At 71.2% G+C, this 56313-nt stretch carries 51 protein-coding genes and 1 pseudogene (1 of these 52 cut by a window edge); 34 read left to right on the top strand and 18 right to left on the bottom strand.

What is annotated here, in order from left to right; genetic code table 11:
* The first annotated feature begins 110 nt into the window (after positions 1-110).
* From uvrC to pgi, 11 genes are all read left to right on the top strand, one after another.
* The gene (uvrC, locus tag ACZ45T_RS18745) at positions 111-2183 is read left to right on the top strand and encodes an excinuclease ABC subunit UvrC (RefSeq protein WP_468442554.1); all 2073 of its coding nucleotides are present in this window, start codon (positions 111-113) and stop codon (positions 2181-2183) included.
* Positions 2180-3127: an RNase adapter RapZ gene (rapZ, locus tag ACZ45T_RS18740; protein ID WP_030720410.1), complete on the top strand. Its 948-nt coding sequence runs from the start codon at positions 2180-2182 to the stop codon at positions 3125-3127. Before uvrC ends, rapZ begins: the two co-directional genes overlap by 4 nt.
* Positions 3124-4179 (top strand): gluconeogenesis factor YvcK family protein, encoded by a 1056-nt coding sequence (locus ACZ45T_RS18735; protein WP_468442552.1) that lies wholly within the window; start codon positions 3124-3126, stop codon positions 4177-4179. The genes rapZ and ACZ45T_RS18735 overlap by 4 nt, the downstream gene beginning before the upstream one ends.
* Positions 4170-5165 carry a DNA-binding protein WhiA gene (whiA, locus tag ACZ45T_RS18730; protein WP_403618841.1) on the top strand — a complete coding sequence of 332 codons (996 nt, stop codon included), beginning with the start codon at positions 4170-4172 and terminating at the stop codon, positions 5163-5165. The genes ACZ45T_RS18735 and whiA overlap by 10 nt, the downstream gene beginning before the upstream one ends.
* Before the next feature lie 177 nt (positions 5166-5342).
* Positions 5343-8297, top strand: a complete 2955-nt coding sequence (locus ACZ45T_RS18725) for a M14 family metallopeptidase (protein ID WP_468442550.1) — start codon at positions 5343-5345, stop codon at positions 8295-8297.
* A gap of 210 nt (positions 8298-8507) precedes the next feature.
* Positions 8508-9512 (top strand): type I glyceraldehyde-3-phosphate dehydrogenase, encoded by a 1005-nt coding sequence (gap, locus tag ACZ45T_RS18720; RefSeq protein ID WP_468442548.1) that lies wholly within the window; start codon positions 8508-8510, stop codon positions 9510-9512.
* A 132-nt stretch (positions 9513-9644) separates the two neighbouring features.
* Positions 9645-10859: a phosphoglycerate kinase gene (locus tag ACZ45T_RS18715; protein WP_468442546.1), complete on the top strand. Its 1215-nt coding sequence runs from the start codon at positions 9645-9647 to the stop codon at positions 10857-10859.
* A 6-nt stretch (positions 10860-10865) separates the two neighbouring features.
* Entirely contained in the window at positions 10866-11654 is a 789-nt protein-coding gene (tpiA, locus tag ACZ45T_RS18710) for a triose-phosphate isomerase (protein WP_468442544.1), read from the top strand.
* A gap of 130 nt (positions 11655-11784) precedes the next feature.
* Positions 11785-12015 carry a preprotein translocase subunit SecG gene (secG, locus tag ACZ45T_RS18705; RefSeq protein ID WP_374778246.1) on the top strand — a complete coding sequence of 77 codons (231 nt, stop codon included), beginning with the start codon at positions 11785-11787 and terminating at the stop codon, positions 12013-12015.
* Between the two features lie 182 nt (positions 12016-12197).
* On the top strand, positions 12198-12533 hold the full coding sequence (locus tag ACZ45T_RS18700; RefSeq protein ID WP_010352468.1) for an RNA polymerase-binding protein RbpA: 336 nt from the start codon (positions 12198-12200) through the stop codon (positions 12531-12533).
* Positions 12534-12684: 151 nt separating this feature from the next.
* Positions 12685-14340, top strand: coding sequence for a glucose-6-phosphate isomerase (gene pgi / locus ACZ45T_RS18695; protein ID WP_468442747.1), 1656 nt, complete (start codon positions 12685-12687; stop codon positions 14338-14340).
* A gap of 67 nt (positions 14341-14407) precedes the next feature.
* On the opposite strand, the gene pgl is transcribed toward pgi, so the two are convergent.
* The 5 genes from pgl to tkt form a co-directional block, all read right to left on the bottom strand.
* Entirely contained in the window at positions 14408-15190 is a 783-nt protein-coding gene (pgl, locus tag ACZ45T_RS18690; RefSeq protein ID WP_468442541.1) for a 6-phosphogluconolactonase, read from the bottom strand.
* 235 nt (positions 15191-15425) lie between these two features.
* Complete coding sequence (gene opcA, locus ACZ45T_RS18685) at positions 15426-16472, bottom strand: glucose-6-phosphate dehydrogenase assembly protein OpcA (RefSeq protein WP_468442539.1); 1047 nt, start codon at positions 16470-16472, stop codon at positions 15426-15428.
* Positions 16469-17995, bottom strand: coding sequence for a glucose-6-phosphate dehydrogenase (zwf, locus tag ACZ45T_RS18680; RefSeq protein ID WP_468442537.1), 1527 nt, complete (start codon positions 17993-17995; stop codon positions 16469-16471). Before zwf ends, opcA begins: the two co-directional genes overlap by 4 nt.
* A 5-nt stretch (positions 17996-18000) precedes the next feature.
* The gene (gene tal, locus ACZ45T_RS18675; RefSeq protein WP_468442535.1) at positions 18001-19119 is read right to left on the bottom strand and encodes a transaldolase; all 1119 of its coding nucleotides are present in this window, start codon (positions 19117-19119) and stop codon (positions 18001-18003) included.
* Between the two features lie 34 nt (positions 19120-19153).
* A complete protein-coding gene (gene tkt / locus ACZ45T_RS18670; RefSeq protein ID WP_468442534.1) occupies positions 19154-21259 on the bottom strand; it encodes a transketolase in 2106 nt (701 codons plus the stop codon).
* A 327-nt stretch (positions 21260-21586) separates the two neighbouring features.
* Between tkt and ACZ45T_RS18665 the strand changes: the two genes are divergently transcribed.
* The 3 genes from ACZ45T_RS18665 (at position 21587) to ACZ45T_RS18655 (ending at position 24122) form a co-directional block, all read left to right on the top strand.
* Positions 21587-22534: a heme o synthase gene (locus ACZ45T_RS18665; RefSeq protein WP_468442745.1), complete on the top strand. Its 948-nt coding sequence runs from the start codon at positions 21587-21589 to the stop codon at positions 22532-22534.
* Between the two features lie 15 nt (positions 22535-22549).
* Entirely contained in the window at positions 22550-22927 is a 378-nt protein-coding gene (locus ACZ45T_RS18660) for a hypothetical protein (RefSeq protein ID WP_468442532.1), read from the top strand.
* A 106-nt stretch (positions 22928-23033) separates the two neighbouring features.
* Positions 23034-24122, top strand: a complete 1089-nt coding sequence (locus ACZ45T_RS18655) for an amidohydrolase family protein (RefSeq protein WP_468442530.1) — start codon at positions 23034-23036, stop codon at positions 24120-24122.
* 16 nt (positions 24123-24138) lie between these two features.
* Here the strand turns inward: ACZ45T_RS18655 and ACZ45T_RS18650 are convergent, their stop codons facing one another.
* From ACZ45T_RS18650 to ACZ45T_RS18635, 4 genes are all read right to left on the bottom strand, one after another.
* Positions 24139-25128 (bottom strand): COX15/CtaA family protein, encoded by a 990-nt coding sequence (locus ACZ45T_RS18650; RefSeq protein WP_468442528.1) that lies wholly within the window; start codon positions 25126-25128, stop codon positions 24139-24141.
* A gap of 66 nt (positions 25129-25194) precedes the next feature.
* A complete protein-coding gene (locus ACZ45T_RS18645) occupies positions 25195-26310 on the bottom strand; it encodes a hypothetical protein (RefSeq protein WP_468442526.1) in 1116 nt (371 codons plus the stop codon).
* 68 nt (positions 26311-26378) lie between these two features.
* Positions 26379-27158 carry an ABC transporter permease gene (locus ACZ45T_RS18640; RefSeq protein WP_468442524.1) on the bottom strand — a complete coding sequence of 260 codons (780 nt, stop codon included), beginning with the start codon at positions 27156-27158 and terminating at the stop codon, positions 26379-26381.
* A gap of 88 nt (positions 27159-27246) precedes the next feature.
* Positions 27247-28173 carry an ABC transporter ATP-binding protein gene (locus ACZ45T_RS18635; RefSeq protein WP_468442522.1) on the bottom strand — a complete coding sequence of 309 codons (927 nt, stop codon included), beginning with the start codon at positions 28171-28173 and terminating at the stop codon, positions 27247-27249.
* Positions 28174-28553: 380 nt separating this feature from the next.
* On the opposite strand from ACZ45T_RS18635, the gene ACZ45T_RS18630 reads away from it, so the two are divergent.
* The 9 genes and pseudogenes from ACZ45T_RS18630 to ACZ45T_RS18590 form a co-directional block, all read left to right on the top strand.
* Positions 28554-29315 carry a helix-turn-helix transcriptional regulator gene (locus ACZ45T_RS18630; RefSeq protein ID WP_468442520.1) on the top strand — a complete coding sequence of 254 codons (762 nt, stop codon included), beginning with the start codon at positions 28554-28556 and terminating at the stop codon, positions 29313-29315.
* Positions 29312-30727 (top strand): Fe-S cluster assembly protein SufB, encoded by a 1416-nt coding sequence (gene sufB, locus ACZ45T_RS18625; protein ID WP_468442518.1) that lies wholly within the window; start codon positions 29312-29314, stop codon positions 30725-30727. Before ACZ45T_RS18630 ends, sufB begins: the two co-directional genes overlap by 4 nt.
* A gap of 69 nt (positions 30728-30796) precedes the next feature.
* Positions 30797-31975 carry a Fe-S cluster assembly protein SufD gene (gene sufD / locus ACZ45T_RS18620; protein ID WP_468442516.1) on the top strand — a complete coding sequence of 393 codons (1179 nt, stop codon included), beginning with the start codon at positions 30797-30799 and terminating at the stop codon, positions 31973-31975.
* A complete protein-coding gene (locus ACZ45T_RS18615) occupies positions 31975-32292 on the top strand; it encodes a bifunctional 3-phenylpropionate/cinnamic acid dioxygenase ferredoxin subunit (protein ID WP_030009135.1) in 318 nt (105 codons plus the stop codon). Before sufD ends, ACZ45T_RS18615 begins: the two co-directional genes overlap by 1 nt.
* Positions 32293-32299: 7 nt before the next feature.
* Positions 32300-33067, top strand: coding sequence for a Fe-S cluster assembly ATPase SufC (gene sufC, locus ACZ45T_RS18610; protein ID WP_266630406.1), 768 nt, complete (start codon positions 32300-32302; stop codon positions 33065-33067).
* The gene (locus tag ACZ45T_RS18605; RefSeq protein ID WP_468442513.1) at positions 33064-34320 is read left to right on the top strand and encodes a cysteine desulfurase; all 1257 of its coding nucleotides are present in this window, start codon (positions 33064-33066) and stop codon (positions 34318-34320) included. The genes sufC and ACZ45T_RS18605 overlap by 4 nt, the downstream gene beginning before the upstream one ends.
* Before the next feature lie 22 nt (positions 34321-34342).
* Positions 34343-34804 carry a Fe-S cluster assembly sulfur transfer protein SufU gene (gene sufU / locus ACZ45T_RS18600; protein WP_401200909.1) on the top strand — a complete coding sequence of 154 codons (462 nt, stop codon included), beginning with the start codon at positions 34343-34345 and terminating at the stop codon, positions 34802-34804.
* Entirely contained in the window at positions 34801-35145 is a 345-nt protein-coding gene (locus ACZ45T_RS18595; protein WP_030388904.1) for a metal-sulfur cluster assembly factor, read from the top strand. Before sufU ends, ACZ45T_RS18595 begins: the two co-directional genes overlap by 4 nt.
* Positions 35146-35578: 433 nt before the next feature.
* A pseudogene (locus tag ACZ45T_RS18590) lies at positions 35579-36659 on the top strand (hypothetical protein); the annotation flags it as partial.
* On the opposite strand, the gene ACZ45T_RS18585 reads toward ACZ45T_RS18590, so the two are convergent.
* Positions 36643-37491 carry a hypothetical protein gene (locus tag ACZ45T_RS18585; protein ID WP_468442511.1) on the bottom strand — a complete coding sequence of 283 codons (849 nt, stop codon included), beginning with the start codon at positions 37489-37491 and terminating at the stop codon, positions 36643-36645. The pseudogene ACZ45T_RS18590 and the gene ACZ45T_RS18585 overlap by 17 nt on opposite strands.
* A gap of 149 nt (positions 37492-37640) precedes the next feature.
* On the opposite strand from ACZ45T_RS18585, the gene ACZ45T_RS18580 reads away from it, so the two are divergent.
* Both ACZ45T_RS18580 and ACZ45T_RS18575 read left to right on the top strand, forming a co-directional pair.
* Positions 37641-37961: a DMT family transporter gene (locus ACZ45T_RS18580; protein ID WP_468442509.1), complete on the top strand. Its 321-nt coding sequence runs from the start codon at positions 37641-37643 to the stop codon at positions 37959-37961.
* A complete protein-coding gene (locus tag ACZ45T_RS18575; protein ID WP_468442507.1) occupies positions 37961-38524 on the top strand; it encodes a TetR/AcrR family transcriptional regulator in 564 nt (187 codons plus the stop codon). Before ACZ45T_RS18580 ends, ACZ45T_RS18575 begins: the two co-directional genes overlap by 1 nt.
* A 70-nt stretch (positions 38525-38594) precedes the next feature.
* On the opposite strand, the gene ACZ45T_RS18570 is transcribed toward ACZ45T_RS18575, so the two are convergent.
* Positions 38595-39470 carry a winged helix-turn-helix transcriptional regulator gene (locus ACZ45T_RS18570; protein WP_468442505.1) on the bottom strand — a complete coding sequence of 292 codons (876 nt, stop codon included), beginning with the start codon at positions 39468-39470 and terminating at the stop codon, positions 38595-38597.
* A 75-nt stretch (positions 39471-39545) separates the two neighbouring features.
* Between ACZ45T_RS18570 and ACZ45T_RS18565 the strand changes: the two genes are divergently transcribed.
* Positions 39546-40814 carry an MFS transporter gene (locus tag ACZ45T_RS18565; protein ID WP_468442503.1) on the top strand — a complete coding sequence of 423 codons (1269 nt, stop codon included), beginning with the start codon at positions 39546-39548 and terminating at the stop codon, positions 40812-40814.
* A 9-nt stretch (positions 40815-40823) separates the two neighbouring features.
* Entirely contained in the window at positions 40824-41804 is a 981-nt protein-coding gene (dapD, locus tag ACZ45T_RS18560; protein ID WP_468442501.1) for a 2,3,4,5-tetrahydropyridine-2,6-dicarboxylate N-succinyltransferase, read from the top strand.
* Between the two features lie 82 nt (positions 41805-41886).
* Here the strand turns inward: dapD and ACZ45T_RS18555 are convergent, their stop codons facing one another.
* From ACZ45T_RS18555 to ACZ45T_RS18545, 3 genes are all read right to left on the bottom strand, one after another.
* Entirely contained in the window at positions 41887-42141 is a 255-nt protein-coding gene (locus ACZ45T_RS18555) for a hypothetical protein (protein ID WP_468442499.1), read from the bottom strand.
* A gap of 159 nt (positions 42142-42300) precedes the next feature.
* Entirely contained in the window at positions 42301-42765 is a 465-nt protein-coding gene (locus ACZ45T_RS18550) for a GNAT family N-acetyltransferase (RefSeq protein ID WP_468442497.1), read from the bottom strand.
* A 61-nt stretch (positions 42766-42826) separates the two neighbouring features.
* Positions 42827-44668, bottom strand: coding sequence for an endonuclease/exonuclease/phosphatase family protein (locus tag ACZ45T_RS18545; RefSeq protein ID WP_468442495.1), 1842 nt, complete (start codon positions 44666-44668; stop codon positions 42827-42829).
* A gap of 421 nt (positions 44669-45089) precedes the next feature.
* On the opposite strand from ACZ45T_RS18545, the gene ACZ45T_RS18540 reads away from it, so the two are divergent.
* Together ACZ45T_RS18540 and ACZ45T_RS18535 are read left to right on the top strand one after the other, a co-directional pair.
* Positions 45090-46631, top strand: coding sequence for a hypothetical protein (locus tag ACZ45T_RS18540; RefSeq protein WP_468442494.1), 1542 nt, complete (start codon positions 45090-45092; stop codon positions 46629-46631).
* Between the two features lie 187 nt (positions 46632-46818).
* Positions 46819-48258: an alkaline phosphatase PhoX gene (locus ACZ45T_RS18535; RefSeq protein ID WP_468442492.1), complete on the top strand. Its 1440-nt coding sequence runs from the start codon at positions 46819-46821 to the stop codon at positions 48256-48258.
* 84 nt (positions 48259-48342) lie between these two features.
* Here ACZ45T_RS18535 and ACZ45T_RS18530 read toward each other — a convergent pair whose 3' ends face one another.
* The 4 genes from ACZ45T_RS18530 to ACZ45T_RS18515 form a co-directional block, all read right to left on the bottom strand.
* Positions 48343-48522 (bottom strand): hypothetical protein, encoded by a 180-nt coding sequence (locus ACZ45T_RS18530; protein WP_468442490.1) that lies wholly within the window; start codon positions 48520-48522, stop codon positions 48343-48345.
* A 102-nt stretch (positions 48523-48624) separates the two neighbouring features.
* On the bottom strand, positions 48625-49893 hold the full coding sequence (locus ACZ45T_RS18525; protein ID WP_468442488.1) for a TerD family protein: 1269 nt from the start codon (positions 49891-49893) through the stop codon (positions 48625-48627).
* 53 nt (positions 49894-49946) lie between these two features.
* Positions 49947-50168, bottom strand: coding sequence for a hypothetical protein (locus tag ACZ45T_RS18520; RefSeq protein ID WP_468442486.1), 222 nt, complete (start codon positions 50166-50168; stop codon positions 49947-49949).
* A 106-nt stretch (positions 50169-50274) separates the two neighbouring features.
* Positions 50275-51798, bottom strand: a complete 1524-nt coding sequence (locus ACZ45T_RS18515) for an aldehyde dehydrogenase (NADP(+)) (RefSeq protein ID WP_468442484.1) — start codon at positions 51796-51798, stop codon at positions 50275-50277.
* Positions 51799-51926: 128 nt separating this feature from the next.
* On the opposite strand from ACZ45T_RS18515, the gene ACZ45T_RS18510 reads away from it, so the two are divergent.
* The 5 genes from ACZ45T_RS18510 to ACZ45T_RS18490 all read left to right on the top strand — a co-directional run.
* Positions 51927-52709 carry an IclR family transcriptional regulator gene (locus ACZ45T_RS18510; RefSeq protein WP_468442482.1) on the top strand — a complete coding sequence of 261 codons (783 nt, stop codon included), beginning with the start codon at positions 51927-51929 and terminating at the stop codon, positions 52707-52709.
* A 348-nt stretch (positions 52710-53057) separates the two neighbouring features.
* Positions 53058-53960: a hypothetical protein gene (locus tag ACZ45T_RS18505; protein WP_468442480.1), complete on the top strand. Its 903-nt coding sequence runs from the start codon at positions 53058-53060 to the stop codon at positions 53958-53960.
* Positions 53960-55246: a sensor histidine kinase gene (locus ACZ45T_RS18500; RefSeq protein ID WP_468442478.1), complete on the top strand. Its 1287-nt coding sequence runs from the start codon at positions 53960-53962 to the stop codon at positions 55244-55246. Before ACZ45T_RS18505 ends, ACZ45T_RS18500 begins: the two co-directional genes overlap by 1 nt.
* On the top strand, positions 55243-55926 hold the full coding sequence (locus ACZ45T_RS18495; RefSeq protein ID WP_468442476.1) for a response regulator: 684 nt from the start codon (positions 55243-55245) through the stop codon (positions 55924-55926). The genes ACZ45T_RS18500 and ACZ45T_RS18495 overlap by 4 nt, the downstream gene beginning before the upstream one ends.
* Before the next feature lie 62 nt (positions 55927-55988).
* A protein-coding gene (locus ACZ45T_RS18490) for a peptidoglycan D,D-transpeptidase FtsI family protein (protein WP_468442474.1) crosses the window boundary here: on the top strand, positions 55989-56313 show its start. 1124 nt of this gene lie beyond the right edge of the window; the window shows 325 of its 1449 coding nt (coding positions 1-325); it begins with the start codon at positions 55989-55991; its stop codon lies off the right edge, out of view.

The raw sequence follows: 56313 nt of genomic DNA, 5'->3' as shown, positions 1-56313 counted from the left end.
CCCGGGGAACGGAGGAAGGGCGGGGCGGGGAGGGGCTCCGCGCAGCGGGACCGCATGCCGGGCCGGAGGCGTACCGTCGGTTGTCGGCGCCCGCCAGTAGGGTGGTTGGCATGGCCGACCCTTCCAGTTACCGCCCCAAGCCGGGGCAGATTCCCGACTCCCCGGGGGTCTACAGATTCCGCGACGAGCACCGCCGGGTGATCTACGTCGGGAAGGCCAAGAGCCTGCGCCAGCGCCTGGCCAGTTACTTCCAGGACGTCGCCGGGCTGCACCCCCGTACCGCCACCATGGTGACCACGGCCGCCTCCGTGGAGTGGACCGTGGTGTCCACCGAGGTCGAGGCGCTCCAGCTCGAGTACTCCTGGATCAAGGAGTACGACCCCCGGTTCAACGTCAAGTACCGGGACGACAAGAGCTATCCCTCCCTCGCCGTGACGATGAACGAGGAGTATCCGCGGGTCCAGGTCATGCGCGGGCCCAAGAAGAAGGGCGTGCGCTACTTCGGTCCGTACGGGCACGCCTGGGCGATCCGCGAGACCGTCGACCTCATGCTGCGGGTCTTCCCCGTGCGCACCTGCTCCGCCGGGGTGTTCAAGCGGTCCGCGCAGATCGGCCGGCCCTGCCTGCTCGGCTACATCGGCAAGTGCTCCGCGCCCTGCGTCGGCCGGGTCACCCCCGAGGAGCACCGGGAACTGGCCGAGGACTTCTGCGACTTCATGGCCGGGCGGACGGGCACCTACCTCTCCCGCCTGGAGCAGGAGATGCACGCCGCGGCCGAGGAGATGGAGTACGAGAAGGCCGCCCGGCTGCGCGACGACATCGGGGCGCTGCGCCGCGCCATGGAGAAGAACGCGGTGGTGCTCGCAGACGCCACCGACGCCGACCTGATCGCCGTCGCCGAGGACGAGCTCGAAGCCGCGGTGCAGATCTTCCACGTACGCGGTGGCCGGGTCCGCGGCCAGCGCGGCTGGGTCACCGACAAGGTCGAGGCCGTCGACACGGCCGGGCTCGTCGAGCACGCGCTCCAGCAGCTGTACGGCGAGGAGAAGGGCGAGGCCGTCCCCAAGGAAGTGCTCGTCCCGGCGCTCCCCGAGGACACGCCCGCGCTCAGCCAGTGGCTCGCCGACCGACGGGGCTCCCAGGTCAGCCTGCGGATACCGCAGCGCGGCGACAAGAAAGCCCTCATGGAGACCGTCCACCGCAACGCGCAGCAGTCCCTCGCCCTGCACAAGACCAAGCGCGCCAGCGACCTCACCACCCGCTCCCGCGCCCTGGAGGAGATCGCAGAGGCCCTGGAGCTGGACAGCGCCCCCCTGCGCATCGAGTGCTTCGACATCTCGCACCTGCAGGGCGACGACGTGGTGGCCTCCATGGTCGTCTTCGAGGACGGGCTGGCCCGCAAGAGCGAGTACCGGCGCTTCCAGATCAAAGGTCGTGTCGGAGACACGCAGGTCTGGCACGGCGAGGGGCAGGACGATGTCCGCTCCATGCACGAGGTGGTCTCCCGGCGCTTCCGCCGCTACCTCCAGGAGAAGCTGAAGACCGGCGAGTGGGAGGGCGACGGGGGCGAGGTCGCCGAGGGCGAGGTCACCGAGGACGACGGGCGTCCCAGGCGCTTCGCGTACCCGCCCCAGCTCGTCGTGGTCGACGGCGGCCAGCCGCAGGTCGCCGCCGCCAAGCGGGCCCTGGAGGAGCTCGGCGTCGACGATGTCGCCGTGTGCGGCCTGGCCAAGCGGCTGGAGGAGGTCTGGCTGCCCGGCGAGGACGACCCGGTCGTGCTGCCCCGCACCAGCGAGGGCCTCTACCTGCTCCAGCGGGTGCGTGACGAGGCTCACCGGTTCGCCATCCAGTACCAGCGCAACAAGCGTGGAAAGCGCTTGAAGTCCGGCCCGCTGGACGAGGTCGCCGGCCTCGGCGAGAGCCGCAAGCAGGCCTTGATCAAGCACTTCGGTTCGGTGAAGAAGCTGAGACAGGCGACAATCGACCAGATCTGCGAGGTCCCGGGGATAGGTCGCAAGACGGCCGAGACGGTGGCCGCGGCCCTCGCCCGGGCGGTCCCCGCCGGCCCTGCCGTCAACACGGCCACAGGAGAGATCATTGAGGATGAGACCCCCGCCCCGCGGGTGGGGGCACCTCCCAGCGGCAGCTGGGGGACATCGTCCGAACGGGGGACCGAGCAATGACCGAGCACGAGACCACGCACGACCGAGACGGAGCACAGGTGAGTACGGGCACGACAGTGGAGCCCGGCGAGACCGCCGAGGCGGCCATCCCCGAGCTGGTGATCATCTCCGGGATGTCCGGGGCCGGCCGCAGCACGGCGGCCAAGTGTCTGGAGGACCTCGGCTGGTTCGTCGTCGACAACCTCCCGCCGGCGCTGATCCCCACCATGGTGGAGCTCGGCGCCCGCTCCCAGGGCAACGTGGCGCGCATCGCCGTCGTCGTCGACGTCCGCGGCCGCCAGTTCTTCGACGCCCTGCGCGAGTCCCTCGCCGACCTCGACAGCAAGGGCGTCACCCGCCGCATCGTCTTCCTGGAGTCCTCCGACGACGCGCTGGTCCGCCGCTTCGAATCGGTCCGCCGCCCGCACCCCCTCCAGGGCGACGGGCGCATCACCGACGGCATCGCCGCCGAGCGCGACCTGCTGCGCGAGCTGCGCGGCGACGCCGACCTGGTGATCGACACCTCCAGCCTGAACGTGCACGAGCTGCGCGCCAAGATGGACGCCCAGTTCGCCGGGGACGAGGAGCCCGAGCTGCGGGCCACCGTCATGTCCTTCGGCTACAAGTACGGCCTCCCGGTCGACGCCGACCTCGTCGTCGACTGCCGCTTCATCCCCAACCCGCACTGGGTGCCGGAGCTGCGCCCCTTCACCGGGCTCAACGAGGAGGTGTCGGGTTACGTCTTCAGCCAGCCCGGCGCCAAGGAGTTCCTCGACCGCTACACCGAGCTGCTCCAGCTCATCGCCACCGGCTACCGCCGCGAGGGCAAGCGCTACGTGACCATCGCGGTCGGGTGCACGGGCGGCAAGCACCGCAGCGTGGCCATGTCCGAGAAGCTCGCCGCCCGCCTCGCCTCCGAGGGAGTCGAGACCGTCGTAGTCCACCGGGACATGGGGCGCGAGTGACCGCACGGACCCCGCGGCTGAGCCGTCTGCGCCGCCTCACCCCGGGACGGGGCGAGGACGGCGTCGGCCGCTCCGGCCGCCGGCGCGGCGCCGCGCCCAAGGTCGTCGCGCTCGGCGGCGGCCAGGGACTGTCGGCCTCCCTCGCCGCCCTGCGCCGGATCACCGGTGACCTCACCGCCGTGGTCACCGTCGCCGACGACGGCGGCTCCAGCGGCCGGCTCCGGGAGGAGCTCGGCGTGCTGCCGCCCGGCGACCTGCGCAAGGCGCTGGCCGCGCTGTGCGGGGACGACGACTGGGGCCAGACCTGGGCCCGCGTCATCCAGCACCGCTTCCAGTCGGAGGGCGACCTGCACGGGCACGCGGTCGGCAACCTGCTGATCGTCGCCCTGTGGGAACAGCTCGGCGACCCCGTCCAGGCCCTCGACCTCGTGGGCCGGCTGCTCGGCGCGCAGGGCCGGGTACTGCCGATGTCGGCGGTGCCGCTGGAGCTCCAGGCCCTGGTCCGGGGCCACGATCCGGCCCGCCCCGAGGACGTGGACACCGTACGGGGGCAGGCCACCGTGGCCCTCACCCCGGGCGAGGTGCTCTCCGTACAGGTGGTGCCGAGCGACCCGCCGGCCGTGCCGGAAGCCGTAGCGGCGGTCCTGGACGCCGACTGGGTGGTGCTCGGTCCGGGGTCCTGGTTCTCCTCCGTCATTCCGCACCTGCTGGTGCCGGAACTGCTCGACGCGCTGGTCGAGACGAAGGCCCGACGGGTCCTCTCGCTGAACCTCGCGCCGCAGCCCGGAGAAACAGAGGGCTTCTCTCCGCAGCGTCATTTGGAGGTTTTGGCCCGACACGCCCCTAAACTCGCCCTGGACGTGGTGCTGGCCGACGAGGCCGCCGTGCCCGACCGCGAGTCCCTCGCCGATGCCGCGAAACGGTTCGGTGCCGCGGTCGAGCTGGCGCCCGTGGCCAGGCAGGACGGCTCCCCGAAGCACGACCCGGAGCTGCTGGCCGCCGCGTACGACCGTATTTTTCGGATGCATGGAAGGATCGGCCCATGGCGATGACGCCCGCGGTGAAGGATGAGATCTCCCGCCTGCCCGTCACCCGGACCTGCTGCAGGAAAGCGGAAGTCTCGGCGATTCTTCGGTTCGCGGGCGGGTTGCACCTGGTGAGCGGACGGATCGTCATCGAGGCGGAGCTGGACACCGGGATCGCCGCCCGGCGCCTGCGCAAGGACATCCTGGAGATCTTCGGCCACTCCTCGGACCTGGTGGTGATGGCTCCGGGCGGACTGCGCCGCGGCAGCCGCTACGTGGTCCGCGTCGTGGCCGGCGGTGACCAGCTGGCCCGCCAGACGGGCCTCGTGGACGGCCGCGGACGCCCGATCCGGGGTCTTCCCCCGCAGGTCGTCTCCGGGGCCACCTGTGACGCCGAGGCGGCCTGGCGCGGCGCCTTCCTGGCCCACGGCTCGCTCACCGAACCGGGCCGGTCCTCCTCCCTGGAGGTCACCTGCCCCGGCCCGGAGGCCGCCCTGGCCCTGGTGGGCGCCGCCCGCAGGCTCTCCATCGCCGCCAAGGCGCGCGAGGTACGGGGCGTCGACCGGGTCGTGGTCCGCGACGGCGACGCGATCGGCGCCTTGCTGACCCGGCTCGGCGCGCACGAGTCGGTGCTGGCCTGGGAGGAGCGGCGGATGCGGCGCGAGGTGCGCGCCACCGCCAACCGCCTCGCCAACTTCGACGACGCCAACCTGCGCCGCTCGGCGCGGGCCGCGGTGGCCGCCGGAGCCCGTGTGCAGCGCGCGCTGGAGATCCTCGGCGAGGAGGTCCCCGAGCACCTCGCCGCGGCCGGCCGGCTGCGCATGGAGCACAAGCAGGCCTCCCTGGAGGAGCTGGGCGCGCTCGCCGACCCGCCGCTGACCAAGGACGCGGTCGCCGGCCGGATCCGCCGCCTGCTGGCGATGGCCGACAAGCGGGCCCAGGACCTGGGCATCCCGGGTACCGAGTCGAACCTCGACCTCAGCGAGGAGATGGCCGACAACATGGTCGGCTGACCGGTCCGCGTACGCCGGTCCGCGTAAGCCGGTCCGCGTACGTACGAACGGGGCCCGCACGATCACTCGTGCGGGCCCCTTTGCGCCCCGGCCCGGCACGCCCCATTGACATGAGCATGGGCCGGTCTTGAGTCTGGCGTCCAACGCTTTCGTGGCTGACGACGCCCAGGGGGGCACATGAGGCACCGCGCGAGAACGATCCTCGCCGCAAGCGCACTCGTCTTCGGATCCACACTCGCCGCGCTACCCGCGGCGGCGCAGGCCCAGCCCGGCGCCGCATCCGGCGCCGACGAGGTACGGGTCTACGACGCCGACATCACCCGGGAACAGGTCCCGCTCGTCCTCGCCGCCGGCCAGGACGCCCACGAGCTCACCGAGCGCGCCCCGGAGACCGGGACCGCCCGCGTCGAGCTCTTCCTCACCGCCGCCCAGGCCAAGGAGCTCGGCGCCCAGGGGGTCAAGGTCGCCGAGCGCAAGATCCCGGCCCAGGGGCTGGCCCGGGCCAAGGCGGCCGGTGACGGCGTGTTCCGCCCGTACAGCGGCAAGGGCGGCCTCCAGGAGGAGATCCTGCGGACCGCCCAGGAGAACCCCGGGCTCACCAAGGTCGTCTCCATCGGCAAGACCGTCCAGGGCAAGGACATCCTCGCCCTCAAGGTCTCCAAGAACGCCAAGAAGACCAAGGACGGCGCCAAGCCGTCGGTCCTCTACATGTCCAACCAGCACGCCCGTGAGTGGATCACCCCCGAGATGACCCGGCGGCTGATGCACCACACGCTCGACAACTACGGCAAGGACCCGCGGATCACCGGGCTGGTGGACTCCAGCGAGCTGTGGTTCCTGCTCTCCGCCAACCCCGACGGCTACGACTACACGCACGCGCCCGACGGCCAGCGGCTGTGGCGCAAGAACCTGCGCGACAACAACGGCGACGGGAAGACCGCCGCCGGCGACGGGGTCGACCTCAACCGCAACTTCGCCTTCAAGTGGGGCTACGACAACGAGGGTTCCTCGCCGAACCAGGCCAGCGAGACCTACCGCGGGCCGAGCGCCTCCTCCGAGCCCGAGACCGTCGCCCTCGACGCCTTCGAGAAGCGCATCGGCTTCGAATACGCGGTCAACTACCATTCAGCGGCCGAGCTGATCCTCTACGGCGTGGGCTGGCAGGTGGCCACCCCCACCCCCGACGACGTCGCCTACAAGGCGCTCGCCGGCACCCCGGAGAACCCTGCGGTCCCGGGCTACTACCCGCAGGTCTCCTCCGAGCTGTACACCACCAACGGCGAGGCCGACGGCCACGCCTCCAACGTCAACGGCATCATGATGTTCACGCCGGAGATGACCACCTGCCAGACGGCCTCCGCGATCGACCCGAACGACCCGTGGAAGCCCGAGGACTGCGTCTCCGGCTTCAACTTCCCGGACGACGAGAAGCTCATCCAGGCGGAGTTCGCCAAGAACATCCCCTTCGCCCTCGCGGTCGGTGAGAGCGCCGCGCACCCGGACCGCCCGGCGTCCTCCGTGGGCCTGAGCGCCGCGGACTTCACCCTGGACCCCTTCACCACCTCCTACGCCGCCCGCGGCGAGGACCAGACGGTCTCCGTCACGGCCCGCAAGGCGCTGAAGGACAAGGAACTCAACTTCAAGATCAACGGTGGCCGCACCCACGACGAGGACCTCGAAGCCTGGGAGGGCGGCGACGTCTACGGCGGCGACGACAACAACTGGTTCGACGAGTACCGCGCCGAGGTCGACGGCGCGAAGCCCGGGGACAAGGTCGAGGTCTGGTTCACCGGACGCGACCGCTCCGGCAAGCAGGTCTCCAGCGAGCACTTCACGTACACGGTGGCCGAGCGGCCGCGCGCGGACGTCCTGGTGATCGCCGAAGAGGGGGCCAAGGCCCAGCACGCCCAGGCGTACGTCGACGCCCTGCGCGCCAACGGCAGGTCCGCGGCGGTCTGGGACGTCGCCGTCCAGGGCGCCCCGCACCACCTCGGGGTGCTCTCCCACTTCGGTACGGCCGTCCACTACACCGGCGCCAAGACCCCCGGCGGCGACACCCAGCTCGCGGTGCGCGACTACCTCAACGAGGGCGGCAAGCTGATCGAGGCCGGTGAGCTGGCGGGCGGCAACGCCCAGGTCGGCCGCGCCGTGACCAACGACTTCAGCCAGTACTGGCTCGGCGCGTACGGCCGTACGACGACCCCCGGCGCCACCGGCTTCACCGGCGCCGGCGCCCTGAACGGGGCCAAGGGCGGCCTCGGCGACGCCGCGGGCAACCCGCTGAACGCCCCCGGCGCCTACACCGTCACCTCCGACACCCTGGCGCCCGCGCAGTTCCCGCAGTTCAAGAGCGCCCAGGCGGGCCAGTTCACCGGGGTCGTCAACCCGTACGCCCCCTACGCCGGCACGCAGATGGCCTCCGCGCTGCACGCCGACAACGACTGGAAGCGCCTGGTCCGCACGATCGACCTGACCGGCGTCTCCGCGGCCGACAAGCCGCAGCTGAAGCTCGCGCTCAACTGGAACACCGAGGAGGGCTACGACCACGCCGTCCTGGAGGCCCGTACGGCCGGCGGCGACGACTGGACCACCCTGCCGGACGCGGGCGGCCTCAGCAGCTCGGTCGTTCCCGAGGAGTGCGCGGCCGGATTCTTCATGAACGGCCACCCGTTCCTGCGCCGCTACCTCACCCTGGACGGCGGCGGCTGCACCCCGCAGGGCACCAGCGGTGCGTGGAACAGCTTCACCGGATCCTCCGGCGGCTGGAAGCAGGTCGCCTTCGACCTGAGCGCCTACGCGGGCAAGAGCGTCGAGGTCTCGCTCTCCTCCATCACCGACCCGGGCTCGGGCGGCCGCGGAGTCTTCGCGGACGAGGCGCGCCTCTCGGTCGGGGGCGCGGACCAGACCGTCGAGGGCTTCGAGACCTCCCTCGGCGTCTGGACGGCCCAGGGCGCACCTGCCGGAAGTCCCGAAGTTCCCGGCGATTGGTCCAGGACGGGAGAGCTGTTCAAGTCCTACTCGGCGGTGACTACGCGTGACACGGTCCTCCTGGGCTTCGGCCTGGAGCACCTGCCGACCGCGACGGACCGAGCGCTACTCGTCGGTAAGTCGCTGCGTGCGCTGAACCGCTGATCAGAGGCCCTTCCGGCACTCACCCTGAGTGACGGGGACCAAGGTCCCCCGGGGCCCGTTCCAGCGTGTCTGGTACAGGACCCCGGGGCGTGTCAGGCCCCGACCGATGTCACCCAAAAGCTCACGGAGAGGTAGGGTCGTAAGCGGTCGGGGACATCCCATACAGCTCGCCGGCGCTCTTTACCGGCGCACCAACGAGGAGATCGGTTCGTGACGATCCGCGTAGGCATCAACGGTTTTGGCCGCATTGGCCGTAACTATTTCCGGGCGCTCCTGGAGCAGGGAGCGGACATCGAGATCGTCGGTGTCAACGACCTGACTGACAACGCGACCCTGGTGCATCTGCTCAAGTACGACACCATCCTGGGCCGCCTGAAGCAGGAAGTCAGCCACACCGACGACAGCATCACCGTCGGTGGCCAGACCTTCAAGACGTTCGCCGAGCGCGACCCCGCGAACCTCCCCTGGGGTGCGCTGGGCGCCGACATCGTCATCGAGTCGACCGGCATCTTCACCAAGAAGGCCGACGCCGCCAAGCACATCGCCGCCGGCGCGAAGAAGGTCCTCATCTCGGCTCCGGCCAAGGACGAGGACATCACGATCGTGATGGGCGTCAACCAGGACAAGTACGACGCGGCCAACCACCACGTCATCTCCAACGCCTCCTGCACCACCAACTGCGTGGCGCCGATGGCCAAGGTTCTCCTGGAGAACTTCGGCATCGTCAAGGGCATGATGACCACGGTCCACGCGTACACGAACGACCAGCGGATCCTGGACTTCCCGCACTCGGACCTGCGCCGCGCCCGCGCCGCCGCCGAGAACATCATTCCGACGACCACCGGTGCCGCCAAGGCCACCGCCCTGGTCATCCCGGAGCTGGCGGGCAAGCTCGACGGCATCGCGATGCGCGTCCCGGTTCCCACCGGTTCCGTCACCGACCTGGTGATCGAGCTGGAGCGCGAGGTGACCAAGGACGAGGTCAACAGCGCCTTCCAGAAGGCCGCCGAGGGCCAGCTGAAGGGCGTGCTGGACTACACCGAGGACGCGATCGTCTCTTCCGACATCGTGAACTGGCCGGCGTCCTGCACCTTCGACTCCTCCCTGACCATGGTCCAGGGCAAGAGCGTTAAGGTCGTCGGCTGGTACGACAACGAGTGGGGCTACTCCAACCGTCTCGTCGACCTCACCGTCTTCGTCGGCGGTCAGCTGTAAGCACGTAGGGCAAGGCACCACGGTGTGAGCACAGGGTCCGAGCAGCGCGACGAAGCGCCGCACGGGCCCTGTTGCTTGCCTCGTTCTCCCTTCCTCGCCCTTCGAGTGAAGGTCTCAAAGGAGTAGGAACACATGAAGACGATCGATGAACTGCTCGCCGAAGGCGTCAAGGGCAAGCGGGTCTTCGTCCGCGCGGACCTGAACGTCCCGCTGGCCGAGGGCGCCATCACCGACGACGGCCGCATCCGCGCCGTCCAGCCCACGATCGCGAAGCTCGCCGCCGCCGGCGCCCGCGTCATCGTGGCCTCGCACCTGGGGCGCCCCAAGGGGACCGGCGTGGAGCCGGCCTTCTCGCTCGCCCCGGCCGCCGCGCGCCTCGGTGAACTGCTCGGCGGCGACGTCGCGTTCGCCACCGACACCGTCGGCGCCTCCGCCAAGGAGACCGTCGCGGCCCTCGCCGACGGCCAGGTGGCCGTCATCGAGAACCTGCGCTTCAACGCCGGTGAGACCTCGAAGGACGACGCCGAGCGCGGCGCCTTCGCGGACCAGCTCGCGGAGCTCGCCGACGTCTACGTCGGCGACGGCTTCGGAGCCGTCCACCGCAAGCACGCCTCGGTCTTCGACCTCCCCGCGCGCCTCCCGCACGCGGCCGGCTACCTCATCGCCACCGAGGTCGGCGTCCTGAAGAAGCTGACCGCCGAGGTCGAGCGCCCGTACGTCGTGGTCCTCGGCGGCGCCAAGGTCTCCGACAAGCTGGCCGTCATCGACGAGCTGCTCGGCAAGGCCGACCGCATCCTCATCGGCGGCGGCATGGCCTACACCTTCCTCTACGCCAAGGGCTACGAGGTAGGCATCTCCCTGCTCCAGAAGGACCAGGTGGACGTCGTCAAGGAGTACATGAAGCGCGCCGAGGAGACCGGCGTCGAGCTGGTCCTCCCGGTCGACGTGCTGGTCTCCGCGGAGTTCCCGGACCTCAAGGGCAAGACCCCGGCCAACTTCGAGATCGTGGACGCGGACAAGATCCCCGCGACCAAGGAGGGCCTCGACATCGGCCCCAAGACGCGCGAGCTGTACGCGTCGAAGATCGCCGATGCCAAGACCGTCTTCTGGAACGGGCCGGTCGGCGTCTTCGAGCACCCCGACTACGCGGGCGGTACCACGGCCATCGCCCAGGGCCTGCTCGCCAGCAGCGCCTTCACCGTCGTCGGCGGTGGAGACAGCGCCGCCGCGGTCCGTATTCTCGGCTTCGACGAGAACGCATTCGGCCACATTTCCACCGGTGGCGGCGCCTCCCTCGAATACCTCGAGGGCAAGACGCTCCCCGGCCTCGCCGCCCTGGAGGGCTAAAACCCAATGAGTGCTGTTGTAAACGGCCGCACCCCGCTCATGGCGGGCAACTGGAAGATGAACCTCAACCACCTCGAGGCCATCGCCCACGTCCAGAAGCTCGCCTTCGCGCTCGCCGACAAGGACTACGACGCCGTCGAGGTCGCGGTCCTGCCGCCCTTCGTCGACCTGCGCTCCGTCCAGACCCTGGTCGACGGCGACAAGCTGAAGATCAAGTACGGCGCCCAGGACCTCTCCGCGCAGGACTCCGGTGCCTACACCGGTGAGATCTCCGGCTCGATGCTGGCCAAGCTGAAGTGCACGTACGTGGCCGTCGGCCACAGCGAGCGCCGCCAGTACCACGGCGAGACCGACGAGATCTGCAACGCCAAGGTCAAGGCCGCCTACCGGCACGGGATCACCCCGATCCTGTGCGTCGGCGAGGGCCTGGACGTCCGCAAGGCCGGCCAGCAGGTCCCGTACACGCTGAGCCAGCTCGACGGCGGTCTCAAGGACATCCCCGCCGAGCAGGTCGAGTCCATCGTGATCGCGTACGAGCCCGTGTGGGCCATCGGGACCGGCGAGGTCGCCACCCCCGAGGACGCCCAGGAGGTCTGCGGGGCGATCCGCGGCCGTCTCGCGGAGCTGTACTCGCAGGAGCTGGCCGACAAGGTCCGCATCCAGTACGGCGGCTCGGTGAAGTCCGGGAACATCGCGGCGATCATGGCCCAGCCCGACGTCGACGGCGCCCTGATCGGCGGCGCGGCGCTGGACACGGACGAGTTCGTCAAGATCGTCCGCTTCCGCGACCAGTGAGTATGCGGTAGGGCGGATCCGTCGTACCCTTGCGGGGGCCAGAGGCTGGACCACCAGCCGCTGGCCCCCGCGCACATCCAGCAAAGCCGGTTTGCCTGAGAAAGCCAGAAAGTAGGAATCAGCCGTGATTATGGGGTTCTCGATCGCCCTGATCGTCTTCAGCGCCCTGCTGATGCTGCTCGTGCTGATGCACAAGGGCAAGGGCGGCGGCCTTTCCGACATGTTCGGCGGCGGAATGCAGTCGTCGGTCGGCGGCTCCTCCGTCGCGGAGCGGAACCTGGACCGCATCACCGTCGTCGTCGGTCTGCTGTGGTTCGCGTGCATCCTCGCGCTCGGCCTGCTGATGAAGTCGAGCAGCTGACCGTTCTCGCCATTCCGGCAGTCCGGTCGGCACTGCCCGGCCTATCATGAGGGTCGGCGTTCATGGCGTGGAATCAGTAACTCCGCTCACTGGACGTGCGTTGGGCCTTACGTAGACTTGGGCGCTCCGCGGCGGAAATTCCACTCACACTCCGCGGCACCATCACGCAGGGAGTTACGACCGTGGCAAGTGGCAACGCGATCCGTGGTAGCCGGGTCGGAGCGGGGCCGATGGGTGAGGCAGAGCGCGGCGAGTCCGCGCCCCGCCTGCGCATCTCCTTCTGGTGCTCGAACGGGCACGAGACGCAGCCGAGCTTCGCCAGCGACGCACAGGTGCCGGACACCTGGGACTGCCCGCGCTGCGGGTTCCCGGCCGGCCAGGACCGGGACAACCCGCCCGCGCCGCCGCGCACCGAACCGTACAAGACGCACCTGGCGTACGTACGGGAACGGCGCTCCGACGCCGACGGCGAGGCGATCCTCGCCGAGGCGCTCGCCAAGCTCCGCGGCGAGATCTGACACCGCCCGACGTGTGTGACGTGAGGCCCGGCCCCGCAGGAACCTTCTCCTGCGGGGCCGGGCCTCTTTGTGTGCGTTGCGCCGCTTCTGATCCCTTAAGTTGGAGAACGGCGGGGCACGACAGGACGGAAGAAGTGGGTTGATGTCCGAGATGAATGCGGAGATCCGTACGAAGCTCAACCGGACGCCGGAGTGGCTGGCACTCGGCAAGCACCGGGAGGAGTTCGGACGGACGCATCTGCGAGAGCTGTTCGAGGAGAATCCGGGCCGCGGCACCGGCTACACCCTGCAGGTCCTGGACCTGCACATCGACTACTCGAAGCACCTCGTGACCGACGAGACGCTGACGCTGCTGCGCGAACTGGCGGCGGCCACGGGCGTGGCCGAGCTGCGCGAGGCCATGTTCCGCGGCGAGAAGATCAACACGACCGAGGACCGGGCGGTCCTGCACACCGCCCTGCGCGCGCCGAAGACCGCGGTCGTCGAGGTGGACGGCGAGGACGTCGTCCCCGGCGTGCACGCCGTCCTCGACAAGATGGCGGCCTTCTCCGACCAGATCCGGTCGGGGCAGTGGACCGGCTCCACCGGCAAGCGCATCCGGAACGTCGTCAACATCGGCATCGGCGGCTCCGACCTGGGCCCGGCAATGGCGTACGAGGCCCTGCGCGCCTTCACCGACCGCGGCCTGACCCTGCGGTTCGTGTCCAACGTGGACGGCGCGGACCTGCACGAGGCCGTGCGGGACCTGGACCCCGCCGAGACGCTGTTCATCATCGCCTCCAAGACCTTCACCACCATCGAGACCATCACCAACGCCACTTCGGCGCGCGCCTGGCTGCTCGCCGGGCTCGGCGGTGACCAGGCTGCCGTGGCACGGCACTTCGTGGCGCTGTCGACCAACGCCGAGAAGGTCACCGAGTTCGGCATCGATCCGGCCAACATGTTCGAGTTCTGGGACTGGGTCGGCGGACGCTACTCCTTCGACTCGGCCATCGGGCTCTCGCTGATGATCGCGATCGGCCCGGCCGCCTTCCGGGAACTGCTCGACGGCTTCCACGCCATGGACGAGCACTTCCGCACGGCGCCGGCGGAGGAGAACGCGCCGCTGCTGCTCGGCCTGTTGGGGATCTGGTACGGCGCCTTCTTCGACGCGCAGGCGCACGCGGTGCTCCCGTACAGCCACTACCTCTCGCGCTTCACCGCCTACTTGCAGCAGCTGGACATGGAGTCCAACGGCAAGTCCGTGGACCGGGACGGCAATCCGGTGGAGTGGCAGACGGGCCCGGTGGTCTGGGGTACGCCCGGCACCAACGGGCAGCACGCCTACTACCAGCTGATCCACCAGGGGACGAAGCTGATCCCCGCGGACTTCATCGGCTTCGCCCGGCCGGTCGCGGACCTGGCGGCGGCGCCGGCCGCCCAGCACGACCTGCTGATGGCGAACTTCTTCGCGCAGACCCAGGCGCTGGCCTTCGGCAAGACGCCGCAGGAGGTACGGGCGGAGGGCGTCCCGGAGCCGCTGGTCCCGCACAAGACCTTCAAGGGAAACCACCCCACGACCACCATCCTGGCGGGCGAGCTCACCCCGTCGGTGCTGGGCCAGCTCATCGCGCTCTACGAGCACAAGGTGTTCGTCCAGGGCGCGGTGTGGAACATCGACTCCTTCGACCAGTGGGGCGTGGAGCTCGGCAAGGTCCTCGCCAAGCGGGTCGAGCCTGCGCTGACGGAGGGCGCGGACGTGCCGGGGCTGGACGCCTCGACGAAGGCGCTCGTGGCCACTTACCGGCGACTGCGCGGCCGGAGCTGAGTCAAGGGGTCACGGAAAACGAAGGGCCCGCTCTCCTCGGGAGAGCGGGCCCTTCGCGTTGCCGGGGTCAGGAGGAGGCCGGGGGATACATCCCGGTGGGGAGTTTGGCCGCCGCCGCCCGGTCCAGGAGCCACAGGGTGCGGGAGCGGCCGTAGGCCTCCGCGGCCGGGGCCTGGACGCCGCCCGCGCCGCCGAGGGCGATGGACACGGCGCCGGCCTTGTCCTCGCCCGCGGCCAGCAGCCAGACCTCACGGGCCGCCCGGATGGCCGGGAGGGTCAGGGAGATCCGGGTGGGCGGGGGCTTCGGGGCGCCGTGGACACCGACCACCGTGCGCTCGGTCTCGCGGGCCGCCGGGTGCTCCGGGAAGAGGGAGGCCACGTGCGTGTCCGGGCCCACGCCCAGCATCAGCACGTCGAAGCGGGGGACCGGACCGTGGTCCTCCGGGCCGGCCGCCTTCGCCAGCTCGGCCGCGTAGGCGGCTGCCGCCGCGTCCACGTCGGCCCCGTACGGGCCGTCCGAGGCCGGCATGACGTGCACGCGTGCGGGGTCGACCGGGACGGAGTCCAGGAGGGCCTCGCGGGCCTGGGTGTGGTTGCGCTCGGGGTCGTCGGCGGGGACGTAGCGCTCGTCGCCCCACCACAGGTCCAGGCGGTGCCAGTCGATCGCGTCCCGCGCGGGGGCGGCTGCCAGTGCTGCGAGCAGGCCGTTGCCGTTGCGTCCGCCGGTGAGGACCACGGACGCGGAGCCGCGGGCCGTCTGTGCGTCCACGATCTTCGTGATGAGCCGGGCCGCGGCGGCCTGGGCCATCAGTTCCTTGTCCCGGTGGACGACGACTTGGGGAGTCGTCATACCCATGTGCTGCCGCCTTCTTTGGTAGTGCGGGTGGGCGCGGTGCGGGTACCGCTGCGCGGAGCTGCTCCCCGCCCCGCCCTTTCTCCGTATCCCGGGGCTCCGCCCCGGACCCCGGTCCTCAAACGCCGGACGGGCTGAAAGATCAGCCTCGCCGGCGTTTGAGGCGCGGGGTCCGGGGCGGAGCCCCGGTTTCGGGAAGGGGCGGGGTGGGGGAAAGCCCCGCAGGGACCAGCTACTTGGCCGCGGCCTTCTTCGCCGGCTTGGCCGCCGGCTTCGGGGCCTCGGCCTCGGCCTTGGTTTCGGCCTTGGGCTTGGCCGGGGCCTCGGCCTTGGCGGGCGCTGCTGCCGCCGCCGACGACTCCAGCTTCGCCACGCCGAACTTCAGCGAGGCCTCGTACGTGTTGTCCGGGTCCAGGCGGCGGAGTTCCTCCGCCAGGAGCTCGGCCGTGTCGCGGCGCTTCAGCGCCACCGCACGGTCGGGCTGCCCCGGCATGCACAGCGTGGCCAGCGACCCGTCCGCCCGGTCCAGGACGATCTCGCCGTCCTTGGTCGTCAGGCGTACGGACGTCAGGCCCGGGCCCGAGGACAGCGTGCGCGTGACGGGGACCTGGAGCCGGTCCGCCAGCCACATGGCCAGCAGCTCGCAGCTCGGGTTCTCGTCCTCGCCCTCGACGGTCGCCGAGACGACCGACAGGGACTGCTGGTCCAGCGCGGCCGCCAGCATGGAGCGCCACGGGGTGATCCGGGTCCAGGACAGGTCCGTGTCCCCGGGGGCGTACGCCGTCGCCCGGGCGGCGAGGGTCCCGACCGGGTCCTCGCAGGCGTACGTGTCCGTGATCCGGCGCTGGCCCAGCGTCCCCAGCGGGTCGCCCGCCAGGTCCGTGGGAGCACCGTCCGGCCACCAGACGACCACCGGGGCGTCCGGCAGGAGAAGGGGGAGAACCACCGACTGGGCGTGGTCGACCAGTTCGCCGTGAAGGCGGAGCACGACCGTCTCACCGCTGCCGGAGTCCGCCCCGACGCGGACTTCCGCGTCGAGACGGGCGTTCTGGCGACTGCGCGGCGAGCGGCTGACCCGCTTGATGACGACGACGATCCGCGAGGGGTGTTCGTGGGACGCGTCGTTCGCCGACTTGAGCGCGTCGTACGCGTTCTCTTCGTCGGTCACGATCACCAGCGTGAGGACCATGCCGATGGCCGGCGTGCCGATGTCCCGGCGTGCCTGCACCATCGCTGCGTTGATCTTGCTGGAGTTGGTCTCCGTGAGGTCGATCTTCATGGCCGGCGCCAGCTCCGTCCGTCTCGTGCGAGCATCTCGTCCGCCTCGACCGGCCCCCAGGTGCCCGCCGGATACTGCGCGGGCTTGCCGTGCTTGTCCCAGTACTCCTCGATCGGGTCGAGGATGTTCCAGGACAGTTCGACTTCCTGGTGACGAGGGAAGAGGTTCGCGTCGCCGAGGAGCACGTCGAGGATGAGCCGCTCGTACGCCTCGGGGCTCGACTCCGTGAAGGACTCGCCGTAGGCGAAGTCCATCGTGACGTCCCGGACCTCCATGGAGGTGCCCGGAACCTTGGAGCCGAAGCGGACCGTCACGCCCTCGTCCGGCTGGACCCGGATGACCAGGGCGTTCTGCCCCAGCTCCTCGGTCGCGCCCGACTCGAACGGCAGGTACGGGGCCCGCTTGAAGACCACCGCGATCTCCGTCACCCGGCGGCCCAGGCGCTTGCCCGTCCGCAGGTAGAAGGGGACGCCCGCCCAGCGGCGGTTGTTGATCTCCAGGCGGATGGCCGCGTAGGTGTCGGTCTTCGACTTGGGGTCGATGCCGTCCTCTTCGAGGTACCCGACGACCTTCTCGCCGCCCTGCCACGCGGCCGCGTACTGGCCGCGCACGGTGTGCTTGCCCAGGTCCTCCGGCAGCTGCACCGCCGTCAGGACCTTCAGCTTCTCGGCCACCAGCGCCTTGGGGTGGAAGGAGCCGGGCTCCTCCATCGCCGTCAGCGCGAGCAGCTGGAGCAGGTGGTTCTGGATGACGTCACGGGCCGCGCCGATGCCGTCGTAGTAGCCGGCCCGGCCGCCGATGCCGATGTCCTCGGCCATGGTGATCTGCACGTGGTCGACGTACGACCGGTTCCAGATCGGCTCGAACATCGTGTTGGCGAAGCGGAGCGCCAGGATGTTCTGGACGGTCTCCTTGCCGAGGTAGTGGTCGATCCGGAAGACCTCGTCACGCGGGAAGACCTCGTGGACGACCTTGTTGAGCTCCTCGGCGCTCTTCAGGTCGTGGCCGAAGGGCTTCTCGATGACGGCGCGCCGCCAGGAGCCCTCCTTCTGGGCCAGACCGTGGTCCTTGAGCTGCTGGACCACCTTGGGGAAGAACTTCGGCGGGACCGACAGGTAGAAGGCGAAGTTGCCGCCTGTGCCCTGTGCCTTGTCGAGCTCGTCGATCGTCGCCTTCAGGGTCTCGAAGGCGGCGTCGTCGTCGAAGTTGCCCTGCACGAACCGGCAGCCCTGCACCAGCTGCTGCCAGACCTCCTCGCGGAACGGCGTGCGCGAGTGCTCCTTGACGGCCTCGTACACCTCCTGGGCGAAGTCCTCGTGCTCCCACTCCCGGCGGGCGAAGCCGATCAGCGAGAAGCCCGGCGGGAGCAGGCCGCGGTTGGCCAGGTCGTAGACGGCAGGCATCAGCTTCTTGCGCGACAGGTCACCCGTAACGCCGAAAATGACCAGGCCGGACGGCCCCGCGATGCGCGGGAGCCGCCGGTCCTGTGCGTCACGAAGCGGGTTCGCTCCGTTTACAGACAAGGTGTTCAGGCCTCCGTGGGGGCGAGGCGCTCAAGCTCCGCCTCGGTCGACTTCAGAAGGTCGTTCCAGGACGCCTCGAACTTCTCGACGCCCTCGTCCTCGAGCAGCTGAACCACATCGTCGTACGAGATGCCCAGCTTCGCGACCGCGTCGAGCTCGGCGCGAGCCTGCTCGTAGGTGCCGCGCACGGTGTCACCCGTGATCTGCCCGTGGTCGGCGGTGGCCTCCAGGGTGGCCTCCGGCATGGTGTTCACCGTGTTCGGGGCGACCAGGTCGTCCACGTACAGGGTGTCCTTGTACGCCGGGTCCTTGACGCCCGTCGAGGCCCACAGCGCGCGCTGCTTGTTCGCGCCGACGCGCTCCAGGGCGGCCCAGCGGTCCGAGGAGAAGACCTCCTCGTACGCCTCGTAGGCCAGACGGGCGTTGGCGAGCGCCGCCTTGCCCTTGAGGGCCTTGGCCTCGTCGGTGCCGATCGCGTCCAGGCGCTTGTCGATCTCGCTGTCCACGCGGGACACGAAGAAGGAGGCGACCGAGTGGATCAGGGAGAGGTCCAGGCCGGCGGCCTTGGCCTTCTCCAGACCCGACAGGTACGCGTCCATGACCTCGCGGTAGCGCTCCAGCGAGAAGATCAGCGTGACGTTGACGCTGATGCCCTTGCCGATGACCTCGGTGATCGCCGGCAGGCCGGCCTTGGTCGCCGGGATCTTGATGAGCGTGTTCGGGCGGTCCACCAGCCAGGCGAGCTGCTTGGCCTCGGCGATGGTCGCCGCGGTCTGGTGCGCCAGGCGCGGGTCGACCTCGATCGACACGCGGCCGTCCTGGCCGTCGGTGCGGTCGTAGACCGGGCGCAGGATGTCGGCGGCGTCGCGGACGTCCGCCGTCGTGATCATGCGCAGGGCCTCGTCCACGGTGACCTTGCGGGTCGCGAGGTCGGTGAGCTGCTGCTCGTACCCCTCGCCGCCGCTGATCGCCTTCTGGAAGATCGCCGGGTTGGTGGTGACACCGACCACGTGCGACTGGTCGATGAGCTCGGCCAGGTTTCCGGACGTGATGCGCTTGCGGGACAGGTCGTCCAGCCAGATCGCCACGCCCTCGTCGGAGAGGCGCTTGAGTGCGTCTGTCATGGGAATTGCATCTCCTACTGGTCTTGTACCGGTGTCAGCGCGCGGTGGCGGCGAGGCCACGGGTTTCATCGAGAGAAGCCTTGGCCGCCGCGGTCACGGCCTCGGCGGTGAAGCCGAACTCGCGGAACAGCACCTTCGCGTCGGCCGAGGCACCGAAGTGCTCCAGCGACACGATCCGGCCGGCGTCGCCGACGTAGCGGTGCCAGGTCAGGCCGATGCCGGCCTCGACCGCGACGCGGGCCTTCACCGAGGAGGGCAGGACGCTGTCCTTGTACTCCTGGTCCTGCTCCTCGAACCACTCGACGGACGGCATGGAGACGACCCGGGTGGGGACGCCCTCGGCCTGCAGCTGCTCGCGGGCCTCGACGGCCAGGTGCACCTCGGAGCCGGTGCCGATGAGGACGACCTGGGCGGGTCCGCCCTCGGCCTCGAACATCACGTAACCGCCCTTGGCGGCGTTCTCGTTGCGCTCGTACGTCGGCACGCCCTGGCGGGTGAGCGCCAGACCGTGCGGGGCGCCCTTGCCGAACACCTTGGTGTGACGGCGCAGGATCTCGCGCCAGGCGATGGCGGTCTCGTTCGCGTCGGCCGGGCGGACCAGGTTCAGGCCCGGGATGGCGCGCAGCGAGGCGATGTGCTCGACCGGCTGGTGGGTCGGGCCGTCCTCGCCCAGACCGATGGAGTCGTGCGTCCACACGTACGTCACCGGCAGGTGCATCAGCGCGGACAGGCGGACGGCGTTGCGCATGTAGTCGGAGAACACCAGGAAGGTGCCGCCGTAGATGCGGGTGTGGCCGTGCAGGGCGATGCCGTTCATGGCCGCGGCCATGGCGTGCTCGCGGATGCCGAAGTGGATGGTGCGGCCGTACGGGTCGGCCTCCGGCAGCGGGTTGCCCACCGGCAGGAACGAGGAGTTCTTGTCGATGGTGGTGTTGTTGGAGCCGGCCAGGTCGGCCGAGCCGCCCCACAGCTCCGGGATGACCGCGCCGAGCGCCTCGAGCACCTTGCCGGAGGCGGCGCGGGTGGCGACGCCCTTGCCGGCCTCGAAGACGGGGAGCTCGTCCTCCCAGCCCGCGGGAAGCTCGTTGGCGTTGATGCGGTCGAACGCGGCGGCGCGCTCCGGGTTGGCGGTGCGCCAGGCGGAGAACTCCTTCTCCCAGGCGGCCTTGGCCTCGCGGCCGCGGTCCCCGAGGGCGCGGGTGTGCGCGATGACCTCGTCGGAGACCTCGAAGGTCTGCTCCGGGTCGAAGCCGAGGACGCGCTTGGTGTCGGCGACCTCGTCGTTGCCGAGCGCGGAGCCGTGCGAGGCCTCGGTGCCCTGGGCGTGCGGGGCGGGCCAGGCGATGATCGAGCGGGCCGCGATGAAGGAGGGGCGCTCCGTCTCGGCCTTGGCGGCCTGGAGGGCGGCGAACAGCGCCTTCGGGTCGAGGTCGCCGTTCTCCTGCTGCTCGACGCGCTGGACGTGCCAGCCGTACGCCTCGTAGCGCTTCATGGTGTCCTCGGAGACGGCCGTCTCCGTGTCACCCTCGATGGAGATGTGGTTGTCGTCCCACAGCAGGACCAGGTTGCCGAGCTTCTGGTGGCCGGCCAGCGCGGACGCCTCGTGGGAGATGCCCTCCTGGAGGCAGCCGTCGCCCGCGATCGCGTAGACCATGTGGTCGAACGGGGAGGTGCCCGGGGTGGCCTCCGGGTCGAACAGACCGCGCTCGTAGCGGGCGGCCATGGCCATGCCCACCGCGTTGGCCACGCCCTGGCCGAGCGGGCCGGTGGTGGTCTCCACGCCGGCCGTGTGGCCGTACTCGGGGTGACCGGGGGTCTTGGAGCCCCAGGTGCGGAACGACTTCAGGTCGTCCAGTTCGAGCCCGAACCCGCCGAGGTACAGCTGGGTGTAAAGGGTCAGGGACGAGTGCCCCGCGGAGAGCACGAACCGGTCGCGGCCCACCCACTCGGGGTCCGCCGGGTCGTGCCGCATCACCTTCTGGAAGAGGGTGTACGCGGCGGGGGCCAGGCTCATGGCCGTACCGGGGTGGCCGTTTCCGACCTTCTGGACCGCGTCAGCGGCCAGGATGCGGGCGGTGTCGACGGCCCGCTGGTCCAGTTCGGTCCAGTCGAGCGCTGTGGTCGTCGGCTTGGTGCTCACCGTGGGTCAGGGCTCCTCTCCACATGTATGAATCCCGGTGACGAACGGTGCACCGGCGCGATTCCGAGCCTACCCCCGCAACGGCGTGCAGCTATTCGAGTGCAGGCAGTCCGTCACCGCGCCGCCGACCCGCGTTCACCTCCTCACGGGGGCCCGGACCGGGGCGTCCCCCGTATGTATGCACGGTCCGATCGGCCCAACACGAAGCGACCCCCGCGCGGGGCGACGTAAGTGCAACGTCTACAGTGGCGTGGTACGCGCAAGCCTTAACCGGGCCTTCATGTTCTGGGTGGTCCGAGTCGGAGCTTGCTGGATTCTCTCTCAGGGGTGTGCGTGACGGCCGTCGAATCCCGTCCAGCGGCGGTGCTCGGGACGAGCCCCGGTCACCGGCCGTTCGGGACCCGCGTCATGGCTTTCGTGGCATTGACCAAGCCGCGGATCATCGAACTTCTGCTGATCACCACAGTGCCGGTGATGTTCCTGGCCGAGCAGGGCGTGCCGTCCCTGTGGCTGGTCCTCGCGACCTGCTTCGGCGGCTACTTGTCCGCGGGCGGGGCCAACGCGCTGAACATGTACATCGACCGTGACATCGACGCGCTGATGGACCGAACCTCGCAGCGGCCCCTGGTCACCGGCATGGTCAGCCCCCGCGAGTGCCTGGTCTTCGGCATCACGCTCGCCGTGGTCTCCACCCTGTTCTTCGGTCTGCTGGTCAACTGGCTGTCGGCGGCCCTCGCCCTCGGCGCGCTCCTCTTCTACGTCGTGGTCTACACGATGCTGCTGAAGCGGCGCACCGCGCAGAACATCGTCTGGGGCGGCATCGCGGGCTGCATGCCGGTGCTCATCGGCTGGTCCGCGGTCAAGAACGAGGTCTCCTGGGCCGCGGTCATCCTCTTCCTCGTCATCTTCTTCTGGACGCCGCCGCACTACTGGCCGCTGTCGATGAAGGTGAAGGACGACTACGCGCGCGTCGGCGTGCCGATGCTCCCCGTCGTGGCCGGCAACAAGGTCGTGGCGCGTCAGATCGTCCTCTACAGCTGGGTGATGGTGGCGGTCTCGCTGCTCCTCACCCCGCTGGGGTACACCGGCTGGTTCTACACCGCGGTCGCGCTGGTCGCGGGTGGCTGGTGGCTGTGGGAGGCGCACGCGCTGCACACACGGGCCAAGGCCGGCATGACGGGCGCGAAGCTCAAGGAGATGCGACTGTTCCACTGGTCCATCACCTACGTGTCGCTGCTCTTCGTGGCCGTGGCCGTGGATCCCTTCCTCCGCTGATTACTCACCGGTAGCATGCCCTCCATGGCAGACACCGCAGAGACCGCAGACGCAGCGAACGCCGCAGGCGCCTCGGACAAGAAGCAGGACCGTACGGCGGCGAAGCTGGCCAAGCAGATCGGCGCGTTCGCCAAGCAGCACGGCGGCGCCGAGGGCCAGCTCGCCCACATGGGCCAGGCCGGCACCCGGATCGTGCTCGTCGGCACGGACGGCGGCTGGGGCGACCTGGTGGCCCCCACCTTCGCCGTGGCGCAGCTGGCCGCCGAGAAGGCCGGGCTGACCCTCCACGAGGAGTTCGACGGGGAGTTCGCCGCGCGTGTGAAGACGGGCCCGTACGAGTGGACGCGGATGGCCGGCATCCAGCTCGGCGGACCCGCGAACCCGGCCGCCTGATCCTCCAGGTGCGCTCTCGGTCAACAGCCCGAGCAACACCTCACGCACCGCTCACCCGTTAGGACGTGTGGAAGCCCCTTCCTCACGTCCGCAACGGGATGCCCGGATGATCGAAACGCCGCCCCTGGTGGACCAGTCCTGCCACGGATTCCTCCGTACGGAGCTGGGCCTGGGCACCTTCGAGGCCCAGCTGATCCGCTCGGCCGGCCCGCCCGCCGCGGGCACCACCTTCTTCGACACCCAGCCGGGCTTCGCGGTGCGCCGCTGGTGCCCGCCGCTGCTGGGGCTGGAGCCGCACGCCACCCCCGCCCGCTATCTGGCCCGGCGGCGCGAGCTGGGCGCGGCGGAGTCCGCGCGACGGCTGCTGAGGGGCTCCGGGGTCGCCGCCTACCTGGTCGACACCGGGGTGGCCGGGGACCTCACCGGCCCCAAGGAGCTGGCGCTCGCCGGGGACGCCGAGGCCTTCGAGACCGCCCGGCTGGAATTGCTGGCCGAGCAGGTCGCCGACACCTCCGGGACGGTGGCCGCCTTCCTCGCCAATCTCGCCGAGGCCGTCCACCACGCCGCCACCGGGGCGGCCGCCTTCACCTGCGCCGTGGCCTTCGACGGCGCCGCCGCGGCCCTGGAGCCCGGGCCGCCCGGTCCCGGTGAGGTGCGCGGGGCGGCCGGGCGGTGGCTGGCCCGGCGGCCCAGGGGCGGTGCCGTACGGGACCCCGTGATCCTGCGGCACCTGCTGTGGAGCGCGGTGGCGTCCGGGCTGCCGCTCCAGCTGCACACGGGCGCGGCGGATCCGGCGCCGCTGACGGAGTTCGTACGGGCCACCGCGGGCCATGGCGCGCGGCTGGTGCTGCTCGGCGGATACCCGTACCACCGGCACACGGCGCAGCTCGCGGCGGCCTTCCCGCACGTCCACGCCGACGCCGGCGCGGCCCTCGGGCAGACCGGGGCGCGGGCCGCGGCGGTCCTGGCCGAGCTGCTGGAGCTCGCGCCGTTCGGGAAGCTGCTGTTCTCCAGCGGCGGGCGGCAGCTGCCCGAACTGCACGCGGTGGGCGCCCTGGTGTTCCGCGAGGCGCTGGGCCGGGTGCTGGGCGGCTGGGTCGGCGAGGGTTCCTGGTCCTGGCGGGACGCGGAACGGGTCGCCGCGATGGTCGCGGCGGGCAATGCCCGCCGCGTCTACCGGCTCGACGCCCCCTGAGGGGTGTCCGCAGGGCTCAGACGGTGGAGAGCTGCGGGTCGCCCTGGGCCGGGATCTCCGCCTGCTCGGCCGGCCGCTCGCGCAGGCTCAGCGCGATCCGGAGCACGGCGATCCATACCAGGCACGAGCCCAGCATGTGGGCGGCGACGAGGACCTCGGGCACCTGGGTGAAGAACTGCACGTAGCCGATGCCGCCCTGGGCGAGCAGCACGATCAGCAGGTCGCGGGCGCGGGCCCGGGTGTCGGTGGGGGCGTCGACCACGCGCAGCACCAGCCACATCGCGACGGCCAGCGCGCACACCAGCCAGGCGGAGACGGCGTGCACATGGGCGGTGGTCGTCCAGTCGAACGGCATCCGCTCGATCTCGCTGCTGTCGCCGGCGTGCGGTCCGGAACCGGTGACCACCGTGCCCGCCGCGATCAGCACGAGCGTGGTGGCGATCAGTGCCCACGACAGCTTGCGGACCGGGCCCGGCACGCGGGGGCGGGGCGCGGTGTCGCCCTCGCCGATGCGCTGCCAGGTGACCGTCGTCACCGCGATCAGCGCGGTGGCGAGCAGGAAGTGCCCCGCCACGCTGTACGGGTTGAGGCCCGTCTTGACGGTGATGCCGCCGAGCACGGCGTTGGCCATCACGATGACGAACTGGACCCAGCCGAGCTTCGTCAGCTCGTGGCGCCAGGGCTTGGCCGAGCGCGCCGCGAGGATGAACCAGCCGACGGCCGCGCTGAGCACGTAGGTCAGCATCCGGTTGCCGAACTCGATGGCGCCGTGGAAGCCCTGTGCCTGCGTCGCGATCAGGCTCTCGTCGGTGCACTTGGGCCAGGTGTCGCAGCCGAGACCGGATCCGGTCAGCCGCACCGCGCCGCCGGTGACGACGATGGCCACGCTCATGACGAGCGCGGCGAGCGCGGCCCGCCGGACGATCCGGGGTGACGGAGTCCAGCGGCTGGCGATGTATGCGAGGGGGTTCAACACGGCTCCTATCGTAGGCGGAGCCTTGTGCAAAGTTTCACGAGGGGGTCCCCCCTCGGGGTGTCTTGCCCGGGCCCGCGAAGATCGCCCGGACAGGCCCTACGTGTCCGGGCCGCTGACGAAGCGGAACCTCGCCCCGGCGGGATCGCCCTCCTCGTGCCACCACAGGCGGATCCGCCAAGGGGCGCCGTCGCCCGGGTGGTCCGCCGAGCCCGTGAACCCCCGTAGCACTTCGCCCGCTACGTCCTCGGCCGTCCGGTTCCTCACTTCTGTTCCGCTGTGCCAGGGATGGTCCAGTACGTTCCACAGTCCGTCAGGACCGCGCACCTCTACGCGCCACACCGCGAGCCAGGGCGTGACCTCCAGCATCGTGCGCACCTGCTCGGCGCCGAGATGCAGCCGGGCGGCGATCTCGGGCTCCGCCACCCCCTGGATACGGGCGGCCACCACGGCCTGGGGCAGCAGCCGTTCGGGCAGCAGCCCCTGCGAGCGCAGGCTGATCAGGGAGTCGAAGGCCAGGAAGCGCAGGCGCAGTTCCAGCTGGCGGCCGATGTGGTCCAGGGCCTCCTCGGCCTCCTGGGACTTCTCCGCGGCGGGGTCCGCGAGCAGCAGCTGCCGGAAGTCGGACTCCGCGTCCACGGCCCAGGCCACCGCGTCCTCGGCGAACCCCAGCTCGGCGAGGCGGTCCCCGAGGAACACCTTGGCCTGGGCGAGGCCCCGCCGGTTGACCGGATCGCGCTGGTCGAGACCCGCCCACACCTCGACCGCGGTGCGGGTCAGATCACGGGCGCGCTCGCCGGCCGCCCGCTCCATGATGCTCGGGCCCTCGCTGGCGGCGGGCCCCAGCGGGTGCTTCGGCAGCCGGGCCCCGTCGCTCAGCGGCCAGGCCAGCCACACCCCGTGGTTGATCAGCCCGCGGGCGTACCAGCGGGCGAACTCGGGGGAGTGCCGGGCCGCGCGCTCGGAGCTGCGCAGCCCCTCCTCGATGGTGGCGAGGGCGCTCGCGCGGTCTCCCGCGGCGAACCGGACAGCGGCCCGGTCGGCGAGGCGCAGCCCGAGCAGCGCGGTGCACTGGGGATCGTCCGTGAAGGTGCGCAGGGCGCCGATCAGCTCGTCGAGGAGCCGCTCGCGCTCCGCCGGTTCCGCGTGCGCCGCCCCCGACCGCACCCTTGCCCACTGCTCGTCCAGCCGAAGTACGGCCTCCCGCTGCACCATGTCCGCCCCCCGGCTTCATGTGTGGAGGCGCCCATCCTCCCGGCAATGAAGCCGCGAGGGGAAGGGTTTCATTCCCAGCGGAAGAGCCGCCCGGCGGCGCCCAGACCGAGTACGGCCCAGCCGGCGAGCACGGCCGCGTCGCCCCACGGCAGCGCGGCCCCGTGCTGGAGCACCTCCCGCAGACCGTCGGACAGGGCCGAGATGGGCAGCAGCCCCAGTACGGACTGCACCGCGTCCGGGAACTTGTCCAGCGGCACGATCACCCCGCCGCCGACCAGCAGCAGCAGGAACACCAGGTTCGCGGCGGCCAGGGTCACCTCGGCCTTGAGCGTGCCGGCCATCAGCAGCCCCAGCCCGGAGAAGGCGGCGGTGCCGAGCAGGATCAGCGCGGCGACCGACAGCGGGTTCCCGTGCGGCGACCAGCCCAGCGCGAAGGCGATCACCGTCAGCAGGGCGATCTGGAGCACCTCGGTGACCAGCACCGACAGGGTCTTGGCCGCCATCAGCGCCCAGCGCGGCAGCGGGGAGGCCCCGAGCCGCTTGAGGACCCCGTAGCGGCGGTCGAAGCCGGTGGCGATGGCCTGGCCGGTGAAGGCGGTGGACATCACGGCGAGGGCCAGGATGCCGGGCGCGAGGAAGTCCACGGACTTCTCGGTCCCCTCCTGGATGGGCACCGTGACGATGTCGACCGCGGAGAAGAGGGTCAGCAGCAGCGCCGGGATGATCACGGTCAGCAGCAGCTGCTCCCCGTTGCGCAGCAGCATCCGGGTCTCCAGTGCCGTCTGCGCGAGGATCATGCGCGATACCGGGGCCGCTCCCGGGTTGGGCGTGAACGTACCGGCGCTCATGCGCGCAGCTCCTTGCCCGTGAGCTCCAAGCTGTGCCTTCCCGGGGGACGACCCCCGGACCCCCGGCGAGGGTCTGTGGTGATCGGCGTCATGAACGCAGCTCCTTGCCCGTGAGCTCCAGAAAAACGTCTTCGAGGGTGTGCCGCTCCACCGAGAGGCTGTCCGGCATCACGCCGTGCTGCGCGCACCAGGAGGCGACGGTGGCCAGCAGCTGCGGGTGGACGTCGCCGGTGACCCGGTAGACGCCCGGGGTGAGCTCGGCGGCCTGGGTGCCGTCGGGCAGCGCCTTCAGCAGCGAGGCGAGGTCGAGGGAGGGGCGGCCGGTGAAGCGCAGGGTGTTCTCGGCGCCGCCGCGGCACAGCTGCTCGGGGCTGCCGTGGGCGATGACCCGGCCCGCGTCCACGATGGCGACCTCGTCCGCGAGCTGCTCGGCCTCGTCCATGTGGTGGGTGGTGAGGACGGCGGTGACCCCGTCGGCGCGCAGTTCCCGTACGAGGTCCCAGGTCGCGCGGCGGGCCTGCGGGTCCAGGCCGGCGGTGGGCTCGTCCAGGAAGACCAGCTCGGGGCGGCCCACCACGGCCATGGCCAGGGCCAGGCGCTGCTGCTGGCCGCCGGAGAGCCGGCGGTAGGCGGTGCGGCCGCAGCCGCCGAGGCCGAGGCGTTCCACCAGGGTGTCGACGTCGAGCGGGTCGGCGTAGAGCTTGGCCATGTGGCGCAGCATTTCGACGGCGCGGGCTCCGGAGTAGACGCCTCCGGACTGGAGCATCACGCCGATCCGGGGGCGCAGCGCCTCGGCCTGGGCGACCGGGTCGAGGCCGAGGACGCGGACGGTGCCCGCGTCGGGGCTGTGGTAGCCCTCGCAGGTCTCCACCGTGGTCGTCTTGCCCGCGCCGTTGGGACCGAGGACCGCGGTGACGGAGGCCTTCCGGACGGTGAGGTCCAGGCCGTCCACCGCTGTCTTGGGGCCGTACCGCTTCACCAGTCCGCGGATCTCCACCGCGGGGTCGTTGCTCATGAGGGGTGAGTCTACGGAGCCGGAGGAGGGGCCGTGGGTCCCGGCCCCCGTGGCTGCCGGTGGCCGCCTTCGTCGCCGTCGGATTCGAACATCGCGTCGCGAAATACAGCTCTTTTCAGCCGGGTGGTCCCGGATGGCCCATCCGGTTTCCGTGATCTTTTCCGGAACCTGATGTTTAACGCGCCGGAAAGCGTTCTGGGCGGAGGTGTGCTGGTGGGAGCCGTTTACCGGTACGTCGGAAGCACTCGGCAAGATAGCGGAACGCCCCCCTCCGAATTACTCTGCGTCGACAAATTAGGTAACCCTTAGTGATGGAGGCCACCAGCCGTGGCCTCCGTCACGGCTTGTCGGGGCTCGGTTAATTACGCAACAATGGCGTTGTGAAATACGGCGAACGGCAGATCGAGACCCCCCAGGGGGAGCTCGCCACCGGGGAGCGGTCAACCCGCAACCGAGTGGCGCGCTCGATCCTGGACCACGGTCCGTCCACCGTCGCCGACCTCGCCCAGCGCCTCGGCCTCACCCAGGCCGCCGTCCGCCGCCACCTCGACACGCTCGTCACCGACGACGTGGTCGAACCCCGTGAGCAGCGTGTGTACGGTGCGCGCGGCCGGGGCCGGCCCGCCAAGGTCTTCGCGCTCACCGACTGCGGCCGCGACGCCTTCGACCAGTCCTACGACACGCTCGCCGCGGACGCCCTGCGCTGGATCGCGCAGTCCGTCGGCGGTGGCGAAAAAGGGGAGGCGGCCGTCGCCGCCTTCGCCCGGTCGCGGATGGAAGCGCAGGCGCGGACCTACCGGGAAGCGGTCGACGCGGCCGCCCCCGGAGACCGCACAGAGGCCCTGGCCAAGGCGTTGACCGTGGACGGGTACGCTGCTACGGCGAAGAGCGCTCCCGGTCCGCAACGCGGTGAACAGCTCTGTCAGCACCACTGCCCGGTCGCTCATGTGGCCGAGCAGTTCCCGCAGCTCTGCGAGGCGGAGACCGAGGTCTTCTCACGCCTGCTCGGGACGCATGTGCAGCGCCTCGCCACGATCGCCCACGGCGACGGGGTGTGCACGACGTTCATTCCGCGAAGCGCGAGCACCACACAGACCGACACATCAGTATCTGCAAGTACGGCCGGGAGGAACCCCGCATGACCACGGAGACTGCTCACCCTGAGCTCGATGGCCTGGGCACCTACGAATACGGCTGGGCCGACTCCGACGCGGCCGGTGCCGCTGCCAAGCGGGGTCTGTCCGAAGAGGTCGTCCGCGACATCTCGGCGAAGAAGTCCGAGCCGGAGTGGATGCTGAAGCTCCGCCTCAAGGGCCTGAAGCTGTTCGACAAGAAGCCCATGCCGAACTGGGGTTCCGACCTCTCCGGCATCGACTTCGACAACATCAAGTACTTCGTGCGTTCCACCGAGAAGCAGGCCGCTTCGTGGGAGGAACTGCCGGAGGACATCAAGAACACGTACGACAAGCTCGGCATCCCGGAGGCGGAGAAGCAGCGCCTCGTCGCCGGTGTCGCGGCCCAGTACGAGTCCGAGGTCGTCTACCACCAGATCCGTGAGGACCTGGAGGAGCAGGGCGTGATCTTCCTCGACACGGACACCGCGCTCAAGGAGCACCCGGAGCTCTTCCAGGAGTACTTCGGCACGGTCATCCCGGTCGGCGACAACAAGTTCGCGTCGCTGAACACCGCGGTGTGGTCCGGCGGCTCGTTCATCTACGTGCCCAAGGGCGTCAAGGTCGACATCCCGCTCCAGGCCTACTTCCGTATCAACACGGAGAACATGGGCCAGTTCGAGCGGACGCTGATCATCGTCGACGAGGACGCCTACGTCCACTACGTCGAGGGCTGCACCGCCCCGATCTACTCCTCGGACTCGCTGCACAGCGCCGTGGTCGAGATCATCGTGAAGAAGGGCGGCCGCTGCCGCTACACGACCATCCAGAACTGGTCGAACAACGTCTACAACCTGGTCACCAAGCGCGCCGTGGCGTACGAGGGCGCGACCATGGAGTGGATCGACGGCAACATCGGTTCCAAGGTCACCATGAAGTACCCGGCCGTCTACCTGATGGGCGAGCACGCCAAGGGCGAGACCCTGTCCATCGCCTTCGCGGGCGAGGGCCAGCACCAGGACGCCGGCTCCAAGATGGTCCACATGGCGCCGAACACCTCCTCGAACATCGTCTCCAAGTCGGTGGCGCGGGGCGGCGGCCGCACCTCGTACCGCGGCCTGGTCGAGATCGGCGAGGGCGCCCACGGCTCGAAGTCCAACGTGCTGTGTGACGCGCTCCTGGTCGACACCATCTCCCGCTCGGACACGTACCCCTACGTGGACGTGCGCGAGGACGACGTCTCCATGGGCCACGAGGCCACCGTCTCCAAGGTCTCCGACGACCAGCTCTTCTACCTGATGAGCCGCGGTCTGACGGAGTTCGAGGCGATGGCCATGATCGTGCGCGGCTTCGTCGAGCCCATCGCGCGTGAGTTGCCCATGGAGTACGCCCTGGAGCTGAACCGGCTGATCGAGCTGCAGATGGAGGGCTCGGTCGGTTAGTCCCGACCGCATCCCGCACATCCTTTGACGCAGGCAGCGCTTTAAAAGAGAGTGAGCAAGACGACAGCCATGGCTGAGGCTCAGAACATTCCGGCGGGTTCGACCACCGCCGGCGCGATCGCGGTGGCCGCCGAGTCCACCGTCGCCACCCGGATGAGTGCCCCCCCGTCCTTCGACGTGGCGGACTTCCCCGTGCCCCACGGCCGCGAGGAGGAGTGGCGCTTCACCCCGCTGGCGCGTCTGCGTGGTCTCCACGACGGCACCGCGGTCGCCAACGGCACCATGAAGGCCCAGATCGACGCGCCCGAGGGCGTCACGGTCGAGTCGGTGGAGCGCGGCGACGCGCGCATCGGCAAGGCCGGCATCCCGGTGGACCGGGTCGCCGCACAGGCGTTCTCGTCCTTCGCCAAGGCCACGGTCGTGACCGTGCCCAAGGAAGCGGTCCTGACCGAGCCGGTGCGCGTCTCGCTGCACGGCGAGGGCGGCACCACCTTCGGGCACACGGTCTTCGACGTGCAGGCCTTCGCCGAGGCCGTCATCGTCATCGACCACACCGGTGACGGCGTGCGCGCCGCCAACGTCGAGTTCGTCGTCGGCGACGGCGCCAAGCTCACCGTGGTCTCCGTGCAGGACTGGGACGACACCGCCGTCCACTGCTCCCAGCACAACGCCCTGATCGGCCGCGACGCGACCTTCAAGTCGATCGTGGTCACCTTCGGCGGCGACGTCGTACGCCTGCACCCGCGGGTCAGCTACGCGGGCCCCGGCGGCGAGGCCGAGCTCTTCGGCCTGTACTTCACGGACGCCGGCCAGCACCAGGAGCACCGCCTCCTGGTCACGCACGACGCCCCGCACTGCAAGTCCAACGTGGTCTACAAGGGCGCTCTGCAGGGTCAGGACGCCCACGCGGTCTGGATCGGTGACGTCCTCATCGAGAAGACCGCCGAGGGCACCGACACCTACGAGATGAACCGCAACCTCGTCCTCACGGACGGTGCGCGGGTCGACTCGGTGCCGAACCTGGAGATCGAGACCGGCGAGATCGTCGGCGCCGGCCACGCCTCCGCGACCGGCCGCTTCGACGACGAGCAGCTCTTCTACCTGCAGGCCCGCGGCATCCCGGCCGACGACGCCCGCCGCCTGGTCGTCCGCGGCTTCTTCGCCGAGCTCGTCCAGCAGATCGGTGTCCCGGACATCGAGGAGCGCCTGCTCGCCAAGATCGAGACCGAGCTCCAGGGTTCCGTCTGATGAATTACGTCAAGGCCTGTGCGCTGAGCGAGCTGGAGGAGAACACCCCCAAGCGGGTGGAACTCGACGGCACGCCGGTGTCCATCGTCTCCACCGAGGGCGAGGTGTTCGCGATCAACGACATCTGCTCGCACGCGAACGTCTCGCTCTCGGAGGGCGAGGTCGAGGACTGCATGATCGAGTGCTGGCTGCACGGGTCGGCCTTCGACCTGCGCACCGGAAAGCCCTCCGGTCTGCCCGCGACGCGCCCCGTACCCGTATACCCCGTAAAGATCGAAGGGGACGACGTGCTCGTCTCCCTCACCCAGGAGTCCTGAGGTATCCATGGCAACGCTTGAAATCCACGACCTGCACGTCTCCGTCGAGGCCGAGAACGGCGCCCGCGAGATCCTCAAGGGCGTCGACCTCACCGTCAAGCAGGGTGAGACGCACGCCATCATGGGTCCGAACGGCTCCGGCAAGTCCACCCTGGCGTACTCGCTGGCCGGTCACCCGAAGTACACCATCACCGGTGGCACCGTGACCCTCGACGGCGAAGACGTCCTGGAGATGTCCGTCGACGAGCGTGCCCGCGCCGGCGTCTTCCTCGCCATGCAGTACCCGGTCGAGGTCCCCGGCGTCTCGGTCTCCAACTTCCTGCGCACCTCGGCCACCGCCATCCGCGGCGAGGCGCCGAAGCTGCGTACCTGGGTGAAGGAGGTCAAGTCCGCGATGGAGCAGCTCCAGATGGACCCGGCCTTCGCCGAGCGCAACGTCAACGAGGGCTTCTCCGGCGGTGAGAAGAAGCGCCACGAGATCCTCCAGCTGGAGCTCCTGAAGCCGAAGATCGCGATCCTCGACGAGACCGACTCCGGCCTCGACGTCGACGCGCTGCGCCAGGTCTCCGAAGGCGTCAACCGCGTCCGCGCGACCGGCGAGGTCGGCACGCTGCTGATCACGCACTACACGCGGATCCTCCGCTACATCAAGCCCGACTTCGTCCACGTCTTCTCCGAGGGCCGCATCGTCGAGTCCGGCGGCGCCGAGCTCGCCGACAAGCTGGAGGCGGAAGGCTACGAGGCGTACAGCACGAAGGGTGGCGCGACCGCGTGACACAGCTGCCTGGCCTCCTCGACATCGAGGCGATCCGCAAGGACTTCCCCCTGCTGGATCGTGTGGTCCACGACGGGAAGAAGATCGTTTACCTGGACAACGCGGCAACCTCGCAGAAGCCGCGCCAGGTGCTCGACGCGCTGAACGAGTACTACGAGCAGCACAACGCCAACGTCCACCGTGGCGTGCACGTGCTCGCCGAGGAGGCCACGGCGCTGTACGAGGGTGCTCGCGACAAGGTCGCCACCTTCATCAACGCTCCGAGCCGCGACGAGGTGATCTTCACCAAGAACGCCTCGGAGTCGCTCAACCTGGTCGCCAACATGCTCGGCTGGGCCGACGAGCCCTACCGGGTCGACCGCGACACCGAGATCGCCATCACGGAGATGGAGCACCACTCCAACATCGTGCCGTGGCAGCTGCTCTCGCAGCGCACCGGCGCGAAGCTGAAGTGGTTCGGCCTCACCGACGACGGCCGGCTCGACCTGTCCAACATCGAAGAGGTCATCACGGAGAAGACGAAGATCGTCTCCTTCACGCTGGTCTCCAACATCATGGGCACGGTCAACCCGGTCGAGGCGATCGTCCGGCGCGCCCAGGACGTCGGCGCCCTGGTGCTGATCGACGCCTCCCAGGCCGCTCCGCACATGCCGCTGGACGTACAGGCGCTCGGCGCCGACTTCGTGGCCTTCACCGGCCACAAGATGTGCGGCCCGACCGGCATCGGCGTCCTGTGGGGCCGCCAGGAGCTCCTGGAGGACCTGCCTCCGTTCCTCGGCGGCGGCGAGATGATCGAGACCGTGTCGATGCACGCCTCGACCTACGCCCCGGCGCCCCACAAGTTCGAGGCGGGTACGCCCCCGATCGCCCAGGCCGTCGGCCTCGGCGCGGCCGTGGACTACCTCACCGCGATCGGCATGGACAAGATCGCCGCGCACGAGCACGCGATCACCGAGTACGCGATCAAGCGCCTCGCCGAGGTGCCCGACCTGCGGATCATCGGCCCCACCACGGCCGAGGACCGCGGCGCCGCGATCTCCTTCGTGCTCGGCGACATCCACCCGCACGACGTCGGCCAGGTGCTGGACGAGCAGGGCATCGCGGTCCGTGTGGGACACCACTGCGCGCGCCCGGTCTGCCTGCGCTACGGAATTCCGGCGACCACGCGAGCGTCTTTCTACCTGTACAACTCTCCGGCGGATGTCGACGCGCTGATCGACGGGCTGGAGCACGTACGGAACTTCTTCGGCTGACGGACGAGGCGACGGGGACGCAGTGAAGCTGGATTCGATGTACCAGGAACTGATCCTGGACCACTACAAGCACCCGCACGGGCGTGGCCTGCGCGACGGCGACGCCGAGGTGCACCACGTCAACCCGACGTGCGGCGACGAGATCACGCTGCGCGTGAAGTACGACGGCGAGACGCTCACCGACGTCTCCTACGAGGGCCAGGGCTGCTCCATCAGCCAGGCCAGCGCGTCCGTACTGAACGAGCTGCTCGTGGGCAAGGACCTGGCCGAGGCGCAGAAGATCCAGGCTGTCTTCCTGGAGATGATGCAGTCCAAGGGCAAGATCGAGCCCGACGAGGCCATGGAAGAGGTGCTGGAGGACGCGGTCGCGTTCGTCGGCGTCTCCAAGTACCCGGCCCGCGTGAAGTGTGCTCTGCTGAGTTGGATGGCGTGGAAGGACGCGACGGCCCAGGCTCTGGGCGACGCGGAGAGGAAGACGGCATGACCGAGAACGCGACGCCCGAGGCGTCGATCAAGCCGGCCACCGAGGAAGAGGTCCGCGAGGCCCTCTACGACGTGGTCGACCCCGAGCTGGGCATCGACGTCGTCAACCTGGGCCTGATCTACGGCATCCACATCGACGACGCGAACATCGCCACCCTCGACATGACGCTGACCTCGGCGGCCTGTCCGCTGACGGACGTCATCGAGGACCAGGCGAAGTCGGCGACGGACGGCATCGTCAACGAACTTCGCATCAACTGGGTCTGGATGCCGCCGTGGGGCCCGGACAAGATCACGGACGACGGTCGTGAGCAGCTCCGCGCGCTCGGCTTCAACGTCTGATCACCGCCTGCATGTGAGGGCCCCCGGCACGGTCGTGCCGGGGGCCCTCCCTGTTCTCCGGGTGGACGAGTGCCCTGCACTCGGAGTTGGCCACCGTGGCCGAATCCTCTCGACGGCCGTCACGACGTGACGCAGCACACGAGAGGACACCACCTTTGAACCCTCCCCAGCTGAAGCAGAGGGATTCCTGGCTCACGCTGCCTGCGGGTCGGCGACCCAACGGGTCTTCCACGATCGACACCAGCCGGGTTGGAACCAGCCCGGTTTGGTACGGCAAAGCTTGTACTGCCTGTGCTGTCTTGGTTCTCGATCAGCACACCGTGCGCGCTTGGTTCTCGCAACGCACGTAACGAACCTTACTGGGTCATGTGCGCGGCGGTCCGGCTTTTGGGTGAATCGCCGGTTCTCTCCCTGCTCCGCTGGAGTCCGGCTCGGTGCCGTGGGAGCCGCCGGGCTCGGCGCCGCGACGATCCAGCGGATCGGCTGCGGCGGGAAGACCACCACGGCCACCCTCTCCTACGCGGCCTCGGCCCGGGTCGGCGGCCCTGGGCACTCGCTACCCGACCGGATCCTCCGACGCCTCGGCCGCCGTGGACGTGGGCGGCGGCTACGCGGTGGTGGCCGACGACGAGTCCAACGTGCTGCGCCTCTACGACCGCTCCCGCTCGGGCGGACCCGTCCGGACCTGGGACTTCAGCGCGCAGCTCGGAGTCACCAAGGAGGTGGACATCGAGGGGGCGACCCGGATCGGCGACACCATCTACTGGACGGGCTCGCTCGGCAACAACAAGGACGGCGAGTACAAGGCGCCCCGGAACACGGTGTTCACCACCACGGTGAGCGGATCCGGGACGGGCACGCAGCTGGCGTACGGGCGCTCGTACAAGAAGCTCCGCGAGGACCTGGTGGCCTGGGACACGGCGAACGGGAACCGCTACGGCTTCGCGGCGGGCACCGCGGCCGGCGAGGCGCCGAAGCAGATCGACGGGTTCAACGTGGAGGGGCTGGAGTTCGCACCCGGCTCCACGACCACCGCCTACCTGGGCTTCCGGGCCCCGCTGGCGCCGGCCGTGCCGGGCGGCAAGGCGCTGCTGGTGCCGGTCACCAACTTCGACCAGGTGCTGGCGAGCGGCGCCAAGGCCGCCTTCGGCGCGGGCGTCGAGCTGGACCTCGGCGGGCTGTCCGTCCGCGACATCCGCAAGAACGCGGCCGGGCAGTACCTGATCCTGGCCGGCTCCTGGGCCGCGGACGACAACTCCGACCCGTACGCGCTCTACCAGTGGGACGGGATCCCCGGCCACGCCCCGGTCAAGCGGGCCGACCTGCCGACCGTCGACCCCGGCGGCTGGGAGGCCATCGTGGAGGTGCCGGACCTGGACGCCGCGGGCGCCCGGGTGCAGCTGATCACCGACAGCGGGTCCGCGGACCTGTACGGGGACGGCGTCGAGGCCAAGGACCTGACGCACCCGGAGTGGAAGAAGGCCCGGGCGGCCTGGTTCACGCTGAACCCGTGACCGGGGGCTGAGCCGTGAGGGCCCCGTCGGGGTGCTCACGGCGCAGGCGCCGGTCCACGTAGAGCAGGCCGGCGGTCAGCTGCGGGAAGGTCAGCAGCAGCGCCGGCGCGAGCAGGGCGCCGAGCGGGCCGAACCACTGCAGGAGGGCGTACGCGGCCCCCAGCGCGAGCGCGCCCGCCGCGGCCGTGACGCCCAGGGTCCGCCACCAGGCGCCGCGCACCAGGCGAGCCGACCGGCGCAGGGCCGCCGGCGGGCCGAGCGCCTCGTACGCGGCGGCCGTGGGCGCCAGGGAGAAGAGCACTCCTAGCCACAGCGCCACCGGGGCGAGGGGGAGCAGGGCGAGCGGCGGCAGGCCCGCGGCGAGCGCGGCGGCGCCGGGGCCCGCGGCGGCGAGCAGGGACAGCAGCCGGGCGCCGAGCACGGCCGGGACGCGGGGCAGGGCGGCGTGCAGCAGGCCGCGCACGGTCACCGCGCGTCCCAGCAGGGCCAGCCGGAGCAGGGCGCCGGCCAGGGCGTCGGCCAGCGCACAGCCGAACAGCAGGAACAGGGCGACGGCCGGGACGAGGATCTGGACGAAGACCCTGCTGCCGGAGGCGCGGCTGAGGGAGGCGAGGGTAGCCGCCCCGGCGACCGGGGCGAGCAGCAGCAGCCCGCCCAGCTGGCCGAGGAACAGGGCGCCGAGCAGGCGGCCGCCGTAGCGGCGCAGGCTGGTGAGGGCGCCGCCGAGGATCTCGCCGGGCCCCAGCGGGCGCAGGGGCACCACGCCCGGCCGCGGGGAGAGCGGGGGCAGCCAGCCGCCGCCCTGGTGGGTCCCGTGCTCCTGAGCCGCCATCCGCGGGCCCCTCCGTCTCCTGGGAGGCGGACAGGGTAGCGCCGCGGGCCGCAGGAGTCCCGGGCCGTGCGCGTGTGCGTGTACGGCATCCGTGCGGCCTGCACGCCCTATGTGTACGACCGTACGCATCGATGTGTACACTCGTACACATGCCCTACATCATGCTTGCCGCGGCCATCGCCGCCGAGGTCGCCGGAACCACCGCCATGAAGTACAGCGACGGCTTCACGAAGCTGTGGCCTTCGCTCGGCACGGTGCTGGGCTACGTCATCGCCTTCAGCCTGCTCGCGCAGACGCTGAAGTCGCTGTCGATGGGCACGGCGTACGCGATATGGGCGGGCGTGGGCACCGCCGCCATCGCCGCCATCGGCATGGTGTTCATGGGGGAGGCGGCCACCGCCGCGAAGATCGCCGGGATCGCCCTGGTGATCGGCGGCGTGGTGCTGCTGAACGTCGGCGGGGCGCACTGATGCCCCCCGGCGCGCGGCGCTACGACCCGGACCGACGGCAGCGGATCATCGACGCGGCGATCCGGGTGGTGGGCGCCAAGGGGATCGCGGGGCTGAGCCACCGCAGCGTGGCCGCGGAGGCCGACGTACCGCTGGGGTCGACGACGTACCACTTCAAGACGCTGAACGACCTGCTGGTCGCCGGGCTGCGGCAGGCCAACGAGGGCTTCGCGCAGGCGGTGGCGGATTCGGCGGCCCTGGCCGATCCGGACGCGGACCTCGCCGGAGCCCTGGCCCGCCTGCTGGGGGAGTTCCTGACGGGGGACCGGGGCCGGGTGGAGCTGGAGTACGAGCTCTACCTCGCCGCCCTGCGCCGCCCGGCGTTGCGCCCGGTGGCGGCGGAGTGGTGCGAGACGGTGTCCGAGGCGCTGGCCCCGAAGACCGACCCGGTGACGGCGCGGGCGCTCGTGGCGGTCATGGACGGCATCAGCCTCCAGGTCCTGCTGACGGACGCGGCGTACGACGAGCCGTACGCCCGCGAGATCCTGGCCCGGGTCCTGCGGCCGTCCCAGGCTGAAATCTAGCCCCGCCGGCGTTTGAGGCGCGGGGTCTGGGGCGGAGCCCCAGGAAAGCGGTGGCGGCCGCCCGGGCCGGCTAGCCCGCAGCCCGGACCGCCGACAGCGCCGCCGCAACACTGGCCTCGACGTCCCTGATCGGGTAGAACACCTCGCGGACCGTGCGGTCGCGGTCGAGGATCAGGGTCAGCCGCTTGATCCGGCTCACGCCCGCCGCGCGGAACGTCGGCAGGCGCAGGGCCGTCACCAGGTCCAGCCCCGCGTCCGACAGGAGCGGGAAGCGCAGTTGTTCCTGCTCCGCGAACTCCCGCTGCTCGTCGGGCCGCTGGGTCGAGACCCCGTGCACGGTGGCGCCGGCCGCGGTGAACTCCGCGAGCTGGTCCCGGTAGGTGCACGACTCGAACGTGCAGCCCTTGGCGCCCGGGATCCCGGCCCAGCCGGGCGGGTAGGAATCGGCCCGGGCGTAGGCGCCGGGGAAGCAGTACAGGACCGTGAACGGGGTGTCCGCCACCGGGTCGCGGAGCTCGCCGAAACGGTCCGGGAGCAGCAGCTCCGGCAGCCGGGTGCCGCGCAGCGCGTGGACCCGTACCGCTTCCTTCGAGGACTCCTCGGTCGTCGCCGTCATCTCTCCCTCTCCCAGGACCCAGGTGTCTCCCCAGTCCTGGAGGGCCACCAGGACCGGCAGCAGCCCCCGCCCGCGCGGGGTCAGCCGGTACTCGTGCCGCACCGGACGCTCCTGGTACGGCTCGCGCGTCAGCACACCGGCCTCGACCAGCAGCTTCAGTCGCTCCGCCAGCACCTTGCGGGACATCCCCAGCTCGCGCTGGAGCTCGTCGAAGCGGTACAGGCCGCGCGCGGTGTCGCGCACGATCAGCAGCGTCCACCAGTCGCCCACGACTTCGAGGGCCTGGGCGATGGAGCAGTCCGCGTCACCGAGGTGCGTGCGCTGGGCCATGGGAACTCCTTTGTCCGTTGACCCAAGGCTGTCATGCTGTCATAGTCAGTTCCCAAAGGGAACTGACTATGTGAAATGCTCGCTGAATACGGGGGACACGGTGTGCTGCAGGGGTTCAAGGACATACCGAGGGTCGTGTGGCTGCTGGCTGCGGGGGTGTTCGTCAACGCCGTCGTCAGCTGCACCTTCGTCTTCGTCTTCGTCTGGCTGACCGGGCCGCGCGGCCTCGGCACCGCCCAGGCCGGGCTGATCGTCGGCATCGGCGGCCTCGGCCTCGTCGCGGGGAACTTCACCGGCGGCTGGTTCGGGGACCGCTTCGGCCACCGCAGCGTGCTGCTCACCGCCTCCGCGCTCGGCGGGGCCGTTCTCGTCGCCCTGCCGGCGCTGCCCACCGGCCCGCTGACCCTCGCTCTGCCCATCGCCCAGTACGCCGCTGGGGTGATCCGCGCGGCCCACTCCGCGCTGGTCGCCGTCACGGTGCCGGAGGGATCCCGGCGGCAGGCCTTCGCCGTCACCCGCTGCCTGTCCAACGGCGGCTTCACCATCGGCACGCCGCTCGGCGCCCTGGTCGCGACCGCGCTCTCGTACGACTGGCTCTTCGTCGCGGACGGCCTCGGCACCCTCTTCTTCGCCCTCTGGACCGCCCGGGCCGTTCCGGCCAGAGGCGCCGCCCGTCCTCCCGCGGCCCCGGACGGGGGTCTGGGCCGCGGGGGGCTGTGGCGGGAACTGCGAGCGCGGCCCGCCGTACTGGTCCTGCTCGGCGCGATCGTCGTCGCCGACGTCGTCTACCGCCAGCACTACACGACCTTCCCCGTCTTCCTCGCGGACCACGGCCTGGACACCCGTGCGTACGGTCTCCTCATCGCCATCAACGGCGGCGTCATCCTGCTCCTGGAGATCCCCGCCACCCTCGCCCTGCGCAAGCGCTCCCCGTTGCACATCATCGGCACCGGACTGGTGCTGGTGGGCGGCGGCTACGCGATGCTGGCGCTCGGCGTGGGCGTGGTTCCGGCCGTCGCCATGATGCTGCTCCTCACCCTCGGCGAGATCCTCTACAAGACCACCGCCACCGCGTACGTCGCGGACGAATCGCCCGAGCACACGGTGGGCCGCTTCCAGAGCCTGTACGCGGGAGTCTCCGTCAGCGGCGTGGTCCTCGCCGCTCCGCTCGGTGGGGCCCTGTACGCCGCGGCGCCCGGCCTGCTGTGGCCGCTGTGCGCGGTGCTCGGCGCCGGCGCCGGTGCGACCGTGCTGTTCATGGGCGTGCGGGGGGCGCGGCGGCCCGCGCGACCCGTGCGACCGGCACATGAGACCGGTTCGCCCGCAGCGGCCGTCGCCGGTTAGGTTTCGGGCATGACTGCTACGCGTACCACCGGCGCCGTCGCCGCCGGACTTGCCACCATCACCGCCGACGGCACCGTCCTCGACACCTGGTTCCCCGCCCCCGAGCTGGTCGCCGAGCCCGGCCCGGCCGGCACCGAGCGCCTCACCGCCGAGCAGGCCGTGGAGCTCCTCGGCGCCGCCGCGGCCAAGGCGCTCCGCCAGGACGCGGTCCGCGGCGTCGAGGTCGTAGCCGTCCGCACGGTCATCGCCTCCCTGGAGGGCAAGCCGCTGGACGCGCACGACGCGTACCTGCGCCTGCACCTGCTCAGCCACCGCCTGGTCAAGCCGCACGGCCAGAACCTCGACGGTGTCTTCGGCCTGCTGACCAACGTCGCCTGGACCTCGCTCGGCCCGGTCGCGGTCGACCAGGTCGAGACCGTCCGCCTCAACGCGCGCGCCGAGGGCCTGCACCTCCAGGTCACCTCGATCGACAAGTTCCCGCGGATGACGGACTACGTCGCCCCCAAGGGCGTGCGCATCGCCGACGCCGACCGCGTCCGCCTCGGCGCGCACCTCGCCGAGGGCACCACGGTCATGCACGAGGGCTTCGTCAACTTCAACGCCGGCACCCTCGGCACCTCCATGGTCGAGGGCCGCATCTCCGCGGGCGTCGTGGTCGGTGACGGCTCCGACATCGGCGGCGGCGCCTCCACCATGGGCACCCTCTCGGGCGGCGGCAAGCAGATCATCTCGATCGGCGAGCGCACCCTGATCGGCGCCGAGGCGGGCATCGGCATCGCGCTGGGCAACGAGTGCGTCGTCGAGGCCGGCCTGTACGTCACCGCGGGCACCCGGGTCACCCTGCCGGACGGCCAGATCGTCAAGGCCCTGGAACTGTCCGGCGCCGACAACATCCTCTTCCGCCGCAACTCGGTCACCGGCGCCGTCGAGGCCCGCCCGTACAAGGCGACCTGGGGCGGCCTGAACGAGGTCCTGCACAGCCACAACTGACCCTCACGGGCCGGTATGCACAATGCCCCTCACCCCCGGCCGGGGGTGAGGGGCATTCCGCATGTGTACGGACGTACGGACGTCAGCGCTGCGCGAGGGTGCGGATCAGGCCGGCGAAGGCCTGCTGTTCCGCCTCGGTCAGTTCCACCGACTCCATCGGGTGCCCCGCGGCGGTGCGCTGGCCCGGGATCATCGGCAGGTGCTCGACGGCGTCCGGCTCCGGGTGGTGGAAGCGCTTGTCCCACAGCATGTGGCCGAGGCCGATGACCCAGACGAGCGCGGCCACGAGCAGTACGGCGAGGCCGATTTCCTGGGCGAGGGAGATGGAGGGGAACACGCGGATCCTCCGGGGGTGCGGGCGGTACGGGCCAGTATGGAATCGCAGGCGCCTGATCAGCGTGGGAAACACTCAAACACCACAACCGGCCGATTCGGCAGAGATGTGGCGAGCGTCACGCCAGGGCCGAAAGTCCCGATCTCGCCCGAGAAGGCCCCTTTACGGCTCCAGTCGCAGCTTGAAGCCCTCGTGGCTGCGGGCGAAACCCAGCCGCTCGTAGAAGCGGTGGGCCGCCGTACGCCGCTTGCTGCTGGTCAGCTGGACCAGGCCACAGCCGCGTTCGCGGGCCCGCTCGGCGGCCAGCCGCATCAGCTCCGCGCCGAGTCCCGCGCCCCGCCGGTCCGCGCGGACCCGTACGGCTTCCACCAGGGCCCGCTCCTGCCCGTGCCGGCCCAGCCCCGGGATGTACGTCAGCTGGAGGCAGCCGAGGACGGTCCCTTCCTCGCAGGACGCCTCGTCCGTGAGGACCAGCATCTCGTTGCGGGCGTCCGACTCGATGGAGGCGAAGGCCCGCTCGTGCGCCTCGCCGACCACGATCGAGGCCGGGTCCAGTACCTGCTCCTCGTCGGCCAGTAGGGCGAGCACGGCGGGCAGGTCCGCGCGCGTGGCAGTACGGAAGATCATGGCCAGGAGTGTGGCAGAGGGCCCGGCCGGGACGGCGGCCGGGCCCTCTGCGGTCCGGGAACTACGGGCGGAAGCGCAGCACCTGCGGGTCGTGGTCGCTGTTCTGGTCCGCGAACTCGGCGTTGATGTGCACGCTGTCGTACGTGAACTTCTTGATCGCCGGGCTGGTCAGGATCTGGTCCAGCACCTGCGCGTTGCCCTGGAAGACGTACGAGTACCGCTCCGACTTCGGCAGGGACTTGATCGCCGGGTACAGCGCCCCGCCGTCCGCCAGCGCGTCGGTCGTCGCCGAGAACTCGAAGTCGTTGATGTCACCGAGGACCAGGACGTTCGCGTTCTTCTCCGCCGCCAGGATCTCCTTCACGAAGCCGTTCACGGCCTGCGCCTGGAGCAGTCGCTTCTCCTCCGACTTGCGCACCGGCGGCTGGTGGTGCGCGGTCAGGCCCTCGTCGCCGCCCTTGGAGCCGAAGTGGTTGGCGATCACGAAGACGGTCTTGTTGCGGAAGACGAACTCGCCCGCGAGGGGCTTGCGGCTGTCCGCCCACGCCGGGTTCGCGGGGTCGATCCGGCCGGGGGAGTGGGTCAGGGCGGCCTTGCCGTTCTCCTTGACCACGCCGGTCGCCGTCACCGCGTCGCCCGGGGCGCGCTCGGTGAAGGAGACCCGCGCCGGGTTGAAGAGGAACACCTGGCGGATGTTGCCGCCGGGCTCGCCGCCGTCCTTCTTGTCCTCCGGGTTGACGGTCCGCCACTGGTAGGCCGGGCCGCCCGCCGCCGCGATCGCCGCGGTGAACTTCGTCAGCGTCTGCTCGGCCGAGACCGTGCCGTCGTTCTTGGCGCCGTTGTCGTCCTGGATCTCCTCCAGGGCGAGGATGTCGGGGGAGGCCAGGTTCTCGACGACCGCCTTCGCCAGCGCGTCGAACTTCTCCTGCGGGTCGGTCGGGTCGAGGTTCTCGACGTTGTACGTGGCCACCGCGAGCTCCTGCTCGCCCTGCGGCTTGGTCTTCTCCGGGGCGAGGGTGCCCGGCTTGACGGTGCCGAGGGTGCGGGCCACCAGCGTGTAGCCGCCGAACTGGTTGAAGTCCAGCGGGCCCTCGGTGGTGCCGGTCAGCTTGTCGCCGACGTTGGCCACCGGGAAGGGCTGCTGCGCGAGGGGCGCGAGCTGCTGGATCTGGAGGCGGCCGGTGTTCTGGGACTCGTAGGAGCCGTAGATCGTGCCACCGCGCTTGGCGGCGTTCTCCCAGCCCTTCACCGTGACCCACAGCTCCGCGTACGGGTCGGTGGCGCCGACCACGCGGGAGTTGCCGATCGCGACGTTCATGCCCTCGAGGGACTCGTAGAAGTCCAGGGCGTAGCGCGCGGGGTCCAGGGCCAGGCCGTTGATGCTGCCGGCGGCGGCCGGGTCGCCGGCCGGGGCGTACTCGGCGGGCACCGTGTACTCGTTGATCGCGGCGGCCTCGGGCAGCGCGTTGCCGGAGGAGACCACGGTCACCGTCGGCTTGGAGATCTGGGTCACCGACTGGTTGCCGGAGTTCACGCCGCCGGGGATGTACTCGCCGACCGTGCCGGACACCTTGACCGCGTCGCCCACGGCGACGGTCGGGACCGAGTTGGTGAAGACGAACACGCCCTCGCTGGTGGCCGCGTTGTCGTCGGCGTCCGGATCCTGGATCCAGAAGCCGCGCGAGCCGTAGGTGCGCACGCCCGTCACGATGCCGGCGACGTCGGCGACCTGCTTGCCGTTGAGGGGGGATATCCGGGTGGTGCCCTGAATGTCGTGGATGCGTATCGGATCGGCGGACACAGCGCCTTCGGCCGCGTCGGCGGAGCCCGCGAGCAGGCCGGTGGCCAGCGCGGTGGCGACGAGGGCCGCGACGGCGGCGGAACGGGGATGCGAGGAGCGCATGGGCAGGAACTCCGGTGTGGGAGAGGGGAACGGAGGGTGCGGCAGCGAGATCTGCGGGAGGCGTGCCGCCCCCGATACATCTACGCGCGTCAATTTCCTGTGTGGCCAGCAAAGTTGTCAAGCCCTCCAGGGAATACGACAGCTGACTGTGGGATGAACCAAAGGTGATGGCCCGCCGAGCGCGCCCGAAATGCGTCTACGCTGGAGCGCCGTACGACGGCCGGGTCTGTCATCTTCGCCACATCCGCCGCCCCTGGCATGTCCGCCATGTCTTCCATGTCGGCGATATCCGGGCGGGAATGACGGACCGGCCGACCGTCACGAGCCGCCCGCATCACCTTGCGTCACCCTGCTCCACCCCGCTCTGCTTTCCCCGTTCCGCCCCGACCGTCCCACCGCGCTTGCCAAGGAGAACCGCCCCATGTCCGCTGAGTCGCACCCCACGCTGCCGCCGGTACGGCTGCACTCCGATGCGGAACTGGCCCGCGACGCCCTCGGCGCCCCGCTGTTCGCGCGGGCCGTACGGCTCGCCCGCTGGGCCGGACCCGACACCCGTGTCGGCGTCGGCGGTGAACTCGTCGCCGACCAGCTGCCCGAGGCCGCCGCGGTGCTCGGGCTCGACGCCGGCGACGCGGACTCCGCGATGTACGCGAGCCAGGCCTGGCGGGTGGCCTTGGACACGGGCCTGGTCGATGTGACCGAGCCGGAAGAGGATGAGGGAGAGGGAGAGGGTGACGGGGGCGAGGAGCGCTTCGGCACGGCCGCGCCCGGCGAGGACCTGGCGCTGGTGAGGGGCGGTGCGCCCGGCGACGTGCTCGACCTCTGGCTGGCGGCCCTGGACACGGTGCTCGCCGACGCGGCGGTGCCCGACCTGGACGACCTCGTCGACGCGCTGGACGCGGGCGGCGAGATCGACTTCGACCGGCTGGACTGGAACCCGAGCCGCGAGGCGGACTTCCTCGACGGGGTTCTCGCCAACCTCTACCTGCTCACCGTCTCCGAGAGCGGGGCGGCGGACCGACCGGTTCCGCTGCCGGTGCTCGCCGCGTCGATGGTCGTGCCCCACGACATGGGGGACCCGACGGACGCCGTGCTGGAACAGGTCTCGGACGCGATGATGCGCCTCGACGACCAGTTCAGGCAGCTGGAGCCGATCGGGCTGGTCGAGTTCCGGCCCGTGGACGAGGAGCTGATGGCGGAGGCCGGCGACGAGGAACTCGCCGCGGGTGCGCACGCGGGCGGAGGCGGCGCCGGGGCGGTCGGGGACACCGGGGGTGCCGGGGACACCGGGGACGACGAGGACGTCTCCCGCTACGGCATGGTCCGCCTGACCCCGCTCGGCCTGTACGGGGTCCGCGCCCGCATGCTGGAGGCCGGTGTCGAGGCACCCGCCGTCGGCGAACTGGCCGACAAGGGCGCCGACGCGCTGCTCGACGCGGTCTCCTTCTACTCCGAGAGCGCCGCCCAGGCCGAGATCGAGCAGTGGCTGGCCGGCCGCGACCTGCCCGCCGCGGTCGCCGAACTGCTCACCGCCGCACGCGGGGACGACGAGGGCGGCCCGCTGCGCCGGCTGCGCTGCCAGCAGGCCCTGGCAACGGCAGGGCCGGAGGCCGAGCCGGCGGTCCGATCCGTGCTGGACGACGCGGAGCTCGGCGGGCTCGCCCGGGTGTGGCTGGCGGAGCGCGGGGTGGCCGACGTACCGGCGCCGGACCCGTCGATGGTGTTCTGGCTGACGGTCGACACGATCGCGGCGCAGCTCGCCGCCGACGGGGAGACGGAGGAGCTGCCGCTCCTGATGGAGACCCTGACCGCCCATCACACGGGCTTCTTCGACCAGGTGTGGCGGGTGGAGCACCCGTCGACGGCGTACGTCCTGGAGGCGATGGGCCGGCTGCACCCCGACAAGAAGGCAGCGAAGGAGGCCCGCAAGGCCGCGTTCAAGGCGCGCTCGCGGCAGCCCTGAGCGGTGCCGTCCGGGTTTCCAGGGAGTCGACAATGCGCCGTTCCTCGGCCGGAGTTGGCCATTCCGCCCGGCGGCAAGGGGCCGCTTCCCCTTCGCGGGTAATTCAGCCGCCGTTCACGTGCGGGCGAGAGCGTGTGCGCCGACGACCGCACGACAGGCGCACCACCCCCCGACCCCTGGAGACCCGATGCCGCTCAGCCGCAGAGACTTCACCGCCCGTACCGTCCTCGCCGGCGCGGGAGTGGCGCTCACCGGGACGGTCGGCGCCCTCGCGACCGCCCCGGGGGCGCTCGCGGCCGACGACGGCACGCACCGCGACGAGCACGGGCGGCCCTGCGAGCCCGGCTACGGCCCGCTCGTCCCCGACCCTGCCGGAATCCTCGCCCTCCCCGCCGGATTCACGTACCGCGTGATCACCCACAGCGGGGTCACCAAGCTGGAGTCCGGCGAGACCACCCCGTCCAACCACGACGGCACCGCCGCCTTCGCGGGCCACCGCGGGGTCACCCTCCTCGTCAACAACCACGAGCTCAAGGGCAAGCGGGCGAACTGGGCCCACCCCGTCCCGCTCACCGAGGGCCTCGTCTACGACCCGGCCGCGGCCGGCGGCTGCACGGTCGTCGAGGTCCGGCGCGGCGGCGGGGTCGCCGAATGGGTGGGCATCGCCGGTACGTCGACCAACTGCGCGGGCGGCGCCACCCCCTGGGACACCTGGCTGACCTGCGAGGAGAACTCGGACCTCGCCGGCAAGAACGGCATGACCAAGGACCACGGCTACGTCTTCGAGGTCGACCCGCACGACCGACGCGCCAACCACGACCCGCAGCCCATCAAGGCCTTCGGGCGCTATGACCACGAGGCCGTGGTCATCGACCCGCGCCACGGACACGCCTACCTGACCGAGGACGCCTCCGGCCCCAATGGGCTGCTCTACCGCTGGACCCCGCCCAGCGGCTTCCGGCACGGGCGCGGCAAGCTCCGTACCCTTGCCGCCGACGCCGGCGTGCTCCAGGCCGCCAAGTGCATCGACAGCTCGGGCCGGTTCGTCGACGACTTCTCGCGCGCGACGGCGATCGGCACCGTCTACGGGGTCGACTGGGTGGACGTGCCGGACCGCGACGCCCGGACCGTCCCGGTGCGCAAGCAGTTCACCGACGGCGTCGTGACGCGCGGGCGCAAGCTGGAGGGCATGTGGTGGGCGGACGGCGGCGCCTACTTCGTCTCCTCCTTCGCCCGCGAGGAGAGCCCGGGCGCGGCGCACGACGGCCAGGTCTGGTTCTACGACCCCAAGCGGCGCACGGTGCGGCTGACCGTTCTCATCGGGATCAACCCGGACCCGTCGGTGGACGGCGGCTACGACGGCCCCGACAACATCACGGTGTCCCCGTACGGCGGCCTGATCCTCGCGGAGGACGGGACGGGGCTGCAGCACCTGTTCGGCGCGACGGAATCGGGCCGCACCTACCCGCTGGCGCGCAACGAGCTGAACATCGGGTCGGCCGAGGAGCCGGAGTACTCCGAATTCACCGGCGTCTGCTTCTCCCCGGACGGGCGCACGCTGTACGTCAACATCCAGGACCCGGGCATCATGCTGGCGGTCACCGGGCCGTGGCGGCGCGCGCACTGACGCCGGCGGCCGCGCGCCCCCGCTTGACGGGGCCCGGCCTCATGGGGCCGGGCCTCATGGGGCCGGGCCTCATGGGGCCGGGCCTCACTGAGCTGCGGAAACCTCCGCGCGGGAGGCCACGGCCCACTCGGCGAGCAGGAACTCGTACGCCTCGGAGGGCCACTCGTCGCCGTCCACCCGGGTTTCGACAAGGTGCCGGATCGCCTCGTTCGCCTCGGTGGCGGACGGACGGGCGGGCCCTGCGGGGGTGAGCGACTCCTTCATGCGTTCAAGGCTACGGGCGGGCACTGACAGCCACCTACGGATTACGCGTGGCATCCATCACCCGGGATGGATGCCGGTGGCTCCACGTGCCCGCCCACCTGCTCAGAGTGCCTGGGAGGCCGGCTTGACCATGCCGCGCACTGTGCGTGACTTCACAAACTCGCCGATGGCCGTCATCTCCCACTCGCCCGAGAACTGCTTGATCAATTTGGCCATCATGACCCCCGTCTGCGGCTCGGCGCCGGTGAGGTCGAAGCGCACCAGCTCCTCGCCGCTCGCAGCGTCGATCAGCCGGCAGTAGGCCTTGGCCACCTCGCTGAACTTCTGGCCGGAGAAGGAATTGACCGTGAAGACCAGCCCGGTCGCCTCGGCGGGCAGCCGGCCGAGGTCGACGACGATCACCTCGTCGTCGCCCGCGCCCTCGCCGGTGAGGTTGTCCCCCGAGTGCTTGATGGAGCCGTTCAAGATGGACAGCTTGCCGAAGTAGCAGCTGTCGATGTGGTTGCGCTGCGGGCCGTACGCGATCACGGAGGCGTCGAGGTCGATGTCCCGGCCGCCGAACGCGGGCTCCCAGCCCAGGCCCATCTTGACCTGGGTGAGCAGCGGGCGGCCGCCCTTGACCAGGGAGACGGTCTGGTTCTTCTGGAGGTTGACCCGGCCCTTGTCGAGATTGATCTTCCCGGCGCCGGGCGCGGCGGCCGGGGGCGCGGCGGGCGCCGCCGCGGGGACCGGCGCGGCCGGGGTGGGGGTCGTGGCGCCGCCCAGCCAGGGGGAGGCCGGGTAGGAGACCGGCGGCGCGGGCGGGGCCGGGGGAGCGGGCGGGGCGACGGGAGCGGGCGGGGCCACGGCCGCGGCCGCCGGAGCCGGCTCCTCGTCCACGGAGACGCCGAAGTCGGTGGCGATGCCGGCGAGGCCGTTCGCGTACCCCTGGCCGACCGCGCGCACCTTCCAGACGCCGCCGCGCTGGTAGACCTCGACGACGACGAGCGCCGTCTCGGTGCCCAGCTGCGGCGGGGTGAAGGTGGCGATCACCGCGGAGCTATCGGCGTTGCGCACGGTGGCGGTGGGCTCGATGCCCTGGAAGGACTGCCCGGCGGCGTCGGGGCTGGCGGTGACCACGATCCGCTCGATGCCCGGCGGCAGCCCGCCGGTGTCCACGGTGATGGAGTCCGGCGACGCACCCCCGCCGGACCGGTAACCGACACCGGGCCCGGAGGGCTGGTTGAAGAAGATGAAGTCGGCGTCGGAACGCACCTTGCCGTCCGCCGTGAGGAGCAGGGCCGATACGTCGAGGCGTACCGGCGCGGCCACGTCCACCGTCACACGGACGGCATTGAGTGGCAGGTTCGATCCAGGGGTCATAGCGGTCATGCCCGGAGAACGACCGGAAGGGCTTTGCCGTTCCCTTACCCTCGCGCGAGATTTCAGCGCCGGTTGCGGGGGTGGTTCCGCGCCGTGCGCTCGTTGCCGAACTTGTACGAGCCCGTCCAGCGGGCCATCACGAGCTGCGCGTCGCCGGACTCCACCTCGGCCAGGAACTTGTCGGCCCGGCCGCCCCGCAGGGTGGCCGCGGCGCGACCCTGGTGGGTGATGGTTACGTACTGGTCGCCCAGTTTCTCGTACGTGAATCCGTGTGGCCTCGGCATGGGCCGCAGCCTGCCCCGCCGCGGGCGGGGCGGGCAACGGGTTTTGGGAGGTGCTCGGCGGGCCGGCCCGAGGCGGCCCGGCCCGGGTGGGCCGGCCCGCGGCGGTTCAGCCGCCCGTCACCCGGCGCGGCAGCCCCAGCGGGTTGGCCTCGCGCAGCTCCGCCGGAAGGAGCGCGTCCGGCACCGACTGGTACGCCACCGGCCGCAGCCAGCGCTCGATCGCGGTGCCGCCCACCGAGCTGGAGTGCGAGGTCGCCGCCGGGTACGGGCCGCCGTGGTGCTGGGCCGGGGCCACCGCGACCCCGGTCGGCCAGCCGTTGACCACGATCCGGCCCGCCAGCCCCGTGACCTGCCCGATCAGCTCGCCGGCCGGGCCCGGCGCGCCGTCCGTCTCGGCGGCCGACAGCTGGAGGGTGGCGCTCAGGTTCCCGGAGAGCCGGCCGAGCACCGCGCCCGCCTCGCCCTGGTCGGCGTACCGCACGACGACCGTGACCGGGCCGAAGCACTCCTCCAGGAGGACCTCGTACGCGCTGCCCGCGAGGAGCTCGCCGGCCCGCACGGTCAGGTAGCCCGCGCCGACGGTGTGCTCCCCGCCGGAGCCGGGGGTGACGGGCGCCTCGACGCCGGGCAGCGCGGCCCGCTCGCGCACCCCGGAGATGAAGTTCTCCCGCATCCGGTGGTCGAGCAGGACCCCCGGCTCGGTCTCCCCGAGCGCCTTGGTGAGCTCGCCGGTGACCCGGTCGCCGTCCGGGCCCTCGGGCACCAGCACCAGGCCGGGCTTCACGCAGAACTGGCCGACGCCGAGGGTGATCGCGCCCGCGAGCCCGCTGCCGATCTCCTCGGCGCGCTCGGCGGCAGCGGCCGGGGTGACCACGACGGGGTTGAGGGAGCCCAGTTCGCCGTGGAAGGGGATCGGCACGGGCCGGGCGGCCGCCGCGTCGAACAGGGCCCGCCCGCCCCGGATGGAACCGGTGAATCCGGCGGCGGCCACCAGCGGGTGGCGGATCAGCTCCAGGCCGGCGTCGAAACCGTGGACCACGCTCACCACGTCGGCCGGGAGGCCGACGGCGACCGCCGCGCGGCGCAGCAGCGAGGCGCACAGCTCGGAGGTGGCGGGGTGGTCGGGGTGCGCCTTGACGACCACCGGGCAGCCGGCGGCCAGCGCGCTCGCGGTGTCGCCGCCGGGGACGGAGAAGGCGAGCGGGAAGTTGGAGGCGGCGTAGACCGCGACCACGCCGAGCGGGACCTTGTAGCGGCGCAGTTCCGGCCGGGGCGGACTGAGGGAAGGGTCGGCGCGGTCGATCCGGATGTCGAGGTAGGCGCCCTCGTCCACGGCGTCGGCGAAGGCGCGCAGCTGGCCGGTGGTGCGGGCCAGTTCGCCGGTGAGCCGGCCCGGGCCGAGCGCGGTCTCGGCGTCGGCGGCCTCGATGACGTGGGCGGCGGCCTCGTCGAGCAGCGTGGCGGCGGCACGCAGGAAGGCGGCGCGGGTGGGGGCGTCGTCGAGGGGGCCACGGGCGGCGTGGGCGGCTCGTACGGCTTCGTCCACCTCCCGGGATGTGGCCTCCACCGCAACCTGCTCGCGCTGCTTCCCGGTGCGGGGGTCCACACTCCAGACTGGTGTCGTTGTCATGGGCCCACTGCCTCCTGGATCGTTCAGTATTCTGAACGCGGTTCCGGTGGATGAATGATCACATCTGCTGTGGACTCTATTTCCGCGTCCTCCGCGTGACAAGAGGCGACCAGAGGGGAAGCAGGCGTATGACGACGGCCGAGTCGGAGATCCCGGCCCAGGGGGCGCCGGTCAAATCAGCGGTGCGGACCGTCCTGTTGCTGGAACACTTCGCGGCGCGGCCGGGGCTGCACAGCCTGGCCGACATCCAGCACGACCTCTCCCTGCCCAAGTCCAGCCTCTACATGCTGCTGCGCACCCTGGTGAACCTGGGGTGGGTGGAGACGGACGCGACGGGCACGCGGTACGGCATCGGCGTACGGGCCCTGCTGGTCGGCAGCTCGTACATCGACGGCGACGAGGTGGTCGCCGCCGCCCGGCCCACCCTCGACCGGCTCTCCGACGACACGACGGAGACCATCCACCTGGCCCGGATGGACGGGACGAGCGTGGTGTACCTCGCCACCCGGCAGTCCCAGCACTACCTGCGCCCCTTCACCCGGGTCGGGCGGCGGCTGCCCGTGCACTCGACGGCGCTCGGGAAGGCGCTGCTGGCCACGCACTCGGACGCGGAGGTACGGGGGCTGCTGCCGCGGCGGCTGGAGGCGGTCACCGAGCACACCATCACCGACCGGGAGCAGCTCATCGAGGAGCTGGCGTTGGTGCGCGAGCAGGGGTACGCGGTGGACCGGGAGGAGAACACGCTCGGGCTGCGCTGCTTCGGGGTGGCCGTGCCGTACCGGACTCCGGCGCGGGACGCGGTGAGCTGCTCGGTGCCGGTGGCCCGGCTGACGGCGGGGCACGAGCAGGTCATCAAGGCGGCGCTGTTCGAGGCGCGGGACCGGCTGTCGGTGGTGACGCGCCGCATGTGACGCACCGCATGTGACGCGCCGCATGTGACGCGCCGGAGTGACGCGGTGCGGTGACGCGGTGCGTGTGGGGCGGCGGAGTGACGCGGTGCGGTGACGCGGTGCGTGTGGGGCGGCGGAGGGTGTGGTTCCTCCCCCGGCCGGGGGAGGCGGTTCCCCTTCGCGGGGGAGGTGGCGGGGCGGCGGACCCGGGACCGTTGAGTCATGAGCACACGAGCAGTTCACTCGACGAACGCGACGCGACCGCCGCAGCCGCTGCAACAGCCGCAGCCTCCTCAGCGGCAGCCGAGGCAGCAGCCTCGGCCTCAGCCGTCGGCCTCCCGGCCGGGGACCGCACGGAACATCCTGCGGGTGGCGGCCCTGGCCGCCACCGTGCCGTACCTCGCGCTCAAGACCGCCTGGCTGGCGGGGAGTCGGATCGGGATACCGGACGGCAGCGTGCTGCTGGACCCCGAGCCCTTCCTCATAGCGGCGAATGCCGTCACGGTGGCCATGGACGCCTGCGTGATCCTGCTCGTGCTGGTGCTCACCCGGCCCTGGGGCGTGCGGGTACCGGCCTGGCTGCTGACCGTCCCGGTGTTCGTCGCCACCGGCCTGCTGACTCCGATCTTCCTCGGGTTCCCCGGTCAGCTGCTCATCAAGCTGCTCGGCTTCGGGACGGACCCCGCCGAGACGGCGACACGGGAACCCTTCCTGGACCCCTGGGTGTTCAACGTCGTCTACACCGGCTTCGTGATCCAAGGACTCGCCCTGGCCGGACTGTTCGTGCCCTACGCGCGGGAGCGCTGGGGCCGGCAGTGGCAGGGCGTGCTGGGGCAGCGGCTGCCGTCGTCCACGGGGGTGGTGGCGGCAGCCGCGGCAGCGGCCGGCCTGGCGATCGCGGCGGTGCACGCCTACTGGGCCTTCGGCGGTACGGCCGGGCTGGATGCCGAGCAGGTGGCCGCGTACTCCACGGAGAGGGCCATCGTCACCGTGGTCCACGGGATGTGCGCGCTCGCCGCCGGAGCGGGGGCGCTGCTCCTGGCCCGCGGCGGGGAACTGCGGCCACGGTGGCCGCTCGGCCTCGCCTGGATCGGGGCGGGGGCGACCTTGAGCTGGGGGACCTGGATGCTGATCACCACGCTGGGACCGCAGCTGGACGGCGGTGAAGGGCCTTCCGGGACCGCCCAGTTGATCTACGCTGGCCAGATGATCACCGGATCGCTCGCCGCCGCCGTCCTCGCCCGGTTCCTCATATCCCGTCGCGAGGGGTGATGCGCGAGGGCCTGGGCAGGCTGTTGGGGGCGCGGGCCCGGCTGCGCTGGATCCACCTGATCCTCGGCGGGGCGCTGCTGATGCCGTACTTCCTGCTCGCCCAGGTGGGGGTCGGCATGGCGGCCGGCGGGGTCAATGCCTTCAGCTCCCTCCCACTGATGCTCGCCGCCTACGCGGCGGCCCTGCCCATCGCCGCGGCCACCGCCGTGTTCGGGCTGGTCCGGCCGCTGTCGGTGACCGCCGTCCGGGCCATGTGCGGGGTGGCGGGGGAGGGGCTGGCCGACGGGCCGGCGCGGTCCTGGGCCGCCCGGGGACGGGCATCGGCCTGGTGGACCCTGCACCTGGGCGTCGGCGCGGTGATCAGCGGGATGACCTTGGCGGTCCCGCCCATGGCGGTGGTGCTGATCGCGCTGCCGCTCGTGAGTGGACCGCGGAGGATCGAGATCGGACTGGGCTGGTTCTCCACGAGGGCCGATCCGTATCTGTCCCCCCTGCTCGGGATCGGCCTGCTGGCCGGGCTCGCGCTGTGCGCCGCCGGGGCCGGGGCGCTGCTGGCCCGGCTGGCGCCCGTACTGCTCGGGCCGACGGCGGCCGACCGGCTGGCCGCGGCCGAGGAGCGGGCCGCCGACCTGGCCGTGCGCAACCGGCTGGCCCGGGAGCTGCACGACGCGGTCGGGCACGCGCTGAGCGCCGTCACCCTGCAGGCGGTCGCCGCCCAGCGGGTGCTGGAGCGCGACCCCGGCTTCGTACGGGAGGCGCTGGCCGCGATCGAGGACACCACCCGGCGGACGGTGGGCGAGCTGGACGCCGTACTGGGCCTGCTGCGGGACGGGGACCCGGCCCGGCCGGACGCCGCGCCCGCGCCGACCCTCGCCGCCGACCTCGACGGGCTGCTGGCCCGCACCCGGGCCGCCGGCACCACCGTCACCGCACACCAGGACCCCGGACCCGCCGGGGACTGGGCCTGGCTTCCGGCGATCGCCTCCCGCGAGGCGTACCGGATCGTCCAGGAGGGACTCAGCAACGCCCTTCGCCACGGCGCCGGCCCGGTGGATCTGCGGATCCGCGTACAGGCCGGCCACGACACCGGACACCGTCAATTGGAGATCACCATGACCAATCCGCCCGCCGCGCCCGAGAACCGGGAGCCCCGTACCACCGGGGGCCGTGGACTGCGCGGCTCCGCCGAGCGGGCCGCACTGCTCGGCGGCAGCGTCGAGGCGGGGCCGCACGGGGACCTGTGGCGGCTGCGGGCCGTCCTCCCGCTCGGCGGAGGCGACCGATGACCGCGCAGGCCCCGTCGGGCCGCCCGCCGCTGCGCATCGTGCTCTGCGACGACGAGCGGATGGTCCGCACCGCGCTGCGGGTCATCCTGGAGGCCGAAGCCGATCTGGAGGTCGTCGGCGAGGCGGCCACCGGGGCCGAGGCGGTCTCTCTGGTCCGCTCGCTGGCCCCGGACGTGGTGCTGATGGACGTCCGGATGCCCGAGATCGACGGCATCCGGGCCACCGAGCAGATCCTCGCCACGATGAGCGCGCCGCCCCGGATCGTGGTCGTCACCACCTTCGAGAACGACGCCTACGTCTATGACGCGCTGCGTGCGGGAGCCGCCGGCTTCCTCCTCAAGCGGGCCGACCCCGACGAGCTGATCGGCGCGGTCCGGCTCGTCGCGCGCGGCGACTCGCTGCTCTTCCCGGCCGCCGTCCGCTCCCTCGCCGCCGCCCACACGGCCGATGCCCCGCCCGCCACCGCGCCCTGGGTGGCCCGGCTCACCGACCGCGAGGCCGACATACTGCGCCTGATGGCCACCGGGCTGTCCAACCACGAGATGAGCGAGCGCCTCGGTGTCGGACCGCAGACGGTCAAGACCCACGTCGCGGCGGTCCTCACCAAGACCGGCTCCCGCGACCGCACCCAGGCGGTCATCGCGGCGTACGAGGGGGGATTCCTCATGAAGAAAGGCTGAGAACCCGGCCACAATCGGGGCAGAGCGGAACGGCTGGGACGGCTGGGACGTCCTTCTGGGGGATGAACAAGACGATCAGGCGTGCGTCGGTCTTCTGTCTGCTTCTGGTGCTGGCCCTGCTGGTCCGCGTCACCTGGGTGCAGGCATACCAAGGCCAGGCCCTCGCAGACGACAAGCACAACCGCCGCAATCTCATCGGGCAGTACGAGAACCCGCTGGGCAACATCATCGTGGGCGGGGAGGCGATCACCGGCTCGACGAAGACGGGCGGCAGGGACTTCGGCTACAAGCGGACGTACGTCGACGGCCCCCTCTACGCGCCGATCACCGGGTACAGCTCCCAGGCCTACGGCACGACCATGCTGGAGGGCATCTACAAGAACGTCC

The organism is Streptomyces sp. NPDC030995 (genome assembly GCF_055571215.1).
The sequence above is the reverse complement of the archived record's forward strand: the minus strand, read 5'-3'. Positions and strand labels throughout refer to the sequence as shown.

What these genes read in the sequence shown, in the direction of transcription:
- ACZ45T_RS18585 (WP_468442511.1), bottom strand. Translation starts at nt 37,491, where the DNA reads ATGGCGGCTCAGGAGCACGGGACCCACCAGGGCGGCGGCTGGCTGCCC.
- ACZ45T_RS18595 (WP_030388904.1), top strand. Translation starts at nt 34,801, where the DNA reads ATGACCGAGAACGCGACGCCCGAGGCGTCGATCAAGCCGGCCACCGAG.
- ACZ45T_RS18550 (WP_468442497.1), bottom strand. Translation starts at nt 42,765, where the DNA reads ATGATCTTCCGTACTGCCACGCGCGCGGACCTGCCCGCCGTGCTCGCC.
- ACZ45T_RS18515 (WP_468442484.1), bottom strand. Translation starts at nt 51,798, where the DNA reads ATGACAACGACACCAGTCTGGAGTGTGGACCCCCGCACCGGGAAGCAG.
- ACZ45T_RS18615 (WP_030009135.1), top strand. Translation starts at nt 31,975, where the DNA reads ATGAATTACGTCAAGGCCTGTGCGCTGAGCGAGCTGGAGGAGAACACC.
- ACZ45T_RS18635 (WP_468442522.1), bottom strand. Translation starts at nt 28,173, where the DNA reads ATGAGCAACGACCCCGCGGTGGAGATCCGCGGACTGGTGAAGCGGTAC.
- secG (WP_374778246.1), top strand. Translation starts at nt 11,785, where the DNA reads ATGGGGTTCTCGATCGCCCTGATCGTCTTCAGCGCCCTGCTGATGCTG.
- ACZ45T_RS18525 (WP_468442488.1), bottom strand. Translation starts at nt 49,893, where the DNA reads ATGACCGCTATGACCCCTGGATCGAACCTGCCACTCAATGCCGTCCGT.
- tal (WP_468442535.1), bottom strand. Translation starts at nt 19,119, where the DNA reads ATGACAGACGCACTCAAGCGCCTCTCCGACGAGGGCGTGGCGATCTGG.
- dapD (WP_468442501.1), top strand. Translation starts at nt 40,824, where the DNA reads ATGACTGCTACGCGTACCACCGGCGCCGTCGCCGCCGGACTTGCCACC.
- pgl (WP_468442541.1), bottom strand. Translation starts at nt 15,190, where the DNA reads ATGACGACTCCCCAAGTCGTCGTCCACCGGGACAAGGAACTGATGGCC.
- ACZ45T_RS18660 (WP_468442532.1), top strand. Translation starts at nt 22,550, where the DNA reads ATGCCCTCCATGGCAGACACCGCAGAGACCGCAGACGCAGCGAACGCC.
- ACZ45T_RS18540 (WP_468442494.1), top strand. Translation starts at nt 45,090, where the DNA reads ATGTCCGCTGAGTCGCACCCCACGCTGCCGCCGGTACGGCTGCACTCC.
- ACZ45T_RS18530 (WP_468442490.1), bottom strand. Translation starts at nt 48,522, where the DNA reads ATGAAGGAGTCGCTCACCCCCGCAGGGCCCGCCCGTCCGTCCGCCACC.
- sufD (WP_468442516.1), top strand. Translation starts at nt 30,797, where the DNA reads ATGGCTGAGGCTCAGAACATTCCGGCGGGTTCGACCACCGCCGGCGCG.
- ACZ45T_RS18495 (WP_468442476.1), top strand. Translation starts at nt 55,243, where the DNA reads ATGACCGCGCAGGCCCCGTCGGGCCGCCCGCCGCTGCGCATCGTGCTC.
- ACZ45T_RS18645 (WP_468442526.1), bottom strand. Translation starts at nt 26,310, where the DNA reads ATGGTGCAGCGGGAGGCCGTACTTCGGCTGGACGAGCAGTGGGCAAGG.
- ACZ45T_RS18510 (WP_468442482.1), top strand. Translation starts at nt 51,927, where the DNA reads ATGACGACGGCCGAGTCGGAGATCCCGGCCCAGGGGGCGCCGGTCAAA.
- ACZ45T_RS18725 (WP_468442550.1), top strand. Translation starts at nt 5,343, where the DNA reads ATGAGGCACCGCGCGAGAACGATCCTCGCCGCAAGCGCACTCGTCTTC.
- ACZ45T_RS18640 (WP_468442524.1), bottom strand. Translation starts at nt 27,158, where the DNA reads ATGAGCGCCGGTACGTTCACGCCCAACCCGGGAGCGGCCCCGGTATCG.
- ACZ45T_RS18580 (WP_468442509.1), top strand. Translation starts at nt 37,641, where the DNA reads ATGCCCTACATCATGCTTGCCGCGGCCATCGCCGCCGAGGTCGCCGGA.
- pgi (WP_468442747.1), top strand. Translation starts at nt 12,685, where the DNA reads ATGAATGCGGAGATCCGTACGAAGCTCAACCGGACGCCGGAGTGGCTG.
- ACZ45T_RS18545 (WP_468442495.1), bottom strand. Translation starts at nt 44,668, where the DNA reads ATGCGCTCCTCGCATCCCCGTTCCGCCGCCGTCGCGGCCCTCGTCGCC.
- sufB (WP_468442518.1), top strand. Translation starts at nt 29,312, where the DNA reads ATGACCACGGAGACTGCTCACCCTGAGCTCGATGGCCTGGGCACCTAC.
- ACZ45T_RS18575 (WP_468442507.1), top strand. Translation starts at nt 37,961, where the DNA reads ATGCCCCCCGGCGCGCGGCGCTACGACCCGGACCGACGGCAGCGGATC.
- ACZ45T_RS18570 (WP_468442505.1), bottom strand. Translation starts at nt 39,470, where the DNA reads ATGGCCCAGCGCACGCACCTCGGTGACGCGGACTGCTCCATCGCCCAG.
- ACZ45T_RS18565 (WP_468442503.1), top strand. Translation starts at nt 39,546, where the DNA reads ATGCTCGCTGAATACGGGGGACACGGTGTGCTGCAGGGGTTCAAGGAC.
- rapZ (WP_030720410.1), top strand. Translation starts at nt 2,180, where the DNA reads ATGACCGAGCACGAGACCACGCACGACCGAGACGGAGCACAGGTGAGT.
- ACZ45T_RS18520 (WP_468442486.1), bottom strand. Translation starts at nt 50,168, where the DNA reads ATGCCGAGGCCACACGGATTCACGTACGAGAAACTGGGCGACCAGTAC.
- whiA (WP_403618841.1), top strand. Translation starts at nt 4,170, where the DNA reads ATGGCGATGACGCCCGCGGTGAAGGATGAGATCTCCCGCCTGCCCGTC.
- opcA (WP_468442539.1), bottom strand. Translation starts at nt 16,472, where the DNA reads ATGAAGATCGACCTCACGGAGACCAACTCCAGCAAGATCAACGCAGCG.
- tpiA (WP_468442544.1), top strand. Translation starts at nt 10,866, where the DNA reads ATGAGTGCTGTTGTAAACGGCCGCACCCCGCTCATGGCGGGCAACTGG.
- ACZ45T_RS18655 (WP_468442530.1), top strand. Translation starts at nt 23,034, where the DNA reads ATGATCGAAACGCCGCCCCTGGTGGACCAGTCCTGCCACGGATTCCTC.
- ACZ45T_RS18715 (WP_468442546.1), top strand. Translation starts at nt 9,645, where the DNA reads ATGAAGACGATCGATGAACTGCTCGCCGAAGGCGTCAAGGGCAAGCGG.
- sufC (WP_266630406.1), top strand. Translation starts at nt 32,300, where the DNA reads ATGGCAACGCTTGAAATCCACGACCTGCACGTCTCCGTCGAGGCCGAG.
- ACZ45T_RS18535 (WP_468442492.1), top strand. Translation starts at nt 46,819, where the DNA reads ATGCCGCTCAGCCGCAGAGACTTCACCGCCCGTACCGTCCTCGCCGGC.
- ACZ45T_RS18500 (WP_468442478.1), top strand. Translation starts at nt 53,960, where the DNA reads ATGCGCGAGGGCCTGGGCAGGCTGTTGGGGGCGCGGGCCCGGCTGCGC.
- uvrC (WP_468442554.1), top strand. Translation starts at nt 111, where the DNA reads ATGGCCGACCCTTCCAGTTACCGCCCCAAGCCGGGGCAGATTCCCGAC.